Here is a 56,663-nt window from a genome sequence, read left to right as displayed (position 1 = left end):
TCCACCCGTCGGCCGAAGGGATGCACGTCGGCCTCGACCACGCCGCGATGCTCGGCGACGACGGTGCGCACCGTCGCCTCGAGCGCGGGGGCCGACGGGGCATGCACCGACAGGGGCGGGTCGAGCACCGCACCGACGAGCGACGGCCCCTCCGCGTAGTAGACGTAGAGCGCACGCTGCACGTCCGGGCCGAACAGCTCCTCGGCTGCTGCGTCCGGCAGGCTCCCCAGGTGGGTGACGAGCATCGCGTGCCCCTCGGCGCGATCGGGCGCGCCGGGACGGTCACCGCCGTCCAGGACGGTGAGCTCTTCGCCCGTGGTGCGCCGGGTGAGCGCGGTGGGCCGGGCGTCGGGGAGGGGATCGTCGTCGACCATGGCTGCCTCCTGGCGGGTGCGGTGCCTCCGGTATCGGGGCCTCCAGTATCGGTGCCGATGCGGGATCAGTCGAGGCAGAACTCGTTGCCCTCGGGATCCGCCAGGACGATGAATCCGATGCTCAGCGGTTCCTCCGGCTCATGGCGGGCGATCCTGCGGGCGCCGAGGGCCACAAGCCGTGCGCATTCCGACTCGAGCGCATCCATCCGTTCCTCGCCGCGGAGGCCAGGTGCCGTGCGCACATCCAGGTGGACCCGGTTCTTGGCGATCTTCCCCTCCGGGACGCGCTGGAAGAAGATCCGGGGACCGGAGCCGTCCGGGTCCTCGAGCGCCGAGGCGGAGTTGCGCTGCTCCTCGGGCACTCCGCTGCGCTCCAGGAACTCGTCCCACGCTTCCAGCGGATCCTTTCCGTCGGGCAGCTCGACACCGGGCGGGGCCGGATGCACGTACCCGAGCACCTCCCGCCAGAAGGCGGAGAGGGTGCGCGGGTCCTTCGCATCGATGGTGATCTGGATGGTGCTGCTCATGGGGTCCTCCGTCGGCGGGTCGTTGTGGCGGACGGGCCGCCGCGTGGTGACAACGATCCTTCCCCGGGAGAAGGACAGGTGCTGTCCGCGAAGAGCAGGTGTCGAAGTACCGCCACCGGCGGCCTACGCTCATGCCATGCCCTCCTTGCTGTGCCTCGACCTCGGCACGTCCGCCGCGAAAGCCGTCCTCATCGCTCTGGACGGTACGGCCGGTCCGCAGGCCAGCAGCGGCTATCCGACGCGCACCACGGCGGGCGGGGGAGCGGAGCAGGACCCGCGGGACTGGTTGCGCGCCGCCCGCGCGGCCCTCGCCGGAGCCCTGCGGGGCAGCGAGGAGCGGCCGCTCGCGCTCAGCATCACCGGGCAGATGCAGGACCTCGTGCTCCTGACCGACGGGGACCCGGCGCCCGCGATCCTCTACAGCGACACCCGCGCCGCCGACGAGGCCGGCGAGCTGCGGAAGGCCCTCCACGCCGAGGGCGTCGACTGGGACGATCTGGCCGGCAACGAGCAGGACGCGACCAGCTGCGCCGCGATGTTCCTGCGCCTGGCCCGCACCGATCCGGGTCTGGTGCATCGAGCGCGGGGCATCGTGTTCGGCCCCGCCGGGCATCTCGTGCACGAGCTCGGGCTGGGGGCCTGGTGCGATGTCACCACGGCGTCGGCCACGGGACTGCTCGAGCACCGCACCGGCCGGTGGTCGCAGGACGTCGCCAAGGCTGCCGGGATCGAGGGACAGCTGCTGCCCCGGCTGACGGCGGAGACCGGGCAGATCGTCGGCCGGACCGGCGCCGACGCCGGCGCACTGCTGGGGCTTCCAGCTGATCTGCCCGTGGTGCTCGCGCCCGGGGACGCCGGGGCGACCACGCTCGGGATCGTCGGCCTCGAGCCGGGCGACGACTACGCCTACCTGGGCACGAGCGGCTGGCTCGCCACGGTGGTCTCGGAGGATGCCTCCGCCAGCAGTGCGCAGGACACGGATCTGCGTGCCTCCGGGCAGGGAGGCGAGGAGTTCTCTGCCGGCACTTCGCACCGCCTCGCCCTCGGGGCCGGGGCCTCGAGGCGCAGCCTGCGGATCTCCGCTCTGCTCGCTGCCGGAGCGGCGGCGGACTGGGCGCGCGATGCGTTCCTCGGCGGTGCCGCACCTGAGGAGGCAGACCTCCTGCTCGAGAAGCGCGAGGCCGAGCACGGGCGCGGCCCCACCGGTCTGCTCGCCCTGCCCTCGATCCAGGGCGAGCGTTACCCGGTGCGCGATGCGAACCTGCGGGCTGCGGTGGTCGGCATGGATGGGCAGACGCGGAGCATCGACCTGTACGCCGCGGTGCTCGAAGGAGTTGCTCAGGCCATCGCCCATGCCATCAAGGAGGGTGAGAGTGAGAGTGAGAGCGCGGCTCCGGCACGGTCCGACGCTGCGAGCGCGCGCCGTCCGCTCGCCGTCGTCGGGGGCGGAGCCCGCTCGGAGCCCTGGATGAGGATCCTGGCGGACGTCACCGGAAGGCCCGTGCACACGGTCCCGGTCGCCGACGCCGCCCTCGTCGGCTGCGCGCTCGCCGCGGCAGATGCCCTGGGCCTCGAACATCACCTCTGCCCGCTGGCGGACCAGGCCGGCGAGCACATCGTCGACCCTGCCCCGCCGGCCGGTCCCATCGTCGACCCCGACCTGTCGGCCGGTCCCATCGTCGATCCGGACCCGTCGGCCGCGCGCATCGTCGGCCAGGACCCGTCGGCCGGACGCATCGTCGCCCCTGACCCGTCGGCCGTTCGCGGGCATTCCGCTCTGCGGCCGTCCCACCGCGCCCTCTATGCAGCTCTCGCCGGTCTGCGAGCGGCGCGCTGAGGCACCCGCAACGCAGCTCGGACCCCCACCACCGTCCGTGCCGGTCGGCGGCGCGTCCTCAGCGCTAAGGGGTGGCCGGGCCGAATGCTGGAGCGAGCTGATCTGGCCGGCCCGAGGGCTGAAGCGGGCTGATCTGGCCGGGCCGAATGGCGAGGCCGGCTGATCAGGTCAAGCCGACTGGTCAGGCAGGTTTGGTGGCCCAGTGGATCGCGAGGGTGCCGAAGAGGTGCAGCTCATGACCTACGCCCACGAAGCCGGCCTCCTCGAGGAGCCCCTGGACCTGGCTCGGCGTGCGGAAGCCGCGCGTCGTGGAGGAGAGGTACTCGTAGGCCTCGGGGTTCTTCGTGATCAGGTGCGACAGCCGCGGGACCACGTGCTTGATGTAGAGAGTGGAGAACGGCCTGATGATGTTCTTCGGCGGCGGCGAGGTCTCCAGCGCGACCATCCTGCCGCCGGGCTTCAGCACTCGGAACTGCTCGGCCAGGGTGGTGGGGATGTCGGCGACGTTGCGCAGCAGGTAGCCGTGGGAGACCGCATCGAAGCTCTCGTCCGCGAAGGGGAGGTCCATCGCGTCGGCCTCGACCCAGGCGATCTTGTCGCCGCCGGGCCGGTCCTTACCCACCGCCATCATCTCCGGGGAGAAGTCGGCGCCGGTGACCTGCGCCCCCTCATGGGATCGCAGGATCTCGAACGCGATGTCGCCCGTCCCGGTCGCGAGGTCCAGCACGGCCGGGGTGCCGGACAGCTCCGCCCGACGCACCGTGCGGCGCACCAGGCGAGGCTCCTGGCCCCAGGTCATGACGAGGTTCATGAGGTCATAACGACCGGCGATCCCGTCGAACATGGAGGAGACGCGGCTGGCGTGGTCCTCGGAAGAGGCGCCGTGGGGCGCAGGCTGGCTCGTGCTCACCCGGCCCACGGTAGTCGGTGCGTCCTGACACCGAGCCGTGCGGGCGCGGGGTCCGGGTGAGGCGGAGGGACGTTACAGCGGCGGCGTGGAGGAGGCAGCCCGCACCGGGCGTGCTGCGCCGACGCGGCGGGCGGACGGGCGTCGCCGCGAGGGCCCTGACGCCGTCCGGAGCCGCCGGACGTCACCTATCCTCCACATTCTTCGTGATTCTCCCTGTGGAGCAGAGGTGGGGTTGTCCACAATGCCCTGATGGGAGCCTGATCCCGGCTGACGTGCGTAGACGGCGGGAAGCTGGTGCGCCATGGATGACCCGGAGAGTTATCCACATCGTGCGAACGGGGTTTCGATTCCGCACCCATCGGCGGACGATGGAGGCATGCTGATGTCGACGCCTCCATCCCCTGCCGACGGGCCTGACGGTCCGTCGCAGGAGGTTGCAGCGCTGCATGCCTCGGGGCCTGCCGCCGTGGCCGAGCTGCTCGGGGACGCGGGCTTCCTCCTCGGCTCGATCGCGGTGGAGCCCGAGGTGATGTTCGACGCGGAGAGCCGCGCACGCGAGGAGTACGTCGACCTTCTGCACAAGGCGCAGGAGATGCGCGGGATCCTCGACGCGCTCGAGGCTCGCACGCTCGTCGCGCTCAGCGAGGCCACTCGTCTCGAGCGGGTCCGCGAAGCGCAGGCTCAGGTCGGCCCCGAGCACTCTGCGATGCCGTCGCTGGAGCAGCTGCACCAGCGCGCCGACGCGCGATCCCGCCGGGATGTCTCCCACATGACCAGGCGGTCCCCGTCGGCCGCAGGGCGCACCGTGGCGTCAGCGCGCCGTCTCGTGACCTCGATGCCCCACCTCCTGACCGCGATGGCCACAGGGAAGGCGGCCGCGGCGTCGATCTACGCCGCGGCCGATGCGGCAGCCGTGCTCGATGCCGCTCAGCGTTCGCAGGTCGACGACGCCCTGCATGCGCGCCTGCCCGACCTCGACGGGTCGGGCACCAGACGCTGGCGTCAGGCCGTCGCCCTCGCGGTCCACGGCCTCGACCCCGAGGGTGAGACCGTCCGGCACCGCCGCTCCCGGACGCAGCGCCATGTCACCTTCACGCCGGCGAGCCACGGCATGGCGACGATCAGCGCCTACATGCCGGCGATCGATGCCCGCCTGATGCACAAGCGGATCTCCCTGGAGGCCGAGCGTCGTCAGGCCGGCGGGGAGAAGGGTCCCCACGGAGCGCTGATGGCCGACATCCTGCGGGACGCAGTGCTCACACGCGATGCGTCAGGCGGCTCAGCGCCCCTGGTTACCATGGATCTCGGCGTCATCATCACCGACCGTGCCCTGTTCCATCCCGGCAGCGGTGACGTCGCCCATCTGGAGGGCTACGGGCCGGTTCCGGCAGAAGCCGTCCGCGAGCAGCTGCGCGCCATCACCGCGACGCCCGGCCCGTCCCAGCGTGATACCTTCGGAGCCGACGGACCGGATGTGCGCGCGGTTGTGCGGAGGCTGTACACGCACCCCACCACCGGCGAGCTGGTGAGCATGGATTCTCGGGCGCGCGCCTTCCCACCCGCCATGGGCAGGTTCCTGACCTGGCGGGACACGTCCTGTCGGGGCCCGTTCTGCAACGCGTCGGTGCGGCACCACGACCACATCACGCCCTTCTCGCGAGGCGGGCCGACGAGCCTGGACAACGGGCAGGATCTCTGCGCGCACTGCAATCAGAAGGAGGACGACGCACTCGCTGTGGAGCGGGTCGGCGACCCCGAACGCCCGGGACACCGCGTCGCATGGACGAGCTGGTCGGGGACCACTCGCGTCACGGCTCCGCCGCCACTGATCGGGCAGACGCCAGCTGCCGAGCCTGACGGGTCGGAGGATGCCGACCATCCACCCGATGGCTCCGAGCCGCTCCCGCCGTGAGGGAGACGGATTTGCCATGGATGCGGGGCGTGAGGCGCCTCGGGCCGTCCTTCACCTCGGTCGACACGTGGAACGCCGCGGCTCTCGCCATCTAGGCGGGGCCCGCGGCGTTCCGTCACCAGGTGAGAGTCAGGAGACCGGGCGGCGCAGCCACGCCGTGGTCGCCCCGGGCAGCTGGTGATGGCCGTCGGCAGTCGTTTCGACCGGGGCGCTGGAGACCAGCATCTCTCCCTCGGGAAGAGCAACCGCGTCTGCACCGAAGTTCGTGATGCTCAGCCAGCCCCCCGGACGCTCGAAGGCGAGCACATCGATACCGCAGAGATCCTCGTCCCAGGTCAGGTTCTCTGCGCTCTGCAGTTCGGTGCGCAGGCGCAGGGCCTTGCGGTAGAGCTCGAGCGTGGAACCCTCGGCACCATCCTCCGCCTCGACCGAGAAGTCGGCGAACCACGCTGGCTGGGGCAGGTGCGCCGTGCCGGTGCCGAAGCCGAACGACGACCCCGAGCGGGTCCATGGCAGCGGGACACGGCAGCCATCCCTGCCCAGCCCGTCGTGACCCCTGTCGTCGGCCGTGGTGCGCCAGAATGCCGGGTCCTGACGCTGATCGTCGGGAATCTCGGCGACCTCGTGAAGGCCGAGCTCCTCTCCCTGATACAGATAGGCGCTGCCCGGCAGAGCGAGCTCGAACAGCGTCGCTGCCCGAGCCCGACGCAGTCCGAGTGCACGGTCGATGCCGTCCTCCGGGCCACCTGCGAGCACCCAGTCCGCTCCCTGCTTGCCCGGCCGGCCGGCACGCGGTGGGAGGCCGTAACGAGTGGCGTGGCGGATGCCATCATGGTTGGAGAACACCCAGGTCGTCGAGGATCCTGTCACCGCTGATTGTGCGAGGTTGTCCGAGACGATGTCCCGGAACTGCGCTGCCGAGAAATCGGCGTCCATGAGATCGAAGTTGAACGCCTGGCCCAGACCTGTCGGACTCGCGTACTTCGCGCGGCGCTCCGGTGTCTCCACCCAGGCCTCGGCCACGGCGGTACGGGCGGGCGTGTACTCGTTGAACACGCTGCGCCATTCCGCGTAGATCTCATGCACCTCGTCGCGGTCCCACAGCGGGTGGGTGCCGTCCTTGGGCATCGCTGAGAGCTCCGCCTTGCTGGGCAGGACCTCGCCGAGGTCCTTGGCCAGTCCGTGGGCGACGTCGATCCGGAAGCCGTCGACTCCACGATCGGACCAGAAGCGCAGAGTATGCAGGAAGTCCTCGCGCACCTCCGGATGCTTCCAGTTGAAGTCCGGCTGCTCCGAGGCGAAGCTGTGCAGGTACCACTGGCCGTCGGGGACACGGGTCCACGCCGGGCCGCCGAAGATCGACGTCCAGTCCGCTGGGGGCAGCTCGCCGTTCTCTCCCGTGCCGTCGCGGAAGATGTACCGCTCGCGGGCGTTGGAACCCTTGGACGCGGCCAGCGCTTCGACGAACCACTCATGACGGTCCGAGGAGTGGTTCGGGACGACGTCCACGATCAGCCGGATGCCGACGCCGTGCAGCGCCGCGACCATCTCGTCGAACTCCTCCAAGGTGCCGATCTTCGGGTCCACGTCGCGGTAGTCGTCCACGTCGTACCCGCCGTCGGCCAGGGCAGAGGGGTAGAACGGGCTCAGCCAGACGGCATCGATGCCCAGGTTCTGAAGGTACGGAACTCGGGAGATGATGCCGCGCAGGTCGCCGATGCCATCTCCGTTGCCGTCAGCGAAGGAGCGCGGGTAGATCTGGTAGACGGACGCCTGGCGCCACCAGTCCGTGTCGTCGTGGAGCAGAGTGGGAACGGTATCCAGTGCGGTCACGGGAAGGAACCTCCGAGGTGTCAGTAGATGGATCGTGTGTGCTTGGGGCTGGTATGGGGCTGGCGGCGCTGGCCCTTGCGAGCATGGATTCGCGGTCGCCGCAGAGCCGTTCCGCGTCCTACTTGACCGCGCCCTGGGTGAGGCCGGACATCACCCAGCGCTGTGCGAACAGGTAGACGATCACCGCAGGCGCCATCGCCATCAGATATGAGGCGAAGGCGATGTTGTAGTTGTTGCTGAACTGCGTCTGGAACATGTTCTGCAGCACCGGGATGGTCTGCAGGTCCGGGTCCGAGATGATCAGCGAGGGCATCATGAAGTCGTTCCAGGACTGGATGAAGGCGAAGATGCCGACTGTCGCGCACATGGGCGCCAGCAGCGGCAGGATCAGCCGCCAGAACACGCCCCAGGTTCCCGCGCCGTCCATACGCATGGACTCCTCGAGCTCCAGGGGGATGGTGCGCAGGAAGGCGGTGAACAGCATGGTGTTGAAGGCGAGGGCGAACGCGATGTGGAGGATGGCCACGCCCAGCGGATTGTCGAGCCCGAGCATGCCGGTCAGCTGGATCTGCGGCAGGGCCACCACCGGGAACGGGATGAACATCGCGGCCAGCAGGTAGAAGAACGACCAGCGGAACGCGCGACGGTCCCAGTTGCGGACGATCGCGAACGCTGCGAGGGCCGAGATGACGATCTCGCCGACCACGGCGATCGCCGTGATGAAGATCGAGACGGCGAACCCGCGGGGGAAGTTCGTGAGATTCCACGCCTCCACGAAGCTCGACAGCGTGAAGGGGCTGGGGATGCTGAACGCATTCCCGTCGACCGCCTGGGCGGTGGTCTTCAGCGACATGTTCACGGTGACGAACAGCGGCACCAGGACGGCGAGCGAGCCCACCGCCAGAAGAGCGGTGGCGGGCCGGTTGACACGTTCTCGGCCGACCTTCCCGCGGCTGCGCCGAACGGGGCGAGAGGACCGCGAGCTCCTGCGGGGCTCGTCGGCGGTGGTGGTCTCGGTGGCGGGCGAGGTGGTCATGATCCGAACACCGTCCTTCCTCGGGTCACGCGGAGCTGTACCAGTGCGAGGGCGATCGAGATCAGGAAGAAGACCATCGCGTTGGCCATCTGGTAGGCATAGTCGCCGCCCTCGAATCCGCGGAAGATCGACATCGCCACGGAGCGGGTGGCCACACCCGGGCCGCCGTCGGTCAGGCCCACGATGATGTCGTAGGCGTTGAGGTAGTTCTTGAAGCCGAGGATCGTATTGATGACGATGAACCCGGAGACCAGGGGCAGGGTGATGTGCCGCAGGCTCTGCCACCCGGTGGCGCCGTCGATGGATCCGGCCTCGTACACCTCGCCGGGGATCGTGACCAGGCCCGCGATGTAGATGAGCATCGTCCCGGGGATCGACTGCCAGGCGGTCACGATCACGATCGAGAGCCACGCCCAGTCCGGGTTGGCCAGGATCGAGGTCGACAGGGCGCCCGAGCCGACGGCCTGTCCGATGCCCGGCACCGTGTTGGCGAACAGGTACTGGAACACGAAGGCGATGACGATGCCGGAGATGACCATCGGGATCACGTAGATCGTGCGCAGCACCGCGGTGAAGCGAATCCGTGAGGTCAGTCCGAGCGCCAGTGCGAACGCCAGGATGTTCACGATCACGACGGTGACCAAGGAGAAGCCGAGGGTGAAGGCATAGGAGCCGAGGATCCCCTGGTCCTGGAACATTGCGATGTAGTTCCGCAGACCGATGAACTCCCAGTCGCCGAAGCCGATGGAGTTGGTGAAGCTGTACCCGAAGCCCAGCAGTGCAGGCACCGTGACCGCCGCGGTGAACAGGGCAAGGGACGGGAACAGGAAGAAGTAGTACAGCGGGTCGATCCTGCGCTTGTGGGATCGCAGCGGTGCGGCCGGCGAGGAAAGCTCGCCGCGGGACGATGGTCGTGTCGGTGTCGTCGTCGACATCCTCACTCCTTGCTCGTGGGCTCGTGGGACTGATGGTGCTCCGTGGTCATGGCCGCTCTCACTCCCGGAAGGCGAGACGGGCCCAGTCGGCGTCCATACGCGCCAGAGTCCGCTCAGGATCGGCGCCGCCCACGATCGATTGGATGTAGTTCTGGGCCGGGATCGACTTCGGGATGAACTGGGAGGCACCCATGTAGAAACGTCCGTCGTCGTAGAACGTCTGCATCTCCGCGATGCGGTCGTCCGTCACAGCAGGCGCGTTCTTCGTCGTGCCGAAGGCCAGGAACTTCTCGTTGTAGGGATTCTGGACAGAGGGCTGCATGAGGTACTGCAGGAACTCTCGTGCTCCCGTCGGCTCGGAGGCGGCCTCGGGCACCCAGAGGGAGAGGTCGATGTTCACGCGCACTTTGAGGTCCGCCGGATCGTCGGTCATCGGCAGCGGGAAGGTGCCCAGGTCGAGCTCCTCACCGGATTTCTCGATCTCGCCGAACGCCCACGGCCCCTGGAAGTACATGGCGGCCTTCTCCTGGGCCATCGCGGTGTTTCCATCGCCGTACCCGCGGTTGGAGGCATCAGGGTTCGTGTATTGCACCAGCTCGATCATGCGCTCGACGGGTTCGAGGAGAGTGCGCTGGAAGGAGACCTCGGAGTCGGGGCCGACGTCCTCGCCGAGCTCGTGCAGGTCCTCGTAGAAGGCACGCACGTCGACCATGCCGCCCACGGTGTAGTCGAACAGGCCCTGGGCGATCGTCCACGGATCCAGGAAGGTGCTGTAGATGGGAATGACGTCTGCGGCTTTGAGCGTCTCGCACACGCCGACGAACTCCTCCCAGGTGGTGGGGACCTCGAGGCCGTGCTCGTCGAAGATGCGTCGGTTGTAGATCACTGAGGCAGCCGTGACCGAATACGGGATCACGCTGGTTCGATCCTCATAGGTCGCGTACCAGGAGGTGAGGTCCTGGACGTCCTCCCGGATCGTGCTCGCTGCGGGGAGATCCGCGAGGTCGGCCAGGGCGCCGCGCTCCATGAACCGACCCATCTCGAGGTTGTAGTTCAGACATCCGAGATCCGGCGGATTGTTGCGCACGAAGCTCGCCGAGAGGTTGGTGGCGATGTCGTGCTGGACCCGGTAGGAAGACTGCGACTGCGAGAAGTCCTCGGCGAGCTGGCTGAAGTAGGAGATGGCTTCGGGCTTGGACTGGTGCATGGTGAGGGTCGAGGCGCCGCTCGCGCCGGAGCAGGCGGGCAGCGTCGTGGCGGCGAGGGCCCCGCCGGCGCCGGCCAGCAGGGCTCGTCGGGAGAGGTGGCCGTTCCGGCCGAACGAGGATGACAACGTCGTCTCCTTCTCGAAAGGGTGTGCACCGCAGCGGAACTGATGCGACGATAGATACGTCAAGAGTTATATTTACAACCTATCGGAAGTATGGAGGCGGGGAGCGAACGATGTCAACAGTGCGCGATCGGGGAGCCAGCTCGCCGCAGGTGCTGAGGCAGGCCAACCGGCAGGCGCTTCTGCAGCATGCCCTGTTCAGCGAGGAGTTCACTGCGGCAGATGCGATGGGCTCGACAGGTTTGACCAGAGCGACCGTGCTCGGCCTGTGCTCGGATCTCGAGAGCGCCGGATGGCTGCAGGAGGTCGCTGAGGAGCGGGGAGACGGGGCAGCGCGGCGCGGGCGCCCGGCCCGCCGCTTCGCACTGCGCGACGATGCGGCGGTGATCATCGGGATCGATGCCGGCGAGCACTCGCTCACCGCTCGCGTGGCAGACCTGCGCGGACGGGAGATCGCCGCCGCGCGCACCGCAGTCGGCGGAGCTGCCGTGGGGGCAGCAGCCCGCGTCGAGGCAGTGCGCCAGCTGATCGACTGTGTCGTCGAGGAGGCGGGCGCGCGTACCTCGCGGCGTCTGCTGACCGTCGTCGGAGTGCCGGCACCCGTGGATGGTCAGGGACGCTCCCCGCACGGCGAGAACGACTTCTGGCCCTCCATGAACCCTGGCTTCGTCGATGCGCTCGACGGAGAGGTGCTCGTCGAGAACGATGCCAACCTCGCCGTGATCGCCGAGCACTCACTCGGCGGCAGCGAGCACATGGGGGCGCTGCTGATGGGCGAGCGCTTCGGTGCCGGACTCATCGTCGACGGTCGCCTGCTGCGTGGAGCCGACGGCGGCGCGGGGGAGATGCGCTTCCTCGACGTCGTGCTCGAGGACTCCCGCGGGGCTGACGGTGTTGCCGCCCTCGCTCGCCGCTGGAGCGTGGACGCGCTCGCCGCCGGGCAGGAGTCACCCGCTCTCTCGGCGATCCCGCGCGGCGAGCTGACTGCGGTCGATGTGTTCGCCGCTGCCCGCGCGGGGGACGCTCTGGCCGTCGCCGTCCTGAACCGCATCGGCGCACGTGTCGCCCGGATCGCGGCGATCCTGGCCAGCCTGCTGGGCGTGCAGCGGATCGTTCTGGCCGGGGCGATCTCCGAGGCGATCGGGCCTGTGCTCGACCACGCCCGAGCCATTCTGCCCGAGATCACCTCCGAGCCCCTGCCCGAGCTCATCGCGAGCAGTCTGGGGCGCGATGTGGTGGTGCGCGGCGCCATCGAGCATGCCTTGTCGAGGTTGCGCGCAGACCCCCTGGAACTTCTCGGACCGGACCTCTGACCCCGGAGAACGAGCGGCACGGACAGGAAGCAACGGTGCCCGCGCCATGAACTCCTCGACACCCCTGCAGGACGGGTGCGAGGGACCGACGAGCCCGAGCCGGATCAGCCGGCTCGAGTGCAGACCCACCGATGAGAGGACTCAGCACGATGACAGCAGCAGCACAGGAGAGCACGCGCCGACTGCGTGCCGGAGTGATCGGCCTGGGATGGGCCGGCCAGCAGCACGTGGCCGCCTACGCCGCCGATCCCACGGTGGACCTGGTCGCGATCTCGGCGATGGAGGAGCACCTCCTGGCCGAGTTCGGCGACCGCTATCAGGTCGAGGGCCGCTACCCGGACTGGAAGCAGATGCTCTCCGAGGCCGAGATCGACGTGGTCTCGATCGCCACCCCGACCTTCCTGCACGCCCCGATGGCGATCGCCGCGCTCGAGGCCGGGCTGCATGTGATCACCGAGAAGCCCATGGCCGAGAACGCGGAGGCGGCCGGACGCATGGTCGAGGCCGCGAACACCGCGGGCCGTGTGCTGGACGTGTCCTTCAACCACCGCCAGCGCGGGGACGTGCGCGCCCTCAAGGAGGTCGTCGACTCCGGTGTGCTCGGGAAGCTCTACTACGCCAAGACCGGGTGGATCCGACGCCAGGGCATCCCGGGCCTGGGCACCTGGTTCACCAAGTCCGCGAGCGCGGGCGGCGGCGCCATGATGGACATCGGCATCCACATGCTCGACATGGCTCTGCACCTCATGGACGAACCGGCCGTCACCGCGGCGTCGGCCTCCACCCACGCCGAGTTCGGTCCGCTGGGCCGCGGCGGCTCCGGCTTCGGGATCTCCGCAGTCGAGGAGGGCGTGCCCTTCGAGGTCGAGGACCTCGCCACCGCCTTCCTGCGCCTCGAAGGCGGCGGCACGCTGCTGCTCGAGTCGAGCTGGGCGCAGTGGATCGCGCACGATCTCTGCTACGTCACCCTCTACGGGGCCGACGGAGGCGCCACCATCGAGTGGGGCGGGCCCGAGGAGCCGCGCATCACCGTGTGGACCGAGGTCGCCGGCATTCCCGCCGAGCTGCATCCGGCGGCCGGGGAGGACGGCCGCCACGCCGCAGCGGTCGCGAACTTCCTGCAGAAGGTCCGCTCTGACGACTGGGCCGCGCACAACGGGGCTCTGGCCCTGCGACGCGCCGAGGTCATCGACGCCTGCTACGCCTCCGCGAAGGCCGGTGCCGAGGTGACCATCGGGGGCTGACGCAGGGCTGGTGATGGCGTCGGCGACCCCCGGCGCCGCAGGACGCTCGGGGTTGCCGGGAAGCATCGCCGGGGCATCCGACACAGAAGACGGCACGGACCGGTCGCGAGTGATCGCGACCGGCCCGTGCCGTCTGGTCCGGTACTGGTGACCGGGCGAGGGGAGGGTCAGCCCTCCTCGACCTCCGGCAGCACGTCCGGGTTCTCCTCGAGCCACTTGTCGATGGCCTCGGGCTCCTTGCCGTCGTCGTACTCGTTGACGACGAGGTCCTCGAGGGAGTTGTACTGCTCGTCGTCCAACTCGATGCCGCTGATGAACTCCGCGGCGTCCGCGAAGTCGTCGGCGAAGCCCTTGCGAGCCAGGAAGTGCAGACCCTCGGTCTCGCCCATCCCGCCCTCGGGGTCCTCGAGGTCCCGCACCGGGAAGGCCGAGTTCGCCCAGAACGGACGCCACAGGGTGACCACGATGTCCTTCTCGGAATCGGTCGCCTTCTTCAGCTCGCTGAGCATGGCGGTCGTGGACGACGTGACGAGCTCGTACTCGTCCTCGAGATCGTAGGTGGGCATCATCGAGTCCTTGGTGACGCCGGTGAGACCGGCGCCGGGCTCGATGCCGATGATCTGCCCGCCGAACATGTCGGCGTTGCCCTTGAGCTCGTCGATCGACGTGATGTCGGTGTACTCCGGCACGGCGATGGTCAGCTTCGCGTTGCCGTAGTACGTGACGAGGTCGTCGATGTCGTCGCCGTACTCCTTCATGTACTCCGCGTGCGTGACCTCGGGCCATGCCGAGGGGTACACGTCGATGTCGCCCTTGGCGAGCGCTGCGTACAGGGCGCCGGGCTCGCTGATGTCCTGGTGCTCGACGTTGTAGCCCATGGCCTGCAGGCGGTTGTCCAGCAGGTAGGCGGTGCTCAGACCGTCGGTCCAGGAGCTGACGTAGCCGAGGGTGATGGTCTCTCCGCCGCCGCCGGCGCCGCCGGTGGAGGCGTTGTCGGAGCAGGCTGCGAGGCCGAGCCCGACGAGGCCGGCGCCGCCGAGCAGTGCGGAGCGGCGGGTGAGCGCGGAGGTGCGGAGGCGGTTGTCCTTCAGGGGATCCATGATGAATTCTCTCCTTCGGTAGTGGTGCGGTGGCTGGAGGGGCGCGGCCGGACGATCGCCGTCCGGCGGCGTGACGCCCGGAGGGGCGCTCGCTGGGGTCACAAGGCGCCGGTCGCCCGTCGGGCGCGCGCCTTCTGGACCAGGGCGAGGGCGGATTTGGTGTACGTGGCGCTGTCGCCGAGGGCGGCCGTGATGCGGTCGAGGTAGACGGCCAGGATGACGACGCCGAGACCGGCTTCGACACCGAGCGCCAGGTCGAGACTCGAGATCGCTGCGACGACCTCCTTGCCCAGTCCGGGTGCGCCGATCATGCCCGCGATGACGCCCATGGACAGTGCCAGCATGATGACCTGGTTGACGCCGGCCATGATCGTCGGGACGGCCAGCGGCAGCTGGATCCCGCGGAGGATCTGCCAGGAGCTCGCGCCGAAGGCCTCGCCCGCCTCGACGGTCTCGCCGTCGACCTGGCGGATGCCGAGCTCCGTCATGCGCACGCCGGGAGGCAGCGCGAAGATGATCGTGGCGACCATGCCGGGCACGACGCCGATCGAGAAGAAGGTGACCGCCGGGATCAGGTAGACGAACGCCGGCATCGTCTGCATGAAGTCCATGATCGGGCGCACCACGCTGCTCACCGCTCGGTTGCTCGCGGCGAGGATGCCGACGGGCACCGCGATCACCACGGCGACCACGGTGGCGACGAGCACGAGCGCCATCGTCTCCATCATGTGCACCCACTGCTCCATGGACAGCACGATCAGGAAGGTGATGGCGGTGCCGATGGCGAGCTGCCAGGAGCGAACGACCCATGCGATCAGCGCGAGGATCACGATCATCACCAGCGGCTCGAGGGCGGTGAGCCCGTAGGTCAGGTTCCCGACCAGGAAGTTGAAGATCGCGCTGATGACATCGAACAGGCCGGCGACGTTGTCGGTCAGCCAGTCGATGCCCGACTCGGCCCACTCGCCGATGGGAATGCGGGGGATGAAGTTCATCGGGCCTCGCTCCCTTCCTGATCGATGGTGACGGTGCTCGAACCCGTCGCAGAGACGGTGTCCCCCGGCGCACCGGGAGAGGACGGGGACGACGGCGATCCTTCATGGGCGACGCCGGCTGCGGTCAGCAGCGTCACCCGGGGCACGACGCCGAGGAACTTCCCGTCGTCGTCGACCACGACGAGGGGGTTGCGGTGCTGGGCCGACGGGGCGAAGAGATCTGCGATCGGGGTGTCATGGCGGACCACGTGCATCTCATGCGGTGGCGACCAGGGAAGGTCGCTGCGTCCGGCCTGCACGGCCTCGGCGACGTCGTCCTCCAGGAGCATCCCGGCGGGGGTGTGGTCCCGGTGGAGCACGACGAGCCAGGAGTTCTGGGTCTCGCGCAGCAGCTTGTGCGCGGTGCGCGGCCCCTGCCCGGAGCCGAGCACCTCAGGGGGCTGCTCCATGATGGCGGAGGCGGTCAGCACGCGGCTGCGATCGACGTCCTGGATGAACTTCGCGACGTAGTCGTTGGCCGGCTCGTTGAGGATCTCCTCGGAGGTGCCGATCTGCACGATGCGGCCGTCGCGCATCATGGCGATCCGGTCGCCGATGCGCATGGCCTCGTTGAGGTCGTGAGTGATGAACAGGATCGTCTTCTCCAGACGCTGCTGGAGCTCGATCAGCTGATCCTGCATGTCACGGCGGATCAGCGGATCCAGGGCGCTGAATGCCTCGTCCATGAGCAGGATGTCGGTTCCCGCCGCGAGCGCACGGGCGAGGCCGACACGCTGCTGCATGCCGCCGGACAGAGCCGAGGGCTTGTAGCCCTCCCATCCCTTCAGGCCCACCATCTCGAGGGCGGTGCTGGCCTTCTGCTCGCGATCGGAGCGGTTCAGCCCCGAGATCTCGAGACCGTACGCCGCGTTCTCGCCCACCGTGCGGTGGGGGAGGAGGGCGAAGTGCTGGAAGACCATGGAGATGCGCTTGCGGCGCACCTCGCGCACCTTCGCCGGCGACATCGAGAAGAGGTTCTGCCCGCCGATGTCGAGCGTTCCAGCGGTCGCGGGGAGCAGACCGTTGACCATCCGGATCAGGGTGGATTTGCCGGAGCCGGACAGGCCCATCACGACGAACATCTCTCCGGGATCCACGCTGAAGCTCGCGTCGATCACCGCGGCCGTGAGGCCGTCCTCGCGGAGGTCGTCGCGGGTGCTGCCCCGGCGGAGCGCCTCCACCCCGCGGGCAGGGCGTCTCCCGAAGACCTTGTACAGACCTTCGGCGCTGATGACTGGCGGCACGTGGGCTCCTTCATGGGTGGACAGAGATCGTGGGCGGGCAGGCCACAGCGTCGTCTCCCCCGTCGCGCAGGGCACCTACCCGATGAGCCATCTTCACAAGCCCTTCGCGTCTCGGCAAACCGCTGACGTCCAGGTCCAGCCGATTCGCCTCAGGGAGCACGCCGAAGGCCGCTGCCGCGCTCGACCAGGGATCCTCGTAGTGGCCTGGAGCAATGCCGGCCCGACACGGGGCGTGGGGCATACGTCCGGACTGTCCGACAATCCGGAGATAACTATTCGGTCACGCGACCGCGATCTGTCTGAATCGTCACCCGTGAGCGCCGCGAGCAGGTGCTGGCAGCCGCTTGCCCAGGAAATCGGCGGTCTGCCGCCAGGCGGCGTCGGACGCCCCGGCGTGGTGCAGGAACGCGTGAGGATTGTCGAAGGCGTGGCCCGCCCCCTCGTGCAGCTCGAAGCGCACCTGCGGCCTGCTGCCCGCGCCGGTGACGGCATCGCGGATCTGCTCGACGGTGGGCAGTGGGATGAAGGCGTCGGCCGTGCCGAAGTGGTGCAGGCTCGGCATCGTCACCTGGTCGGAGAGGTCCAGCAGCGCAGGCAGGGCGGAGCCGTAGTAGCTGACGAGGACCGCCGGTGGGCGGTCCTCGTGGGTGGCGGCCGCCGCAGTGGAGAACGCGAGGCCGCCGCCGTAGCAGAAACCCACCAGGCCCACGCGCTCGGAGTCCACCGCGCCGTGCGCACGCAGGGCGTTCAGGGCGGCGAGGGCGTCGGCCTCGCCGCGCTCCCACGGCAGCTGCTGGGTGAGTGCCATGCCCTCCGCGAGCCAGGCCTCGGCGTCGGCCCCGTCCTCGAGGCCGACGACCGGCGGATCCAGCCGGGCGAACAGCTGCGGGGCGAGCACCGCGTAGCCGAGCGCGGCGAGGTCCGCGCAGCGCTGCTGCATGTAGTCGGACAGGCCGAAGATCTCCTGGAGCACCACGAGGCCAGGGGCGGGCCGGTCGAGGTTCTCGGGCAGCCAGAGCAGTCCGGGCAGGTCGCCGTCGTCGGTCGGGATCGAAAGCATCGTCGCGTTCACGCCGCGACTGTACCCCGGGGTTGCGGCCGCGCTTCCGCCTCGGTGCTCGTCAGAGAACGCCCCCTGGGCGCAGCCAGGACGGTGCTCAGAGGAACAGCGCGACCGCGTAGACCGCGAAGAGTGCCAGGTGGACGACGCCCTGCAGCGCGGTGGAACGGCCGATGGCCGTGAACAGGGCGGAGGCCCCGAGGGTCACCGCGAGCAGAACGAGGTTCACGGGGGATTCGGCGAGCACCACCTGCTGCCCCGTGAGCTGCCCGATCACCAGGACCGTGGGGATGGTGAGCCCGAAGGTCGAGACCAGGGCCCCGTGGCAGAGGTTCACCACCCGCTGGATCTCCCCGCCCAGCGCGGCTCTCACCGCGGTGATCGACTCGGGCGTGAACACGATCATCGCGATGAGCACGCCGCCCAGTGCTGCGGGGGCACCGAGCCGGGCGAGGCCGTCGTCGAGCAGGTCGGCCATGTCATGGGAGAGCAGCACGATCGGCAGCACGGTGATGATCAGCAGCGCAGCGCGAGCCAGCAGCTCCGCACGGTGGACGCGGAAGGTGGCGCTGATCGGTGCGGTGTCGGAGACCGTGCTGTCGTCGGTGGTCGTGCTCTCGTCGGTGTCGGTGGGTCCCGCCGGACGCAGTCCGACTTCCTGGAAGTCCGCGGCGCGGGCACCCGTCTGCCGCCACAGGAACACCCCGTAGACCAGGACGGTGACCGCGGCGATCACGACGGCCTGGACCGGGGCGAAGGAGCCGTCGGTCCCGATCAGGTGGGGCAGGGCGAAGGCCAGGCCGCCGAGCACGGTCAGCAGCACCAGGTACATCGCGGTGCCGGAACGGTTGGGCCGCAGCAGCCCGTGGCGGAGCCCGCCTGCGACCAGACAGATCCCGAGCGCGAGGTTCAGGATGATCATCGAGACCGCCATCACCGAGTCCCGCGCGATGGTCAGATGATCGCCCGGTCCGAGCATGACTGCGGCGATCAGCACCACCTCGATCACGACGATCGACAACGTGAGCACCAGCGTGCCGTAGGGGTCGCCGAGGCGATGGGCGAGCGCCTCGGCCTGCTGCACCACGCCGCCGGCCGCGATCACGATGACCGCGACGATCGCTGCGAGCACGAGCACCAAGGCGATCCCCGGAAGCGGGCCTGCGAGCCACGGGGCGGCCACCGCGAGAGCGCCGACCCCGAGCCAGCCCAGGGCGAGGCGTCCGAGAGCGGAACGGGTGAGCACGGCGCGTCGCAAGGAGCGGCCGGTCAGAGCGCGAGAGTCCTCCGGCTGCTGCGCGGAGTCCGCAGAGCCCGTGGAGGGCGTCGAGGAGGGGAGAGGCGGCATGGACGGCATGATCCAGATCCTGTTCCGAGGCCGTCCTCATCGGGTTCTCGTGGGTCGGGTCGTCCCGGCCAAGGCGCCTGCGTGACCTGTGCGGCGCACCGCCCACGGTAGCGGAACGTGCAGGCGACGGGGAGGGGTGGGGCGTTGCTGGTGAGCGATCTGACCAGCAGAGGGACCAGAGCGCCCCGGAGGCGCGGCGGCGTCCGGGGCGGATCACGCAACGCAGCACGAGGTGCACCGAGCGGCGACCAGCGCGGCGGGCAGCGCGCCGGGCGGCGAGCGTCGGGGTAGCTCGGTCGGAGTCGTCGGGCTCAGCCGGCGTCGCTGCGCGCGATGCCCACGAGCAGACCCTGGTCGTTGTCGACGTAGGTGCCCGGGGCGACGTGGAGCGGGTAGGTCTCGCCGTCGGCCGTTTCGCCGGTGCACGGCGACGGCTCGAAGGCCTCGAAGCTCAGCCCGTCCTCACAGGTCACGGACTCCCAGTCCGCCTCGGCGACCGGCACGTACGCGTTCTCCGAGGTGAGCGTCTGCAGGGTGCTCTCCTCGAGCTCCTGGGCGCTGAGGTCCTCCGAGCCGAACATGGAGCCGAAGCCCAGCCCGGTGAGCTCGGTGCCCTCGTCCAGCAGCACGTCCGCGGGGCCGGTCAGGCCGTCTCCCGTCGTGAACAGCACCGCCACGGCGCCGCCGTCGCCGACCTCCCCGCTTACGGGGACCCGCGCTGCCTGGGCGGTCCACTCCTGCTCCGGCTCGGTCATGTCCATGCTCGCCGGGCCCGTGCACGTGGCGCTCCGGCCCGGCGCGAGCTCCAGCTCCTCCTCACAGGTCGCCGTGCCGTCGAACGGCTCGGCGAGCGTCGTGGCGAGCTCGTCCGGTGAGAGCACGGGCCAGCCGTCGCCGGTCTGGTCGTCGCCCGGCAGATCCGTCACGAGCATGATCTGCGTGCGGCCGTCCGCGGCATCGTCCCCCTCGCTGCCGCTCCCGTCGCCGGTTCCCTCTTCACCCTCCTGCCCGCTTCCGTCCGCGTCGGCCGGATCCCCGGCCCCCGCACCCACCCCATCGTCCTGAGCGGAGCCGCCGTCTGAACTGCCCGTACTGCCCGAGCTGCCCGCGTCGTCGGCCTCCGTCGTGTCCTCGGAATCCTCGTCGGACCCGTCGCCGTTTCCCCCGTCGGAGGCCTCCATCGGCTGCTCCTGGGCGTCACCGCCACCGCCACCGTCGTCCGCGCTGCCGTCGTCGTCGGCGCTGCCCCCGCAGGCCGACACGCTCAGCAGAGCGGCTCCGGCCAGGACGGCCAGCGCGGTGCGAGTGCCGGTGCGAGCGCGAGCGCGACGCGCTGTGCTGTTCGCGGCCATGGTGTTCCCCCTCGTGTCAGCGGATGGCTGGCCCCGTCCGAGCCTTCTGGTGATGCGTCTGGTGACGCGCTTGGCGCAGCGTCTCGCAATGCATCTGGCAGTGCGTCGGCTCGAAGGGATCCGCGTCACACCGTGCCAAAAGGTCAAGGGTCGGTCAAGGCTCACCCAAGAGTCTTTGGTGACCTGTCTGTGGAGATCCTGTGTGCGGGCCCCTGCTAGAGTCGCCGACCAGTGACACGGGGTGCCGTCGGGACGCGACGGCTGAGATCAGACTCGTCGAACCTGCTCGGGCCCACACCTGCGAAGGGATCGTCATCCATGGAGAACTCCACGCCGTCCGCTGAGGCGGCGCGCCCCGCTGAGGAGGTGCGCCTCGAACGTGCCCTGGCCGCGCTGCGCGACCGGGGGCCGCTGGTCCAGTGCCTCACCAACACCGTCGTCCAGCAGATCACGGCCGACGTGCTGCTCGCGATCCGCGCGGCACCGGCGATGGTGGACCACCCGCAGGAGGCGCCCGTGTTCGCCGCAGTGGCCGACGGGATCCTCGTGAACACCGGCACCGTCTCTCCCGCCCAGGTCGAGGCGATGCCCGCCGCCGCCCGTGCCGCGCGCGACGCCGGGCGGCCCTGGGTGCTCGACCCGGTCGCCATCGGGTCGCTGCCGGTGCGGACCCCGCTCGCCCACGAGCTGCTCGAGCTCGGCCCCACCGCCATCCGCGGCAACGCCTCGGAGATCGCTGCGCTCGCCGGCACCGGCCGCGGAGGCCGCGGCGTGGACTCCACCGACTCGGTCGACGCCGTGCTCGAGGCGGCCCGCGACCTCGCCGAACGCAGCGGCGCCGTGGTCGCTGTCTCCGGGGAGCGCGACGCGATCGTCTCCCGCCACCGGACCACACTGCTGACCAGCGGTGATCCGCTGATGACCCGCGTGATCGGCACCGGATGCTCGCTCGGCGCCAGCTGCGCGGCAGTGCTCGGCGCGACCCGGGACACCGACCTCACCGCGCATGACGCCGTGCTCGCGGCCCACGCCCTGCTCGGCGCGGCCGGAACCCGCGCGGCGCGGACGGCCGAGGGCGTCGGCTCCTTCGCGGTCGCTTGGCTCGACGCGCTGGACGCCCTGACCCCGGCCGACGTGCTGGGCATCGTGCAGCTCGACGAGCGCGGGATCTCCCCGGTGGCCGGCGCATGACCCGCCCGTCCCTGCGCGCAGCGCACGAGTGCGACCTGCGGCTCTACCACGTCACCGACTCCGCGCTCTCCGGCGGCATCGGAGCCGTGCCCGCCGTGGTCCTCGCCGCCGTGCGCGGCGGGGCCGGCATGATCCAGCTGCGGGACAAGGACGCCACGGACGCCGACCTCGTCGAGCTCGTGGAGGAGTGCCGACGGGTGCTCGGAGCGCAGCTCGGAGCCCGCGCCGCGCAGATCCCGCTGGTGGTCGACGACCGCCTCGCGGTGGCCGAGCAGACGCGGTGCCACCTCCACGTGGGCCAGGACGACGCCACGCCGGCGTATGCCCGTGAGGTGCTCGGCCCGGACCTCATGATCGGGCTGTCCACCGGAACCCCTGCTCAGGTGCGCGAGGCGCTCGCAGCAGGTGAGGCCGACCTCCTCGGCATCGGACCGATCCACTCGACCGCCACCAAGACCGATGCCGCAGCGCCGCTGGGCATCGACGGGCTGACCGCCTGCCTCGCGCCCTGGCACGAGGCGGCCCGGACGGTGGGATCCCCGCTGCCACGCACCGTCGCGATCGGTGGGATCGACGAGACCGCTGCCGCGCCCATCGCGGCGACCGGCGTCGAGGGGATCTGCGTCGTCTCGCAGATCGCCGCCGCGGCGGACCCACAGGCGGCATCCGCCCGGCTGCTGGCCGCCTTCACCCGCGGAGCCGGGCAGGCCAGCAACTCCGGACGCGGACCAGCAGGCCGGCCGAGGATCGGACACAGAATCGGACACGGAATCGGGCAGGAGGATCAGGCATGACGGCATGGCGACCGCCCACCGCGCTGACCATCGCGGGCTCGGACTCCGGAGGCGGGGCCGGGATCCAGGCCGATCTGAAGACCTTCTCCGCGCTCGGCGTCTTCGGCACGACGGCCCTCACCGCGCTCACCGCGCAGAACACCCTGGGCGTGCAGGCCGTGATCCCCGTCGGCGGGGAGGCCGTGGGGCAGCAGATCACGAGCGTCCTGGACGACATCCCGGTCGACGCCACGAAGATCGGCATGCTCGCCTCCGCCGACGTGGTCGCCGCGGTGATCTCCGCGATCGAGGCCAGGCCCGAGCAGTTCGGCCGCATCGTGCTGGACCCTGTCATGATCGCCACCAGCGGGGACGCCCTGCTGGAGGACGAATCCACCACGCTCCTGCGCGAGAGGCTGCTGCCGCTGGCCCACGTGCTCACCCCGAACCTGCCCGAGGCCGCCCGCCTGCTGGACGAGGGTGAGGCGGAGAGCATCGAGCAGATGCAGGACCAGGCCATGAGGCTCCGGGACCTGGGCGCGGACGTCGTGATGCTCAAGGGCGGGCATCGCGCCGGGGAGGAGATGGTCGACGTCATCGCCCACGGCGACGGGGTGGACCTGCTGCGCGGCGAGCGGGTGCGCACCCGCTCGACCCACGGCACCGGCTGCACCCTGTCCTCGGCGATCGCCGGTCAGTATGCGCGGATCGCCCGGGTGCGCGCGCTGTGCGAGGCCGGGCGGGACGGGGAGCTCACCCTGCTGACGCGGACGACGGACGCCGCTGCCGCGTACCTGGAGCGGCCGGGCGTGGGGGAGGACCTGCTCGCCCTCCGGTCCGGTCGGGACTACCTGCAGCGGGCGCTGATCTCCGGCGCCGAGCAGGAGCTGTCGAGCACCCCGCACGAGGGCCACGGCCCCGTCGATCATCTGGTGACGCTGGACCGCATCGCGCGCGAGGGCTGATCGCCGCGTCGGGCTCAGTGGTCGTCGTCGCGCCGTGGTGCGGGGTCGCCGTGGGCCGCGCGGTAGCGGTCGTCCGCGGCATCCTCGTCGGCCGAGCTCGAGCCCCGCTTGCGGCGGAAGCCCAGCGCGACCCCCATGATCCCGCCGGCGAGGAAACCGATGCCTCCGGCGATCAGCAGGTTGGAGGTCATCGTCAGCGCGACCCCCATCCCCAGGATGAAGCCGATGAGCATCCCGAAGGGGAGCCAGGTGGCGTCGAAGGATCGGCGCGTGCGGTCGGTCATGCGTCCTCCGTCCAGGCGGCCCCGCGCCATGGTGCGCACGGGGAAAGTTCCCTCGAGCCTAGTCGTGGTGGCGCTGGCCTGCCGTCGCGGGCCGGCCGGGCGGAGGCGGATGCCACGTCGGCCGACCATCCGGGGTCCCGTACGATCCGTGCGTGACACCTTCTCCCCGACTCTCCGAGGCACTGCGTCGACCCCGCCTGCTGACCACCGAGGTGCTGGCCGGAGCGGTCACCACGCTCGCCCTGATTCCCGAGGTCATCTCCTTCTCCGTGATCGCCGGCGTGGACCCGAAGGTCAGCCTGATCGCCTCCGTGGTGCTCGCGATCTCGATGTCGATCCTCGGCGGCCGGCCTGCCATGATCACCGCGGCCGCCGGAGCCGTCGCCCTCGTGGTCGCCCCGCTCGTGCACACCCACGGCGTGGAGTACCTGCTGCCCACCGTGATCCTCGCGGGACTCGTCCAGATCCTCTTCGGGGTCACCGGCCTCGCGCGGATCATGCGCTTCATCCCGCGCTCGGTGATGATCGGATTCGTCAACTCGCTGGGCATCCTCATCTTCACCGCCCAGCTGCAGCACGTGCTCGACGTGCCGCTCAGCGTCTACCCGCTGTTCGCGCTCACCCTCGTCATCGTGCTGGTGCTGCCACGGCTCACCAAGGCCGTGCCCGCACCGCTGGTGGCGATCGTGGTGGTCACCGCGATCGCGATGATCGCCCACCTCGCAGTCCCGAACGTCGGCGACCAGGGGGAGATCGCCGGCGGCCTGCCCGGCCTCACCCAGCTCCAGGTGCCGCTCGATCTCGAGACCCTGAAGATCATCGGACCGACGGCGCTCAGCGTCGCGTTCGTGGGCCTCATGGAGACGCTCCTGACCGCCAAGCTCGTCGACGACATCACCGACACGAAGTCCTCCAAGAGCCGCGAGTCCTGGGCGCTGGGCACCGCGAACATCCTCGCGGGCTTCTGGGGAGGCATCGCCGGCTGCGCGATGATCGGCCAGACCGTGGTGAACGTGAAGCTCGGCCGGGCCCGCACCCGCATCTCCACCTTCTTCGCCGGCGTGCTGCTGCTGGTGCTGGTCACCGTGCTCTCGGACCTCATGGCCCAGATCCCGATGGCCGCGCTCGCCGCGGTGATGATGGTGGTGGCGCTGTCCACCGTCGACGTCCACAGCGTGCGGCCCGCGACCCTGAAGCGGATGCCGCTGTCGGAGACCTGCGTGATGGTCGTGACCGTGGCGGTCGTGGTGATCACCCACAACCTCGCGATCGGCGTCGCCGCCGGCACGGTGCTCGCGATCGTGCTCTTCGCCCGACGGGTCGCGCACGTGACCACGGTGCGCCGGGTGCTCGGCGCGGAGGGGGCCGCCTACACCGTGCGCGGGCCGTTGTTCTTCGGCAGCAGCAACGACCTCGTCGAGCAGTTCTCCTACGCCGAGGATCCCGCGCAGGTCACCGTCGACTTCTCCGCCGCGCAGATCTGGGACGCCTCGACGGTCGCCGTGCTCGACTCCGTGCAGGCGAAGTACGCGGAGCACGACATCGAGGTGCGCTTCACGGGGCTCGACGAGCACTCCACCAGCTTCCACGGCCGTCTCACCGGCACGTTGAACTGAGGCGGTCGCCCGACCCCGGCCGGCGCTCGTCTCACCAGGGCAGGACGTCCGGGACGGGATCCGCGCCGAGCACGTGCTGATCGCAGAACGCGAGCACCGTCTGGTTCCAGGCCAGGGCGTTGGACGGCGTGAGCACCCAATGGTTCTCGCTGGTCACCTGCAGGAAGCGGTGCGGCATCGTCTCGGGCGGGCCGTCCCAGGCGGAGACCAGATCCCACCACAGGCGCAGCGCCTCGCTGATGGGCACCCGGTAGTCGCGGTTGCCGTGGGTGACCAGCATCGGGGTGTTGATCGACGCGGCCGCGCGGTGCGGGGAGTACTGGCGGTACCACTCGGGCACCTCGTCCTCATGCTGATGCACCCGCATCTTCGAGGCCGCGGCATCGGTGGTGCGGTGCTGCTGCTCGAGGGCCCACAGCCCGGCGTGGGTGACGATCGCGTCGAAGCGATCCGTGTGCCCGGCGATCCAGTTCGCCATGAACCCGCCGAAGGAGGCCCCGAGCATCGCGGTGCGCGTGGCGTCGAGCTCCGGGCGGGGCAGCACGGAATCGAACAGCGTCTCGCACTCGCGGAACACCACGTCGGGCAGGCGCGGCCAGCCGCGGTTCAGCCCGGCGTCCCCGTAGCCGCTGCTCATCGCGGGGTCCGGCAGGAGCACCGCGTAGCCGCGCTCCACCGCGAGCCACGGGCACCAGCGCCAGCTCCAGGCGTTGTACGACCCGTGCGGGCCGCCGTGGATCCACAGCATGACCGGGGCGGGCGTCGCGGCCGAGGCGGAATCCGGCACGCACAGCCAGCCGCCCACGTTGATCCCGTCCACGTCGGTCTCCACCCACTCCAGGGTGCCCGGCAGCGCGCCGACCGCGCCCGGGGCAGGCAGCTCACGAGGAGCGCCCTCCGCCGAGATCCGCACCGGACGCGACGGCGTCGCGATGTCACTGCGCAGGGCGACGACAGACCCGTCGGCCGCCGGAGCGAGCGAGGAGAAGACGCCGTGCTCGGCCACGGTGCGCGAGGCGCCGGTCGCCGGGTCGACGGCGAGGATCGCGCCGGAGGAGTGCAGATCGCCGGCCACCAGGAGCGTGCCGTCATCGGCCCACGCGACGTCGCCGATGCTCAGATCGCCGAGCTGGGCCGTCACCGGCTCGCCGCCGCCGATCGGATGGATCTCCAGGCGGCTGTAGCTGGTGTCGGTCGGGCTCGAGGCGGTCGAGCGGATCACGGCCAGGCGGTTGCCGTCCCGGGAGAACAGAGGGTCCCCGTACTGGGCGTCGTCGTCCGCGGTGAGCAGGGCGACGCGTCGCAGGGTGGCGGTGTCGATCAGCACGATCGAGCTGCGGGTCTCCCCGCCGCGCACCCGCTGGGTCCAGGAGGACGCGACGGTGGCGCCGTCGGGGGAGAGGTCCGCCGAGGCGGCGTAGAGGGTCACCGTGCCGACGTCCGGAGTGAGATCGGTGAGGTCGCCGTCGACGGAGACCAGCACGAGGCGTCGGCTCTCGTCGCCGATCTCGTGGTCCCACTGCCGGATCGGCATCCCGGTGTGCCAGATCGTGGTCTGCTTCGCGTTCTTGCGCGCGGTCCGGCGCTCGCCGTCGGTTGCGAGGGTTCCCCCGGGGAGCACGCTGGACGCGCCGAGCATGGTGCCGTCGTCGGCGACCGCCAGCAATGACAGCCCGCCGGGGGCAGAGGCGACCACCCGGGCCTCGCCGGTGCGGGGCAGGCGCCAGATCGCTGCGGTGTCGTCCTCGGCCCCGCCCTCGGGATCCGGGCGGGCGGAGCTGAACAGCAGCGAGCCGTCCGGCGCGAACCGGGGCGCGCTCTCTCCCTTGGCCGAGACCGTGAGCCGACGAGCCTGCTCCTCACCGGTCGCATCCAGCTCCCACAGGGACGAGACCATCCTCGCGCCCTTCTCGTCGGCCTCCTGGATCGCCGCGACCACGCGGCCGTCAGGCCCTGTGGCCAGGGACGAGAGGCGGGGGACGCGCAGGAAGCCGTCGATGTCGGAGAAGTCGGCGAACGACGGGGAGCAGGGGGCCTCGGCGGAGGCGCCGACCGAGGTGGACGGATCAGGGGCCGAGGAGTCAGGAGCGGAGGGGCCAGGAGTCGAGGTGGTGGGAGTCACCCGATCACGCTACCCGGGTAGACGCTCGATCGGGACGAGCGGTTCAGACCGGGACGGGCGGCTCACAGGTCGCCGAGGCGATCCTCGAGCATCTGGCGACGGGACGTCCGCACCGGCTTGCCCGTCTTCTCGGCGGGGGAGGCCTGGCTGGACGCGAGGAGCGCGGCGATCCCCGTGGTGAGCGGGATCGCGAGCACCAGGCCGATCGAGGCGATCAGGGTGCGGAAGACCTCGGCCGCGACCTCCCCGGCAGTGAGCGTTCCCAGGAACGAGCGCTCCAGCATCGAGGCGAACAGGAGGGTGGGCAGCGCCGACCCGATATAGGCGTAGGCGAGGGTGTAGACGGTCGAGGCGATGTGGTCGCGCCCGATCCGCATCGCTGAGGAGAACACCTTCCAGCGGGACGCCGACGGCATCGCGGCGCGCAGCTCCCACACCGAGGACGCCTGTGTGATGGTCACGTCGTTCAGAGCACCCAGACCCGAGATGATCACGCCGGCCAGGAAGACGGCCGAGAGCGACACCTCCGGAAAGCTTCCCGCGAGCAGCTGGGCCGCCTCGCCCTCCGTGCCCGTCATCCCGGCCGGGCGGCCGGCGACGAGAGCTGCGACGACCGTGATCGCGATGCCCCCGAACGTGCCGAGCACCGCCGTGGTGGTGCGGATGGAGATGCCGTGGGCGAAGTAGACGCAGGGGAAGATCATCGCGGAGCTGCCGACCAGCGCGACCAGCACGGCGTTCTCGCCGGCGAGGATCGCCGGCAGCATGAACAGCACGACGATCGCCACGCCGGCGGCCAGCCCGAGGACCGCGCGCAGACCGCTGCCCCGCGCCACCAGGGCGACCACCAGCAGGTACAGCACGAACAGCGCGCCCAGCGGGACGCCGCGCTCGTGGTCGAAGTAGAAATAGGGCGCGCCCTCGCCCGCCTCGTCGATCGAGAGGATGCGGATCCGATCGCCCGGGTGGATGCCATCAGCGGCGACCTCGGGCGTGACCTCGACCTGCACGCTCTCGTCCCGTATGTCGCCGGAGCGCCCGGTCGCCTCGACGACCATCGACTCCTGCGGCTGTGCATCCGGCGGAAGCTTCGTGACCTCTGCGGAGAGGATCTCGACGCCAGGAGCCAGCAGCGCGGCCCTCTCGGGCCGGGCATCCGCCGCCGGCCACAGCCCGACCAGCCCGAACACGGTCAACAGCAGCAGAGCCGTCGTGAGGGAGACGAGGATCGTGCGCGACCGACGGGTAGCGGGGGCACGTCCGCGATGAGAGTGGGAGTGTCCCGAAGCCATGGGCGAAGCCTATGCGGAGTCCTGCGGTTGTCGTGACCGCTGTTCACGGGCCGTACGGCGACGGCTATCCGTGCTGGTCTGCTCAGTGCCCCCGAGACGATTCGAACGTCCGACACCCGCTTTAGGAGAGCGGTGCTCTATCCCCTGAGCTACGGGGGCGATCCTCCGCGTCGGTCGTCGTCATGCCACGACGCGCGAAGCGTCGTCATCCTAGCGCCCATGGCAGGATCGAGGCATGTCGAGTCAGCTCCACGAGACCTCCGCCACCGCTGCCGCCGTCGTGCTCGCCGGCGGCACCTCCTCCCGGCTCGGCGGTCGGGACAAGACGCGGGTCCCGATCGCCGGGGCGACGACCCTGGAGCGGGTGCTGCGCACGGCGCCCGTCGGCCACCGGGTCGTGGTGGGACCTGACGGGGACGACGGCCGGGAACTCGCACAGCGACACGACGCCCGCTTCGTGCTCGAGGATCCGCCCCGCTCCGGCCCGCTCGCCGCACTGGCGCGGGGTGTCGCGGAGGTGCCGGGAAGCGTCTCAGCAGTGCTGGTGCTCGGCGGCGACATGCCGCTGCTGCGTCCGGAGACGCTCACCGCTCTGCTGGAGACGAGCACGGCGGAGCAGAAGGTCGCCGCTCTCGCCGGTGAGGACGGCCGGATACAGTTCCTCTGCGCCGCCTGGCCGCTGAACCGCCTGCGCGACGCCGTGACCGCCGTCGAGCGCAACGAGGGCGGATGGGCCGATCTCAGCCTGCGCCGCCTGTACGCCCAGCTCGGCGAGGACGAGCTGACCACCCGCGCCCCGAACGGCGCAGAAGGAGCAGACATCGACACCCCGGACGCTCTCGAGGAGGCGCAGCGTGCCGCCGGCCCCCGCATCGCCCTCGCTCAGATCGAGGTCGACGAGGCCTTCGAGGTCACCGAGTGCGCGGTGCGCTCCGCGGTCGCCTCGGCCGCCGAGGCCGGAGCGCAGCTGGTGCTCCTGCCCGAGGCCACGCTCGCCCCCTTCGGCACCGATCTGCGCGCGGCGGCCGATGCCTCCCACGAGGCCTTCGACCGCCTGGTGAGCGAGCTCGCCCAGGAGCACGGACTCATCGTGGTCGCCGGTTCCTTCACACCGGCCGACGGGGGTCGCGTGCACAACACGGTGATCCTCCGGGGACCCGCTGACGACGGCTCGCGGCTCGAGCTCGAATACCGCAAGATCCATCTCTTCGACGCCTACGGGGCGAAGGAGTCCGAGACCGTCGCACCGGGCACCGAGCTCGTGACGCTCGATCTCGGCGGCGCCCGGCTCGGGATCGCCACCTGCTACGACGTGCGCTTCCCGGAGCAGTTCACCGCTCTCGCCCGGCGCGGGGCCCACGCCGTGCTGCTGCCCCTGGCCTGGGCCGATGGGTCCGGCAAGAGCGAGCAGCTGCGCCTGCTGCTGCAGGCCCGCGCCCTGGACTCCACGTGCGTGGTGCTCGCGGCGGATCAGGCTCCGCCGGCCGACTACGAGGGCAGGGCGGCGCGAGGGATCGGACAGAGTGCCGTGATCGGGCCCCTGGGGCAGATCCGTCAGGAGCTCGGCCGAGCTCCGGGACTGCTGCTGGTGGACCTGGATCTCGCCGAAGTGCGCGCCGCCCGGAAGGCTCTGCCGGTCCTCGAGCACGCGGTGCCGTTGCCGCAGGCCTGATCCGGCAGACGGTGACACCGAGCCGTACCTCGCCCAGATCCGCGCCCTCGTAGACCGGGCCGAACGTCCCGGCCATGCGCACACGCGCTGGCGTAACCTGCTCGCGTGATGCCAATGACCTTCCGTCGTGCCTCCCTCCGACCTCTCACCCTGCTCGCGCTGTGCGCCGCGATGATGGTCGCGGTCGTCACGATGCTGCCCGCACCCGCACTCGCCCACGACACCCTGATCTCCTCGGATCCGGCCGATGGCGACACCCTCGAGACCTCTCCGGAGGCCATCACGCTGACCTACTCCGACAACGTGCTCGAAGTGAGCCCGGTGGTGCGGATCGTCGACGAGTCCGGCGAGACCATCGCGGACATCGAGCCGACGGTCGAGGGGCCGGATGTCACCGCCACCCTCGAGGAGCCCCTGCCCGCCGGTGACTACACCGTGCAGTGGCGCGTGGTCTCGAGCGACGGTCACCCGATCGAGGGCAACCTCGGGATCTCCGTCGAGCAGGACAGCACCGATCAGGCCGCCGCGCCGAGCGACAACGGGGGAGAGGACGCCGCCGCGAGCGACGCGGGCGGCGAGCAGTCCTCCGCGCCGTCCGCCGAGGAGGCTCCGGAGCAGGAGAGCTCCTCGATGCCGATCCTGCTCGGCGTGGTGGGCGGCGTCGTGGTCATCGCCGCGCTCGTCGCGTTCTTCGTGCTCCGCAAGCGCAGCTGACCTTCCGTCGGGCTGCCCGGTGCTGATCCCGCACTGGGCGCGGCACGCTGAACCCGCGAGACCGGCGGCGAGCCGGGTCCGCGAGAGCTGCCCGGGTCCGCGGGAGAGGCCAGGCTCCACGGGAGACGCCCGGATCTCTACGGGAGACGCGCGGATCCACGAGGAGCCACGAGTGACCCACGGACAGGAAAGGCCCCGACGCAACGTCGGGGCCTTTCTTCGTCGTCAGCGACGGGCGATCACTTCTTCTTGTCGCCCTTGCCGCCCTTGTCCTTGTCCCCGCCGAGTCCGAGCTGGTCGCGAGCGGCATCGCCGCCGCTGTCGACATGCTTGTCGAACTGGTCCGGGGTGCGATCCTTGACCTTGTCGGTCGCGGCGTCGATGCCCTGGTTCGCCTGGTCCGAATGCTTGCCAGCAACGTCCTTGGCCTTGTTCAGCGCGTCGTCGAAGCCCATGATGCGGTGTCCTTTCGTTCGCGGAACCGCCCCGAGCGGGGCGTTGCGATCAACATACGTCGGCCGATCGTCGTGTCTCAAACGTGACCTGCAGATCGTCCCGATCCTGACGACTTCTGACCATTTCCCGGGAGGGTCCGGTCAATCCGCGCAATACTGGCTGCGTGAATCTGCGTAATTCCTCTCGTGACCAGAAGCCGACAGGTGCCGGAGCCTCCCGGCCCGGCTCGCGCGCGGACCCCGCCGCGGCCCGTCGGACAGACCTCGGCGCGACACCCGGATCCGCCTCCTCGGCGCCGTCCGCCGGCTCTGCGTCCGGTGCCCGGTCGGCGTCGTCGGCGTCGTCTCCGACGCCCTTCGAGCAGGAGGCACCCGCTGGGCCGCGATCAGAGCGCAGCGCTCCGCGCGCCAAGCCGCCGACCGATCGCTCTTCGCGCTGGGACCACGTCCTCACGCTGCTGTCGAGCTCCAAGCGGCTGACGGTCGCAGAGGTGGCCGAGGAGCTCGGCATCAGTGAATCGACCGTGCGGCGGGACTTCCGGGAGATGGAGCGGGCGCAGCTGGCGCGGCGCACCCACGGCGGCATCGTCGCGGTGGACGTCGCCTACTCCCTGGCCACCGTTCCCCGCACGACCGACGAGCATTCCGCGCGGCGGGAACGGGTCGCCGATCGGGCCGCCGGGCTCGTCGAGCCGGGACAGATCATCGGCTTCAACGGTGGGCGCACCACCACCTCCACCTCGCGCCGTGCCGTCGCCCGGCCTGACATCGACTCCCGCGATGGGTCCCCGGGCCTGACCGTCGTGTGCGCGGCCCTGAACATCGCCACCGAAGCCGTGCTGCGGCCCTCCGTGCGCACGGTGGTGCTGGGAGGCGTGGCCGAGCCCTACTCCTTCGAGCTCACCGGTCCGCTCGCCACCGCCACGATGCGCGATCTCTGGTTGGACACGATGTTCGTGGGCACCGTGGGTCTGGACATCAGTGCCGGTCTGACCTGCAACTCCGATGCCGAGGCCGGGGTCACGCGGATCATGATCGGTCACTCGCGGCGAGTGGTGGGCCTGGCCACGGCGGACAAGGTCGGCCATCGTGCGCTCGCCGGCATCTGCCCGGTCTCGGTGCTCACCGACCTGATCATCGCCGGTCCTGTCCCCGAGGATCTGCGCGCGCACCTCGAGGAGACGTCGGTGCGATTGCACGAGGTCTGAACCTCGACCTTCGCGTCCTCCTCGACCCCTGAGCCTCGACCACTGCACCCCGACCTCTGAGCCCCAAGTCCGGGCGAGGGCCCTGAACCGGCCTGCTCGCCCTCTGGTCGCCCTCCCCGGGAGCGCCCCGCTGGGGCCCGCAGTGTGAGCAGGTTGTGCAGGGAGGGGTGGCATGCGACGGCACGCCTGCACGTGCTGACCGCGCCGCCCCGGTAGCGTGTTGCACCATGTGGAACCTCCTGCGCGGCAAGAAGCGCTCTGACCGACCGACTGCGGACGCGAGTCCTCGCGATGATGCCCTGTCGGCTCTGGCCAGCGAACACCGGGCCTCCGCGAAGAGGGCCTCCGAGGCCGACGCAGAGGCGCGCGGGGGCAGCGCCGCTGGGGCCGACGGCGATCACGCAGACGACGGGACGTCGGCGACGGCGTCGAGGTCCGTGGCGAGCACTGTCCGTACCGGAGGCTCTGCACGCTCAGGGGTGGGCGCATCCGGCACGGGCCGTTACGACGTGGTCGTGGACCGTCACCTCGACGAGGTGGGAGCCGGGATCGCCCCGGAGCAGGATGAGGACGACCTCCCCACCGTGCCCCGTGAGCACCGCCCCCTCAGCCGCGAGGACCTGGTCGCCGACGCCCTGGACCGGTGGGCGCAGCAGATCACCGGCGGCGTCACGGCCCCCTCGTTCCTCACCCAGCTCCGCGCCGGCGCGACCGTCCTGGACCTGACCCACTCGCACCCTTCCGGCCTCGCCCAGCTGCTCGCCGGCCGCGGCCCGACGCGACTGTCCTCCCTGGTGCGGGAGGTGGGGGCCCTGGCCGACGCGCGTGCTCACGCCCGCACCATCCGCGAGATCGCCGAGCGCCATGCGGAGGAGGTCGGCCTGACCACCTGCCATCTCGGCATCGGCGAGGCCACCTGGTACCCGGAGGACGGCTCCGCCCCGATCCACGCCCCCGTGCTGGTGCGTCCGATCACGCTGAGCCTGCGCGGCAATGCCCGCGAGGACGTCGACCTCGAGGTCGACACCACCGCCGATCTGAACCCCGTGCTGCTGCGCTCGCTGCGCGAAGCCGGTGTCGCGGTCGATGCCCGCGCGCTGCTCGCGACCACGGACAGCACCCACGGCTTCGACCCCACCCCCGTGCTCGACGCCTTCCGCTCCCTCGGACAGCCGCTGCCCGGTTTCCGTGTCACCCACGCCCTCGTGGTCGGCAACCTCATGGACGCCGCCGGCTCCGTGGCCGAGGATCTCGCGGCCGAGCGAACCGACTGGGTCGCCTCGCCCGTGGTCGCCGCCCTCGCGGGTGACGCCGAGGCGCAGGCCGTGGTGCGCAGCGACGAGACGGACGACCAGGTGCCGGAGGTCCCCGAGGACGAGCTGGTCGCCGCCGTCGATCCCGACCATCGCGGCGTGCTGGCCCGGGTCCTGGCCGGGCAGGACCTCGCGGTGGCCGCGCCGCCCGGCTCCGGGAGCCTCGACCTCGTGGTCGACCTCGCCGAGGAGCTCAACGCCCGCGGCCGCAGCGTCCTGATCGTCTCCCAGCGGCGGCGCAATCTCACCCAGCTGGTCGCGTCGGCGCAGAGTCGCCAGCTCGACGAGCTCGTCTTCGACCTGTCCCCGGACCCCTCGCTGCAGCGCAACGCCTCCGCGGCCCTGCTGCGCAGTCTGCGCCGCGCCGGCACCCACGGTCTGGGGCCGGACGACGGGTCCCCGGCCGAGCTCGGCGAGATGCGAGACATCCTGGTCGGTCATGTCGAGGCGATGCATCGTGTGCAGCAGCCCTGGGACGCCTCCGCCCACGACGCCATCTCCGCGCTCGCCGCCCTGACCCGGCTGCGCCCGTCGCCGCGCACCCGCGTGCGCCTCCGGGCCGATGTCGCCGCCCAGATGATCGGCACGGAACGTGAGCGCTTCGCCGAGGTCCTGCGTGAGGCCGCCGAGGTGGGCGTGCTCACCAGCGGCCCGGAGGAGACCACCTGGTACGGCGCCCCGATCAGCTCCGACACCCAGGCCGCTCGGGCCGAGGAGCTCATCGACCAGCTCCGCGAGGAGATCCTGCCCCAGCTGCGCACTGCCGCCGAGGAGACGGGCGGGAAGCTCGGCCTCGCCGCCCCGACGACGCTGCACCAGCTCATCGAGCGCCTGACCCTGTTGGACCGGGTGCGGTCGCTGCTGGCGACCTTCCAGTCCGCCGTGTTCAGCGCTCCGTTGGCCGATCTCGTGGCTGCGACCGCTGACAAGTCCTGGCGCGCAGAGCACGGCGTCGTGATGGGCTTCGGCCTGCGGCGCCGGCTCCGCAAGGAGGCCGCCGCCCTGCAGCGACCTGCGTCGCTGTCCCCGGATCTGCACCGCGAGCTCCACGAGGCGCGGCAGGTCGCGAGCGACTGGCGCCGCGTGGCCGTGACGCCGCAGGCGGACACGCCCGCCCGCGATGCGGGGGCCGGCGAGATCCCGTCCGCGTCCGGGACTGCTGCGAATGCCGAGACCGCCGCGAGCGCTGAGACTGCTGAGCCCGCAGACAGCACCTCGACCGGTTCGGTGGCGGCGACCGCCGCACCCACAGGCGATGCCGAATCGACGGCGGGTTCCACGACGACGTCCGCGTCCGCGTCGCCGGCCTCGGCCGAGTCGCCCACCGCGACGGCGAAGCGACCCTCGGGCTTGTCGACCCCGATGCTCCCCGCGGATCTCGACCGCGCCCACCGCACCGTCGAGCGCACCCAGAAGATCCTCGACGAGCTCTCCGTGCTGCTGGACGGCACCGAGGCCGGTGTCGACCTCGCCCGCACCGACTTCGACGAGCTCGAGCGGCGCGCCGAGGCCCTGGCCGCGGACCGCGACGACCTCGAGACGCTGCCGCGGCGCACCGAACTGCTGCGCCGCCTCTCGCTGGACGGACTGGGCGAGCTGGTCGAGGACCTCCGCGCCCGTCGCGTCCCGCTCGAGCAGGTCGGCGCCGAGCTCGAGCTGTGCTGGTGGCGCAGCGTCCTGGAGCTCATCGCCGGCGCCGAGCCCACGATCTCCCAGTACGACGGCACCTCCCTGTCGGAGGTGGCCGAGCGCTTCCGGCGCCTGGACTCCGAGGACCTCGCCGGTGCGTCGGCCCGAGTGCATGCCGCGGCCGACGAGACCCGTGTGCGCACGATGAAGTCCTACCCGGACACGTCCCGCGCCGCGATCGCCGAGCTGGCGCGCTCCTCGACGGTGTCGATCCGGGACCTCGCCGCGAAGTATGAGGACATCCTCTTCGCTGCCCGCCCCACCTGGATCGCCTCGCCCTACCTGGTGCCGCAGGTGATCCCGCGCGGGCGCCACTTCGACGTGCTGATCGTGGCGGACGGCGGGCGCCTGCCCACCGCGGCCGCGCTGCCGTCGATCGTGCGCGCCGAGCAGACCGTCGTGGTGGGCGACCCTCTCGAATACGGCGGGGACGCCGCCCCGAGCCTGCTGGACGACATGCTGCGGATCGCGCCGCACGTCGAGCTGCTGCGCGACGTGCATCCGGCCACCGAGGGCCTGCGCACCTTCGCCCAGCGTCGCGCGCTGGTGGGCGAGGTGCTCGCGGTGCCCAGCCCGGTCGTGCCCGAGCAGGACCGACTGGTGGTGGTCGAGAACGGTCGCGGCCCGGTCACCGAGGGCATGGAGTACGTCGAGAGCACCGAGGCCGAGCTGCGCCGCGTGACCGACCTCGTCATCGAGCATGCCCGGACCAGACCCGAGCGCTCCCTCGCGGTGCTGACCTTCACCGACGAGCACGCCCGTCGGCTCATGGACCGGATCATGAACACCGTCTCGGTGATCCCGGCGCTGCGCGATTACTTCGATCCGGCCGCCCGCGAGGTGTTCACCGTGCTCCCCGCGGCCCAGGCCACCTCGATCCTGCGCGACGACATCATCGTCTCGGTGGGCTTCGGGAAGACCCCGCACGGCCGTCTCCTGCACCGCTTCGGTCCGCTCTCCGAGGCCGGCGGACGCAAGGCGCTGGCCACGGTGATCACTCGAGCTCGGGGGCGCACCACGGTCGTCTCCTCGATCGACGTGCAGGACCTCGACCAAGCCCGGCTGCGTAGCGAAGGCGCCCACGACCTGCGGGCGATGCTGTGGGTGCTGCGGGGCGGGCCCGACGTCCCCGTCATCCCGCACGTCGCCGCGCTCACCGGGCGCGACGAGCCGATCGCTCCGCCGGATCCGGAGCAGCCGCGGCAGTCGCCGGTCCCCCCGCCCCACGCGGAGGAGGCGACGGCGTCCCCCGCCGAAGCAGAGGAGCAGACCGACCTCTCCGAGGACGACATGGACGCCGCGATCGAAGCGGCCCTGGCCCGGAAATCCGCCGGATCCCCGCAGAGCGCCGGCGAGGCGGTCGAGGGGCAGACCGACCCGGACGGTGCGTCCGTCGCGGCTGCGGACCCGGACGCGCCGGCGAACAGCGCGAACGCAGCGGCACCAGATGCCGACTCGCGTGCATTCGAGGAGCACGCCTCGGCGCAGGCGCAGGGCGGCGAGGCGACCACGGCCGACGGATCCTCCGAGCACGGGGGAGAGGCTGCCGGGGGCACGGAGACGGCCTCCGGTGCGAGGACGGTCGACGGCGACCCTGCGGGCGTCGATGCCGAGGGCGTCACCGGTGGGGCCGGCGACGTCGCGCCCGGCGACACCGGCGAGCCCCACACACCGCGCGAGCTGGAGACCGACGCGCTGGTGCGGGATCTCGCCGATCGTCTGTGGCGGCTCGGCCTGCTGGTCGAGAGCGACTTCGGGCTCACCTCGGATCGCATCGAACTGGCTCTGGGCCATCCCGACCTGCCCGGGCGCCTGCTGCTCGCCGTGGACACCGACGGTGCCCGGTACGTCGGCACCGCGAGCCAGCGCGAGCGCGACCGTCTACGGGCCGAGCGGCTCGAAGCGGCCGGCTGGGCCGCTGAGCGGGTCTGGTCCTGGGCGCTGTTCATCGATCCCGACGGCGAGGCCGAGCGCATCCGCCGCGCCGTGGAGCGGGCGTTGCGCCTGGTCCAGACCGAGGAGCTCTCCGAGTCCCCACAGGGCGTGGGCACCGTACGCCACCGTCTGCCGCGACCGCAGATCCCTGCCGGCCACCAGCTCTCCTTCTACTCGAGCGAGGACTTCGACGCGGTGGTGGAGTACATCTGCTCCGACGGCCGTGCCCGCCTCGAGGAGCATCTGGCCACCGAGGTGCGCAGCTTCCTCGGCTTCGAGCAGCGCTCCGTGCTGCTGGACGTCTCCGTCTCCAGCGCGATCCGCCGCTACCAGGAGCGCCAATGAGCACCGGCGCCCCCAGGAGCGGTGGCCCCGGGGCCGGTGGGTCCGGGCACGGCGGCCGCGTGGTGATCTCCTCGGTGACCGGGAAGCCCATCGTCTGGGACGACGGTGAGCCCGCGGAGCGCGATGCGCGCACGTCGTCCCGCCGGCCGATCCTGCCGAACCGCGTGGACGCGGACGCTCCCGAACCGGGCGTGGACGAGTCCAACGACGCCCGCATCGCCGGGGACGTCCCGCCTCACTGGGGCACCGGCCGCTGACGACCACGGCTCGCCCCGGAGCGCAGCGACTGCCGCACCGCGGTCATGGCAGCACGCCACCCCGTGGCAGTGCTCAGGCCGTGGAACCGTTCGGACGGTGTCACAGCGTTCGGCCGGTGTCAGCGTTCGGGCCATGTCAGTGCTCGAGGACCGTGAGGCCCTCCTCAGCCGTCGGCTCCTCGAGCAGCCCCGCCAGGTGGTCGTTGCCCGGCAAACCCGTATAGCAGGTGAAGGCGCGCACTCATGGCGAAGACCATAACGCGCCTGCGGAGCGCGCCCCGTAGGCTCGGAGCATGACGGAAGCCGATCCCCTCCCCTCGTCGCCGGACGTGACCGTCGAGGGAGAACGCCCTCCGCTCCCGCGCCACCGCAACCCGCTCGGGAACCTGCTGCGAGGCGCCCTGATCGGGGTCGTCGAGACGGTGCCCGGAGTCAGCGGCGGCACGGTCGCCCTGGTCACCGGGATCTACGACGAGCTGATCGATGCCGGTCACCACCTGACCGCGGCAGCACGCCGGCTGGTCGTCGGCCCGGACCGCGCCGAGGGGATGCGCGAGCACCTCCGCGCGATCAACTGGGTCCTCGTGATCCCGCTGCTGATCGGGATGGCTGCCGCGGTGCTCACCGTCGCCGGGCCCGTCGCCGGCCTGGTCGAGATGCATCCGCAGACCATGCGCGGACTGTTCCTGGGGCTCGTGCTCGGTTCCGTCCTGGTGCCGGTGAAGCTCTCCGGCGGCGCGTGGCGAGGCCGCGAGCTGCTGCTGTTCGCCCTCGGCGCCGCAGGTGGCCTGGTCGTCACCTCCCTGCCGACCGCCTCGCTCGAGCCGAGCCCGTGGATCATCGCCCCCGCCGCCGCGGTCGCCATCTGCGCCCTCGTGCTGCCCGGTGTGTCCGGCTCGTTCATTCTGCTCAGCCTCGGGCTCTACCAGCCCACCCTGCAGGCCGTGGACGAGCGCGACCTCGGATACATCGCCTGGTTCGGCCTGTGGGCGTGCGTGGGCCTCATCGTGATCGTGCGGGCCATGCGGCACCTGCTCGTGCATCACCATCGCGGCACCATGATCGTCCTGGCTGGCGTGATGATCGGTGCGCTGCGCAGCCTGTGGCCCTGGCAGGACGCGGCGGGATCCCTGCAGGCGCCGGGAGCCGACTGGCCGCTGCTGCTGGGGCTCGCGGTGCTCGGGATCCTCGCCGTGCAGCTGCTCGTGCTCGTCGAGTCGAGGAAGGTGGCCCGGGCAGCGGACGCCGACAGCGCGCCCGTCGGCCCCGACGCGGGCCCAGACGCCGATCCCCGCACCGGCCGCGGCGCCCGAGGCTGAGCAGCTGCGCCGTACCCTGGTCGGCATGACCGACTCCACATCGCAGAGCACCGCATCAGCCTCGACCCCCACCTCCGACCGGGACGGCGCGGCCAGCCGGACGGATCTCTCCGCCGTGCGTGTCGCGCTGATCGGCGCGGGCAACATGGGCGGGCCCGTCGCCCGGACCTTCCTCGCCGCCGGGGTGCGCCCCGAGAACCTCCGGATCACCAACTCCACCGCGGCCAGCAGCGAGCGTGCGGCCCAGGAGCTGGGCGCGCGCGCCGCCGCCTCCCGCTCCGAGGCGCTCGAGGACGCCGACGTCGTCGTGCTCGGCGTGAAGCCGTACCAGCTCCTCGACCTGGCCTCCGCGATCCGTGACGAGGTCCCGGCCGGCGCGGTCGTGATCTCCCTGGCCGCCGGGATCACCCTCGCGCAGATCGAGGGAGCCCTGCCCAAGGGCCGGAGCGTCGAGCGCGCCATGCCCAACACACCGATCTCGGTGGGGGAGGGCGCCGTGGGCATGATGCGCGGCGGCTCGGTCACCGACGAGCAGCACCGCCTCGTGCACGACCTGTTCGCTCGTGCGGGCGTCGCGGTCGACATCACCGAGGAGCAGGTGCATGCCTTCATCGGCGCGGCCGGCTCGCTCTCGGCGTTCGTGTTCGCGCTCATCGAGGCGATGACCGATGAGGCGGTGCGCCTGGGCCTGAAGCGCGACCTCGCCGACTCCCTCGTGCAGCAGACCGTGCGGGGTGCGGCCACCATGCTGCTGGAGAGCGGGATGCACGCCGCGGTCGCGAAGAACGGGGTCTCCAGCCCCGGCGGCACCACCGTGCAGGGCCTCGCCGCTCTCGAGCGCGAGGGCGTGCGCTCAGGCGTCGCCGCGGCGATGGCCGCGGCGGCACAGACCTCGCGCGAGATGACCCAGGGCTGAGTCCGGCACCAGACTGAGTCCGGCATCAGGGCTGAGCCCGGCATCAGGGCCGAGCCCGGTACCAGGGGTGGAGGGCACCGGCTGGGGCCGTGCTCAGGACCGGTTGGAGAACTTCTCGATCAGGTGGGTGTGGCCGGAGACGATCACCAGGTCGTGCGAGGAGACCATGGTCTCGGGCACCGCGTAGGTGAAGTCCTTGCCCGGTGATTTCACGCCCACCACGGTGACCCCGAACTTCGCCCGGATGTCGGACTCCGCCAGCGTCATCCCCTGCACCTCGCGCGGGGGCCGCATCTTGACGATCGCGAAGCCGTCGTCGAACTCGATGAAGTCCATGAGGCGGCCGTTGAGGAGATGGGCGACGCGCTTGCCGGCGTCGGCCTCCGGGTAGACGACGTGATGGCAGCCGATGCGCTGCAGGATCCGCCCGTGCGCCGCGGAGATCGCCTTCGCCCAGATCACGGGCTTGTCGAGGTCCACGAGGTTCGCGGCGATGAGCACGCTGGACTCGATGGAGGTGCCCACGCCCACCACGGCGAGGGAGAAGTCCGCGGCACCGATCTGGTCGAGCACCTCGGGCTCGGTGGCGTCGGCCCGCACCACATGGGTGAGCTGGCCGGAGTACTTCTGGACCAGCTCCTCCTGGGAGTCGATGGCGAGCACCTGGGTGCCCAGCTTCTCGAGGGTCAGGGCGATCGAGGCGCCGAAGCGGCCCAGACCGATCACGAGCACTCCCTCGTCGCGAGCTCTGCGTGCCATGTCGTCTCTCCTTCTCGGGGCCTGCCGGCGGGTGACGAGGCACCCTGCGGCGGGCACAGTCTACGATCCGTCGTTCCTGCGCAGTCGGGTTCCTGCGCATTCGAGTTCCCGGCCCACCGGCCGTCGCCGCCGCCGTGGGTGGAGGACGTGGCGGCGGCCGGCGCCGTCCGGGCCCTCAGCCGACGATCGGACGATCCATCGGGAGCTGGACCATGCGGGAGCGCCGCCGCAGGGCGAGCGCGGCGCCGAGCGTCATCGGCCCCAGACGGCCGACGTACATCGACGCGATGACCACCCATTTCGCGTCAGCGGGCAGATGCGGGGTGATCCCCGTGGACAGCCCCACCGTGCCGAACGCGGAGAGCACCTCGAACAGGGACTGATCCAGCGAGAAGCTCGTCATCCGCAGCAGCAGGAACACCGCGAGGAACACCACGGTGGCGCTCATGACGAGCACGCCGATCGCCTGACGGATCGTCTCGTGGGGGATGCGACGCCCGAACACCTCCACATCCGGGTTGCCGCGGATCTCCGCCCAGATCGACAGCATCAGCAGCGCGAACGTGGTCACCTTGATGCCGCCGCTGGTGGATCCGGAGCCGCCGCCGATGAACATGAGCAGATCGGTGAGCAGTCGCGACTCGGGCGTCAGCGCGTTCACATCGAGGGTCGCGAAACCGCCGGATCTCGGCATCACGGCGGCGAAGCCGGAGGCCAGAAGCTTGGTGTGCCACGGCTGCTCGCCGAGGGTCGCCGGATTGGCCCACTCCAGCAGCAGGTACCCGAGCCAGGCGAGCGCGAGCAGCAGCGCCGTGGTGGTGAGGGTGAGCTTGGCGTGCAGGCTCCATCGGCGCGGGGTGCGCAGCTTCTTGACCAGTACGAGGACCACGGGGAATCCGAGGGAGCCCGCGAACACCGCGAGCGCGATCGGGATGGAGAAGAAGGGATCGCCGAGGTACTGCGCGACGCCCTGCGCCTCGGGGACGAAGCCGGCGTTGTTGAAGGCGCTGATCGCGTAGAAGAGGCCGAGGAACATCGAGCGCCCCACCCCGTGCTCGGTGATGATCATGTACGGCGTGAGGGCCACGAAGGTGACCGCCTCGAAGGCGGTCGAGGTGATGAGGATGATCCGCAGCACGCCGCCCACCTCGGCGAGCCGCTCCGCGCGGGTCTCGGTCGCGGTCAGCACCCGCTGGGCGAGGCCCAGCCGGTGCATCACCGACAGGCTCAGCAGCGAGGCCAGGGTCATCAGCCCCAGGCCGCCCAGCTTCATCGCGATCATGATGACGGTGAGGCCGAAGGTGGACCAATGGATCCCGGTATCGACGGTCGACAGGCCCGTCACGCAGATCGCGGAGACCGCGGTGAACGCTGCGTCGACGAGGGAGGTGCGCTCGCCGGAGGCGGTCGCCGAGGGCAGCATCAGCAGCATCGTGAACAGGACGATCATCAAGGTGAAGCCCGCCAGGGCGAGCCGTGCCGGGGTGACCTTCAGGAGGGACACGGCGATGCTGCGCAGCCGGTAGGTCGTCGGCCGCACCGGCGCTCGACGGAGCGCGGCCCTCGATTCGCGGTCCATCATCCCGTTCCCCCTAGTGTTCCGGCGACCGGTGGTCGTGTCCGCGGAAGTCTACGACCGCGGGAGAGCGGTCCGCGGCATCGTGAGCGGCGGCGCACGGCCCTGGGTACGCTTCCCCTCATGCCTGCCGATGCGTCCACCCCGGATCCCGCCCCCGCGCTGCCCGATGCCGCCGCCACCGTCGGCGCCGGCGCCGACGTCGCCGGGACCTGCGGGATCGTCTGGTCCGATGACCTGTGCGAGTACGACTTCGGTCCGTACCACCCGATGTCGCCGGTGCGACTCACCCTGACCCGGGAGCTCGCCCGCGCCTCCGGCGTGCTGGACCGCCCCGGGGTGCGAACGATCGAGCCGTTCGTCGCGAGCGACGAGCAGCTGGGCGGCGTGCACGATGCGGACTACATCGCCGCAGTGCGCCGCGCCTCCGCGCCGAGCGAGGGGCATGTCTTCGAGGACCTGATCCGCTTCGGCATCGGGGGCGATGACGTGCCCTCGTTCCCGGGCATGCACACCGCGTCGGCCCGGATCGCCGGCGGCTCCATCGCGGCGATCGACGCGATCCGCTCCGGCGAGGTGCGCCACGCCGTGAACATCGCCGGAGGCCTCCACCACGCACGGCCGGCCAGCGCCTCGGGCTTCTGCGTCTACAACGACGCAGCGGTCGCGATCCGGCATGCCCTGGACTCCGGGGAGGAGCGGGTGATGTACATCGACACCGATGTGCACCACGGGGACGGCGTGGAGCTCGCGCTGTGGGACGAGCCGCGCGCGATCACCCTGTCGGTGCACGAGACGGGGGAGCGGCTGTTCCCCGGCACCGGCTTCGTGCAGGACACCGGGGGAGCGAACGCCCAGGGTTCGGCCATCAACGTGCCGCTGCCGCCCCGGACCACGGCCGACGGCTGGGTGCGGGCACTGCGCGCCACAGTTCCCGCCCTGGTCCGCGCCGTGAGGCCGACGCTGCTGGTCACCCAGCACGGGGCCGACACCCACCGGGTGGACCCCCTCGCGGACTTCTCCGTCTCCCTGGAGGCTCACCGCGAGGTGATGATCATGCTGCGCGAGCTCGCCGACGAGGTGTGCGGCGGCCGCTGGCTCGCGCTCGGCGGGGGAGGCTACGCGGTGATCGACGTGGTGCCCCGTTCGTGGGCGCAGCTGCTCGCGGTCGCCACCGGCGAGGCGATCGACCCGACCGCGCCGCTGCCGGAGGCCTACCTCGAGGCGGAGGCCCGGGCGCGCGGTGAGCACGGCGTCTCCCCGGAACCCTCCATCCGCACCTACGGCGATGGGCGCCCGCTCGACGTGCGGGACTGGGAGCAGGGCTTCGATCCGGAGTCCGCGCTGGACCGGGCGATCCAGGCCGCACGTCGCGGAGCCTTCCCGGAATGGGGCCTGGACCCGTTCCTGGACTGACGCCCCCGGGCCGACGTTCGGGGGCCGCCGCCGGGCACAGGGCCGGCTTGCTGCGGGGCAGAGGGGCCGGCTTGCTGCAGGGCAGACGGGCCGGATCGCTGCGGGGCCACAGGACCTGCGTGCTGCGGGGCTCGGCACGAGCAGGCTGGCACACTGGGCTGCAGGGCAGGGCAGGGCAGGACACGAGGTCACGGCGTCAGCGCCCCGTGACCGGCCGGTCCTGAGACAATGTGCTCCGCACGACCTTGACCGGGGGCCGCGCGCCCAGGACATCCGGGGGGACTGATGACCACACAGCCGACCACGGTGCTCGAGGAATTCGCCGAGCATCTGCGCGAGCTGGACCTGCCCTTGCCCGTCGACGGCGTCGATCGGGCGCGTGAGGAGGCCGCCGCCGCGCTCTCCCAGCTCGGGGACCACGTCATCCCGCGCCTGGAATCGCTCGACGCACCCCTGCTCGTGGTGATCGGCGGCTCGACCGGCGCCGGCAAATCCACCCTGGTCAACGCCCTGGTCGGGGACATGGTCAGCCGCTCCGGAGCGATCCGGCCCACCACCCGTCGGCCGGTGCTGCTGCACCACGGAGCCGACGAGCCCTGGTTCACGGGCAGCCGCATCCTGCCCGGCCTCGCCCGCGTCCATGCCGGCGGCGACCACGACCCCGAGGCGCCGCGCGTCGGCGACACCACGGGAGACGTCGATCCCGCCACCAGCCTCGAGCTGCGTGCCGACGACCGCATCCCGCAGGGGCTCGCCCTGCTCGACGCCCCGGACATCGACTCGGTCGCTCGCGGCAATCGTGAGCTCGCCCGGCAGCTCCTGCGCGCCGCCGACCTGTGGCTGTTCGTGACCACCGCGAACCGATACGCGGACGCCGTCCCGTGGGACGTGCTGCGCACGGCGGCAGAGCGTGAGGTCACCGTCGACGTCGTGATGAACCGCATCCCCGAGCGGCCCGGTGTCGCCGAGGAGCTCGCCGAGGACCTGCGCGGCATGCTCGAACGCAGCGGCATCGAGGTCTCCCGGCTGTTCCTGGTCCCCGAGACCCGGCTCGACGAACGCGGGATGCTGCCGGCGTCGGCCATCGGCGAGCTCCAGCAGCACTTCACGCATCTGGCGGCCGACGGCGAGGCCCGGGCGCGGATCGCCCGTCGCACCGTCGGCGGAGCCGTCGCGGGCCTGGCCGTCTCCGCCCGGGACCTCTCCGAACACGCCGCAGCGCAGGAACTGGAGCGAGCCCGCCTGCGGGACGAGGCGCAGGAGGCCTTCTCCGGCTCCCGCGAGCGCATCGACGAGGCGCTCGGGGACGGCTCCCTGCTGCGCGGCGAGGTGCTCTCCCGCTGGCAGGACGTGGTCGGCACCGGCGAGTTCCTCCGCGGGGTCGAGAGCCTGTTCACGCGCGTCCGGGACCGGATCGGCCAAGCGGTCAGCGGCCGGCCCGCCCCGTCGGTCGCGGCCGAGCAGGCGCTGGGCACCGGACTGGTGCACGTCGTCCTCGACGAGACCGCCCGCGGCGCCGAACGCGCGGAGGCCGCCTGGCGCACCACGCCCGCCGGCCGCCAGCTCGCCGAGGGCGCCGACCTCTCCCGCCTCCCCGAGAGCTACCGCGAGGAGGTATCCGCGGCGATCCGTGCCTGGCAGGGCGACGTGCTCGAGCTGGTGCGCTCCGAGGGAGCGGACCGGCGCACCAAGGCGCGGGTGCTGTCCCTCGGCGTGAACGCGGTGGGTGTCGCGCTGATGATCGTCGTCTTCGCCTCGACCGCCTTCATCCCCACCGGTCTCGAGGTGGGCGCCGGCGCCGCCACCGCCGTGGTGGGCCAGAAGCTGCTGGAGACGATCTTCGGCGACGAAGCGGTGCGCCGCATGGCCCGCGTGGCCCGGGAGCGTCTCACCGAGCGCCTCGACGCCCTGGTGGCGGAGCGCTCCGAACCCTTCCTCGAGCGGCTCGACGCCCTGGCCGGGAACGCCTCCGCGGAGACGCTCGCCGAGGACGCCGCCGCGCTCGAAGAGATCGCCCGTGAGATCAGGGAGGACTCATGACCCCGCTGCTGAGCCGCCGAGCCGCCTCCGGCCCGGCCTCGCTGGCCGAGCGCATCGAGGCCCTGGACCGCGCCGCCGAGGAGCTCGACGGGATCGCCCCCGGTGCTGAGCTCGACGCCGCCCAGGAGCTGCTCGCGCGCCTGGACCGCCGCCGCGCGCTGTCCGCCGAGCACACGGTGATCGGCCTGTTCGGCGCCACCGGCTCCGGGAAGTCCTCACTCGTGAACGCCCTCGTCGGCGCCGACATCTCCCGCGCCGCCGTGCGTCGCCCCACCACCGCGGAGCCCGTGGCCGCCGTGCTCGGGGACACCGGGAGCGAGGCCCTGCTGGACTGGCTCGAGGTGGAGGAGCGCCACGCCCTGGACGGTACCGGCACCGCGCTCGAGATCGCGGCGACACCGGTGGCGGGACGCCGCGCCAAGCGCACCGAGCCCGCGGTGGCGCCGGGCGTCGTGCTGCTGGATCTGCCGGATCTTGACTCCGTCGAGGCCGGCAACCGCGCCATCGCCGAGCGGATGACCGGCATGGTCGACGTGCTCGTGTGGGTGACCGATCCTCAGAAGTACGCCGATGCGGTGCTCCACCAGGAGTTCGTGCAGGCCTTCGCCGGTCACGACGCCGTCACCGTGCTGGTCCTGAACCAGATGGATCTGCTGCGGGAGGACGAACGCCCGCAGGTGCGGGGATCGCTCGAGGCCATCGCCCGCGCCGACGGACTCGAGCAGGCGCCGGTCCTCGCCACCTCCGCGAGCACGGGGGAGGGGATCGACGAGCTGCGCTGGCAGCTGGTCACCCTCGCCCGCGGCCGGGAGGCGGCCTCCCAGCGGCAGCGGGCCGACGTGCGCGCGGCGGCGGAGCGTCTGCGCGAGGCGGCGGATCCCGACGGACTCCCGGGCGAGGTCCTCGAGGAACAGATCGACGACCTGGTGGAGGACCTCGCGCTCGCGGCCCGCGTGGAGCCCGTGGCCGACGCCGTCGCCGCCTCCTACCGCCACCGCGCCGCGGGCCGCGTGGGCTGGCCGCCGCTGCGCTGGCTGCGCGCGGTGCGACCCGATCCGCTGCGCCGCCTCGGCATCGGTCAGGAGCGCGACGGCGAGCAGCTCGAACGCACCTCGCTGCCCGAGCCCGACGCCGCCACCCGTGCCACCGCCTCCACCTCGGTGCGCCGCTTCGCCGACACGTCCTCCGAGGGCGGCGGGGACGCCTGGCGGGCCGCCGTGCGCGGTGCCGCCCGCTCGCGCGAGGACGAGCTGCCCGACGCCCTGGACCAGGCGGTCGCCGGCGCGGATCTGCGCGGGCGCACGACCTCCTGGTGGTGGCCGGTGCTCGATGTGCTGCAGTGGCTCGCGATGCTCGTGTGGGTGGTGGGCCTGGGCTGGCTCGCGCTGAACGTCGTGCTGGCGCTGCTGCAGATCCCACCGCCGCCGATGCCGATGATCGAGGAGCTGTGGATCCCGATCCCGCTGCCCACGGCGCTGCTGGTGCTGGGGATCGCCGCCGGCATCCTGATCGGCCTGGCCGGGGTCGCGCTCGCCGGGGTCACCGCGAGGCGGCATCGGCGCCGGGCACGACGGGTGCTGCTGGGCCGGGTGCGGGAGGTCGCCGCATCCCACGTGGTGGCTCCGGTCGACGCCGAACTCGCCCGCGCGGACGCAGTGACGAGAGATCTCGCACTCGCCCGTGGGGAGACACCCAGACCTTCTGTGTAGAATGATGCGTCGACCGTGGCGTCGGGCCCGCGCCGCATCACTGGACCGCTTCTGGCGGTCCTCGCGGGCCGCGCACTCCTGATCAGTTGGACCATCCCGCAGGCGTCGGCCTGCAGAACAAGAGGCATCCTATGGGTTCTGTCGTCAAGAAGCGACGCAAGCGCATGTCCAAGAAGAAGCACCGCAAGCAGCTTCGCAAGACTCGCCACCAGCGCCGCAACAAGAAGTGAGCACTGTGTGATGTGCAACGGCCCCCGCCGAGAGGCGGGGGCCGTTGCTTGTTCGAGGGCGGTCGCGTGTCCGGGGGGCGTGTGGGCACGTCGTATGTCCGGGGGCGATCGCTCACGGGCGACCAGTGCGGTTCAGGCGCGGTCGATGCTGCTCCGGCGGCCCGGTGGTGTTCAGGCGGCCCGGTGCGGTTCAGGCGATCGGTGCAGTTCAGGCGCGGCCGGTGAGACGGCGCCACCACGGCCGCTTCCGCAGGGCCGCGCGCAGCTGCTCGGCCTCCACGCGGTACCTGGCATGGACGGCGCCGTCGACGATGATGACGGGCACGTCGTAGTCCCAGTCCGCACGCAGCTGCTCGTCGGCGTCGATGTCGACCACCTCGACGGCGGTGCCCGCGCGGTCTGCCTCGGCCCGGACCACGGGCAGGGCGTCCTCGCACAGGTGGCATCCGTCGCGGGTCAGGTACAGCACCCTGGCGTCGGGGTCGGCGGGGCTCGGGATGCGCGGGGTGGTCATGGCGTGAACCTTATCGAGAGCGGCTGGGCGCCGGGACGCAGGACGCCCCGGTGCCGGGGCGGCAGAGCGGGGCGGTGAGACGGCGAGGGGGCAGTAGAGGGCGAGGCGAAGACGGGTGAGCGCCGGACGACGACGGGCCGCCCGCACCTCGGTGCGAGCGGCCCGTGCCTCTGTCGTGACGCGGTCGACGCGCCGACGGGGGAGGCGGGTCGAGTCAGGCCGCGGTGGGCGCGGTGAACTCGGCCTCGACGGAGATCTTGACCTCGTCGGAGACCAGCACGCCGCCGGCCTCGAGGGCGGCGTTCCAGGTCAGGCCGAACTCCTTGCGGGAGATCGTGGTCTGACCGGTGAAGCCGGCGCGGTAGGTGCCGAAGGGATCGGTCGCGGCGCCCTCGTACTCGAAGCTGAGCTCCACCTCCTGGGTGGTGCCGCGGATGGTGAGGTCGCCGACCAGCTTGTCGTCCGTGACCTTCGTGGAAACGAAGGTGATCTCCGGGAAGTTCTCCGCGTCGAAGAAGTCGCCGCTGCGCAGGTGGTTGTCGCGGTCCTCGTTGGCGGTGGTGACCGAGGCGGTCTTCAGCGAGACGTCGAACGAGAGGTTCTCCCCGTTGTCGCCGACCGTGAGGGCGCCCGTGACGTCGGTGAACTGTCCGCGCACCTTCGAGATGCCCGCGTGGCGCACGGTGAAGCTCGCAGCGGTGTGGGTCGGGTCCAGGGCCCAGGTGCCGGGGGTCAGATCAGTCATGGAAGATCTCCTTGAGGTCGTAGGGAGCGATCATGCTGATGCATGATCGCCTCGCTTCCTTGAAATCTAAACTAAACTGGAGGATGATGCAAGGACATGGCCACAGGGACAGGAGACAGTGATGCGTGACACGCAGTCAAGCACTGAGGGTGAGGTCGGGGCCGGCGCGACCGGATGCGCAGCAGAAGCAGTGGCAGAAGCAGCAGAGGTAGAGGCAGAAGCGGTGGCAGAGGCAGTAGGGGTAGAGGCAGAAGCAGTGGCAGCAGAGGCCGGGAGGGCGTCGACGCCGGAGGACCTCTGGCTCACGCCCTCGGAGCAGAACGCCTGGCGCGGTTTCCTCTACGCGACCACGCTGCTCACCGACCGCTTCTCGGAGGTCCTGCAGGCGGACCCGGAGATCGACCTCACGCTGGGGGAGTACGAGATCCTCGTGCGGCTGTCCGAGGCCCAGGGATCGTTCCTGCGCATGTCCGAGCTCGCGGATCGCGTGGTGCATTCGCGCTCGCGGCTGACCCACACCATCTCCCGGATGGAGAAGCGCGGGCTGGTGGAGCGGGTGCGCTGCTCCAACGACGGGCGCGGGCGTCAGGCGCAGCTGACGGTCGCCGGGCGCGAGCTCCTCGAGCGGGCCGCACCGATCCATGTGCGCTCCGTGCGCGAACTGCTGCTGGACGTCGTCGGCCACGACGACTTCCTCGAGCTCGGCCGGATCCTGGGTCGCGCGGTGCCGGAGGACGCCCCGATCGCCATCGGGAGTCCGGCTGCTCACGTCGAGGCCGCTCCTCAGGGCTGACATGGAGGTTGGATTGGTACCGTGAGGCGGCTCAGCCGCTCGGCTCCACTCCTGCTGATCTCCCGAGGGGGGAACGCGCACCCGTGACCACCACCATCGTCCACCTCGTCCGCCATGGCGAGGTGCACAATCCGGACCGCATCCTCTACGGCCGCATGCCCGGGTATCGGCTCAGCGATCGCGGCGAGCAGATGGCGCAGCACGTCGCCGATCACCTTGCCGACTCCGACATCGCCCTCGTGCGCTCCTCGCCCCTGCTGCGCGCCCAGCAGACCGCCGCGCCGATCGCTGCTGCGCACGATCTCGAGGTCACCACGGACCCGCGGATCATCGAGTCCGGCAACCACTTCGAGGGCCAGCGGATGGGTCACGGCGAGGCGAAGCTGAGCGATCCGCGCAACTGGCGCTGGTTCCTCAACCCCTTCCGTCCCTCGTGGGGCGAGCCCTATCGCGACCAGGTCTCCCGCGTGATCTCCGCCGTGCAGGAGGCCCGCCAGGCCGCGAACGGGCGCGAGGCGGTGCTGGTCCTGCACCAGCTGCCGATCTGGGTGACCCGCCGCAGCGCCGAGGGCAAGCCGCTGTTCCACGACCCCCGTCGTCGCGAATGCGGCCTGTGCTCGGTGACGAGCCTGCACTTCGTCGGTCCGCACCTCGCCGACGTCGGCTATGCCGAGCCGGCGGCCGAGCTGTACGCCGGGGCGGTCGACGCCACCGGAGGCAACCTCACATGACCCGCACGCACAGCGGGCGCTCGCGGGCGCTCCCGCCTCACCTGCCCGCGCTGCCCGGCACGTCGGCACCGCTCACGCGCCGAGGTCTCCTCGGTGCGGCCGGCACCGCCTCGGTCACCCTGCTGCTGGCCGCCTGCGGCTCGGACACCAGCGACCGCTACGAATCCGGGTACGTCTCCGGTGACGGCGTGGCCACCGAGATCGAGGCCGCCGACCGCGGCGAGCCGCTCGACTTCTCCGGCACCACCTTCGAGGACGAGGAGTTCTCCTCGTCCGATGCGCGCGGCGAGGTGCTCGTGGTCAACGTCTGGTACGCCTCGTGCCCGCCCTGCCGCAAGGAGGCCCCGGACCTCCAGGCGATCCATGAGGAGTACGCCGAGCAGGGCGTTGGCTTCGTGGGCGTCAACGTGCGCGACACCGCCGGACCCGCGAAGGCCTTCGAGGAGCGCTACGGGATCACCTACCCCTCGCTGCCGGACCCTGACGCGCAGATCATGTACGCGCTGCGCGGCCAGGTCTCCCCGAACGCGGTGCCCTCGACGCTCGTGCTGGACGGCGAAGGACGGGTCGCCGCTCGCATCTCCGGCGGCATCGACCCCTCGACGCTGCGCGCGATGATCGACAAGGTGCTGGGCGAATGATCAGCGCCGATGCCGGCTCCGCCTTCCAGGCCACCGCGATGTCCGGGTCGCTCCTGCTGGCCGTGGCCGTCGCCGCCGCGGCCGGCCTGGTCGCGTTCCTGTCGCCCTGCGTCCTGCCCGTGGTCCCCGGATACCTGGGCTACGTCTCCGGCCTCGCGGGGCAGGGGGCCGGGGCCGCCGGGCCGGGCAAGGGAGCCAGGAAGCCTGCGGGGCGAGGTCCGGGTGCCGGAAGGATGGCGCTGGGCAGTCTGCTGTTCGTCGCCGGATTCACCGTGGTGTTCATGGTGCTCGGCGGGTTCGCCGGGGCGCTCGGCTACCTCCTGCAGGAGTACATCGTCTGGATCAACCGCGTCGCCGGCGCGGTCGTGATCCTGATGGGCCTGGTCTTCATGGGCGTGTTCCCCGGTCTCGGCATGAACCGCTCCGTGACCAGCAAGAAGCCCGATGCGGGCCTGCTCGGCGCTCCCGTGATGGGGCTCGTCTTCGGGCTCAGCTGGACCCCCTGCATCGGCCCCACCTACGCCGCGATCGTCGCGCTGTCCCTCGAGGGCGGCGGCGACGGGGCGGCCCTGCGCGGCGGCGTTCTCGCCCTCGCGTACTCGCTGGGCCTGGGGATCCCCTTCGTGCTGTTCGCGCTGCTCTTCGAGCGCGCGCTCGGCCTGAGCCGCAAGCTCGCCAAGCACCGCCGCTCGATCGGCCTGCTCTCCGGCGCGCTGCTCATCGCGATCGGCGTGCTGCTCATGACCGGCCTGTGGTCGGAGTGGATGAGCGAACTGCAAGGACTGATCGCCACCTTCGAGCCGGTGGTGTGATGACTCGCCACGACGAGGACCCCATGAGCACATCCGACGGGACGGACGAGACCCTGAACAGCGCACGCACCGGACGCCCTGCAGCGGCCCCGAGCGAGACCGCCGCGAACTCCTGGAGCTCCAAGAAGGACAAGGACGCCCCCCGCGGCGGCGGGAGCGGTCCCTCGATGCCGTCCCTCGGACTGCGCGGCACCCTGCTGTTCCTGTGGCGCCAGCTGACCAGCATGCAGACCGCGCTGATCCTGCTGATGCTGCTCGCGATCGCCGCGGTGCCCGGCTCGCTGTATCCGCAGCGCAGCGTCAACCCCGCGCTCACCCAGCAGTTCCTCGACGAGAACGGCAGGTGGGGGGAGATCCTCGACAAGCTCGGCTTCTTCGGGGTGTTCTCCTCGCCGTGGTTCTCGGCGATCTACCTGCTGCTGTTCATCTCGCTGATCGGCTGCATCATCCCCCGCGTCGGAGTGCACCTGCGCCAGCTGCGCGCCAAGCCGCCCCGCACGCCCTCGCGGCTGACCCGCTTCACCGGCTACACCCGGATCGAGCTGCCGGGCGCCGAGGCGGACGCCGTGCTCGAGACCGCGCACCGGTCGCTGCGCCGCTCGCGGTATCGCACCGTCGTGCGCGAAGAGCAGCGCTCCCGATCCGTCAGCGCCGAGCGCGGCCTGCTGCGCGAGAGCGGCAACCTGGTGTTCCACATCGCGCTGGTCGGAGTGCTGATCTGCGTCGCCGGCGGTCAGCTGACCAGCTACCGCGGGCAGATCACGGTGGTCGAGGGACAGGGCTTCAGCAACTCCCTGACCCAGTACGACTCCTTCGACTCCGGCGCCTGGTTCGATCCCACGTCCCTGCCGCCCTTCAGGTTCACGCTCGACGACTTCCGTGCCGAGTACGTGCTCGAAGGGGCCGACGAGAGCCGCGTGGGCCAGCCGCTGTCCTTCGAGGCCGACGTGGACGTCACCACCCCGGGCGAGAAGAACGAGAAGCGGACCCTGCAGGTCAACAAGCCGCTGCACGTCGACGGCACGTCGATGTACCTGCTCGGCAACGGCTACGCCCCCGAGGTCACCGTGACCGACCCCGAGGGGACCGTCGTGGCCGAGGGCCCCGTGGTCACCGTGCCGTCCGGGGACACCGGTTACACCTCGCAGCTGGTGATCAAGGCGCCGGACGCCCGCCCCGAGCAGACCGCCGTGGTCGGGTTCTTCCTGCCCACCGGCGTGATCGACGAGCAGGGCCCGCACTCGATCTACCCCGACCTGGCCGACCCGCAGCTCGCGATGTCCGTCTTCCACGGCGATCTGGGCCTGGACTCGGGCATCCCGCAGAACGCCTACGAGGTCGACGTCAGCTCGCTGGACCCGGTGACCAACTCCGATGGCGAGCAGGTGCTGATCCGGCTCGCACCGGGCGAGGTGTACGAGCTGGAGGACGGCACCACCATCAGCTTCGACGGGGTGCTGCGGTACGCCGCCTTCGACCTCGCCCACGATCCGTTCGAGCGCTGGGTGCTCGTCAGCGCGCTGGCCGCCGCCACCGGCCTGATCGTCTCGCTGTTCGTGCCGCGCCGGCGCCTCTGGGTGCGGGTCAGCGGCGGATCCGCCGACGATCGCACCGACGGCACCGTGGTGCTCGAGGTCGCCGGACTCGCCCGCAGCGACGATCCGGCGCTCGAAGAGGACGTCAAGACCCTCGCCAAGAAGCTCAGCACGGCGCAGGATGGGACAGGACGTCCTGGCCCTGCTCCGACGACCGGCCCCACCGATGACACCCCCGAAGGAAGTGCACTGTGATTGACCAGCAGCTGGCGGAGATCGCGAATCTCGCCATCGTGGTGACGATCGTGCTGTACGTGCTCGCGCTGATCGGCTTCGCCGCCGATCTCGCCTCCACCTCGCAGCGTCGCAGCGACGAGCGCCTCGCAGCCCGCGAGAAGCACGAGGCGCAGAGCCGTGACCAGGAGACGTCGGCCGAGGCCGCCCTGCCCGCGACAGTCGGGGCATCCGGTGGCGCCGGCGCCCACGTCGCCGGGGATGCGCAGGCCTCCGCCGGTGCGGCCGTCGGGTCGGAGGGAGCCGGGGGCGGCGACGTCGCCGGCACGGACGGGGCGGCCGCCGCGTCCACCCCGTCGGCCACGACGGCGGGTGCTGCGGCATCCGGATCGATGACCGCGCAGAACTTCGCGTTCATCCTGGCCTCCGCGGCGACCGTGCTGCACATCGTGGGTGTCGCGCTGCGCGCCGTGGCCACCCAGCGCGTGCCCTGGGCGAACATGTACGAGTTCGCCACCACCAGCACCGCTGTGGTGATGGCCGCCTTCCTGATCTTCTCGATCAAGCGCACCGACCTGCGGGCGCTGGGCACCTTCGTGGTGGGCCCGGTGCTGCTGACGATGCTGCTCGCCCAGACCCTGTGGATCGTCCCGGCCGCGGAGCTGACGCCGAGCCTGCAGAACTCCCACTGGATCTACATCCACATCGCGGTCGCGATCCTCTCGACCGCGCTGTCGATCCTCGGCGCCGTCGTGGCCTCGCTCCAACTTCTCCAGGCCCGCCATGAACGCGCGCTGATGCTGAAGGCGGAGGCCGGCGAGCAGTTCCCTGAGCACTGGGGCCGCTTCGGGCACGTGCTGGATCGTCTGCCGAGCTCGACCGCGCTCGAGGCGCTCAGCTTCCGCATCCACTCCGTCGCGTTCGTGTGCTGGACCTTCACGCTGATCTTCGGCGCGATCTGGGCCCGCGAGGCCTGGGGCCGTTACTGGGGCTGGGACCCCAAGGAGGTGTGGACCTTCATCATCTGGGTCATCTACGCCGCCTACCTGCACGCTCGCGCCACCGGTGGTTTCCGCGGCAGCCGCGCCGCCGGTCTCGCCCTGGCGGGCTTCGTGGCCGTGGTCTTCAACTACACGATCGTGAACACCGTGATCAACGGCCTGCACTCCTACTCAGGTCTCTGAACAGAGTCCGAGCACGAGCGCGGCCCCGGTGGACGAGAGTCCATCCGGGGCCGCGCTTGTCATGTGGTGGAGGCTGAGGGGGAGCAGTGAGGGAGCAGCCGCTCGGGCAGCGCGTGCTGGTGGGGTGATCGCTCGGGGAGCACGCTCTCGTGGAGCGATTGCTCGGGGCATGGCGTGCGTGGGGCCGGCGTGCGTCGCGCAGAGCGTCGGGAGAGTCAGCCGATGGGGTCGTCGGGCTCCTCACCCTGCTCGCGCTGCTGCCGCTCACGCCGTTCACGACGGATGTCGTCGTCCAGCCGGCGCAGGAACTCGGGGTCCTCGTCGGGGGCCGATGGGCCGTCACGACGCGGCCGCGCATCCGGTTCCGGTGCGCGCTCCCGTCCCACCACCAGCCAGGTGATCGGACCCACCCAGGGCAGCAGCACGATCAGTACGATCCACGCCCACTTGGGAATTCCGCGCACCTTGTCGTCCACCGTCTGCACGCAATCAGCGAGCGCGAAGACGGTGAGCGCGATCGAGAGAACTGCCAGTAACCCCTTAACCATGGCCGAAGTCTAGAGACCCCACCTGAACACTGGTGATTCGGCAAGCTCCCATGCGGTCGAACTACTCTGGGGGCATGCGAGAAATGGCCCTCTTCGCCGTCATCCGTCTGGCCCTGTGGCTGGGCATCTGGTGGCTGCTCACCCAGATCCAGGTCGGAGTGATGCTCGCCGGCGTGCTCGCGGCTGTGATCGCGATGCTCCTGTCGATCCTGTTCCTGGACCGTCTGCGCTCGAAGGTCGCGCTGCGGTGGAAGGCGGCCGACGACCGCCGCCGAGAGCGCAGGGGCGAGAAGCACGACGAGGACGCCGAGGCCGAGGACGCCTACCTCGATGCCCACACCGATGACGACTCCTTCGACGGCGGCTCCTCCGCGACAGGGGTGCAGGGCGCTGCCGCAGACGACTGGACCCGCGCGGTGGACGGTGGTGCCGAGGCCGCGGACGAGAGCACGGCGGGTGAACGCGCAGCGGATGCGGGCACCGCGGACGAGGGCCCGGAGCCCACGGCCTCCCGAGGCTGAGCGAGCAGAGGACGCCGGACTCGAAGCGCCGGCTGCGCTGGCTGAGTCAGCTGTGCCGGTTCAGGCAGCGGTGCGAGCTGCGGGAGGTGCTCACAGGCACAGGCCGAGCAGCAGCAGGAGCGAGAGCACCAGCTCCAGCCGGCCGGTCGCGCCCAGCGCCGGGATGAGGTCCCTGCCCATGGCGCCGCCCAGCACGGTGCGGACGGGACCGATGGCGAGC

49 protein-coding genes and 1 tRNA gene (2 of these 50 running past the window's edge) are annotated in these 56,663 nt (G+C 71.1%); 26 read left to right on the top strand and 24 right to left on the bottom strand.

Annotation, left to right across the window (positions count from 1 at the left end):
• Positions 1-374, bottom strand: partial view of a hypothetical protein gene (locus tag CIK71_RS01240; RefSeq protein ID WP_096163368.1) — the 5' portion only. The gene continues 49 nt to the left of window position 1, outside the view; only the first 374 of its 423 coding nucleotides appear in the window; its start codon is at positions 372-374; its stop codon lies off the left edge, out of view.
• A 65-nt stretch (positions 375-439) separates the two neighbouring features.
• A complete protein-coding gene (locus CIK71_RS01235; protein WP_096163367.1) occupies positions 440-901 on the bottom strand; it encodes a VOC family protein in 462 nt (153 codons plus the stop codon).
• Positions 902-1,037: 136 nt separating this feature from the next.
• Here CIK71_RS01235 and CIK71_RS01230 point away from each other — a divergent pair, with 136 nt between their 5' ends.
• Positions 1,038-2,738, top strand: a complete 1,701-nt coding sequence (locus CIK71_RS01230) for an FGGY family carbohydrate kinase (RefSeq protein ID WP_096163366.1) — start codon at positions 1,038-1,040, stop codon at positions 2,736-2,738.
• Positions 2,739-2,919: 181 nt separating this feature from the next.
• Here CIK71_RS01230 and CIK71_RS01225 read toward each other — a convergent pair whose 3' ends face one another.
• The gene (locus CIK71_RS01225; protein ID WP_241964128.1) at positions 2,920-3,648 is read right to left on the bottom strand and encodes a ubiquinone/menaquinone biosynthesis methyltransferase; all 729 of its coding nucleotides are present in this window, start codon (positions 3,646-3,648) and stop codon (positions 2,920-2,922) included.
• A gap of 382 nt (positions 3,649-4,030) precedes the next feature.
• Here CIK71_RS01225 and CIK71_RS01220 point away from each other — a divergent pair, with 382 nt between their 5' ends.
• Positions 4,031-5,560, top strand: coding sequence for an HNH endonuclease (locus CIK71_RS01220; protein ID WP_141393675.1), 1,530 nt, complete (start codon positions 4,031-4,033; stop codon positions 5,558-5,560).
• Between the two features lie 129 nt (positions 5,561-5,689).
• Here the strand turns inward: CIK71_RS01220 and CIK71_RS01215 are convergent, their stop codons facing one another.
• From CIK71_RS01215 to CIK71_RS01200, 4 genes are all read right to left on the bottom strand, one after another.
• Entirely contained in the window at positions 5,690-7,393 is a 1,704-nt protein-coding gene (locus tag CIK71_RS01215) for a glycoside hydrolase family 13 protein (RefSeq protein WP_096163363.1), read from the bottom strand.
• Positions 7,394-7,511: 118 nt separating this feature from the next.
• Entirely contained in the window at positions 7,512-8,429 is a 918-nt protein-coding gene (locus CIK71_RS01210) for a carbohydrate ABC transporter permease (RefSeq protein ID WP_096163362.1), read from the bottom strand.
• A complete protein-coding gene (locus CIK71_RS01205) occupies positions 8,426-9,364 on the bottom strand; it encodes a carbohydrate ABC transporter permease (RefSeq protein ID WP_096163361.1) in 939 nt (312 codons plus the stop codon). Before CIK71_RS01205 ends, CIK71_RS01210 begins: the two co-directional genes overlap by 4 nt.
• A 58-nt stretch (positions 9,365-9,422) precedes the next feature.
• Complete coding sequence (locus tag CIK71_RS01200) at positions 9,423-10,697, bottom strand: ABC transporter substrate-binding protein (RefSeq protein ID WP_096163360.1); 1,275 nt, start codon at positions 10,695-10,697, stop codon at positions 9,423-9,425.
• Positions 10,698-10,807: 110 nt separating this feature from the next.
• Between CIK71_RS01200 and CIK71_RS01195 the strand changes: the two genes are divergently transcribed.
• Positions 10,808-12,007 carry an ROK family protein gene (locus CIK71_RS01195; RefSeq protein WP_176485490.1) on the top strand — a complete coding sequence of 400 codons (1,200 nt, stop codon included), beginning with the start codon at positions 10,808-10,810 and terminating at the stop codon, positions 12,005-12,007.
• A 149-nt stretch (positions 12,008-12,156) separates the two neighbouring features.
• Positions 12,157-13,251 (top strand): Gfo/Idh/MocA family protein, encoded by a 1,095-nt coding sequence (locus CIK71_RS01190; RefSeq protein ID WP_096163359.1) that lies wholly within the window; start codon positions 12,157-12,159, stop codon positions 13,249-13,251.
• 167 nt (positions 13,252-13,418) lie between these two features.
• Here CIK71_RS01190 and CIK71_RS01185 read toward each other — a convergent pair whose 3' ends face one another.
• The 6 genes from CIK71_RS01185 to CIK71_RS01160 all read right to left on the bottom strand — a co-directional run bounded on the left by CIK71_RS01185 (position 13,419) and on the right by CIK71_RS01160 (position 20,389).
• Positions 13,419-14,351: a glycine betaine ABC transporter substrate-binding protein gene (locus CIK71_RS01185; protein ID WP_096163358.1), complete on the bottom strand. Its 933-nt coding sequence runs from the start codon at positions 14,349-14,351 to the stop codon at positions 13,419-13,421.
• Positions 14,352-14,449: 98 nt separating this feature from the next.
• On the bottom strand, positions 14,450-15,346 hold the full coding sequence (locus tag CIK71_RS01180) for an ABC transporter permease (protein WP_096163357.1): 897 nt from the start codon (positions 15,344-15,346) through the stop codon (positions 14,450-14,452).
• Positions 15,343-16,629 carry a quaternary amine ABC transporter ATP-binding protein gene (locus tag CIK71_RS01175; protein WP_096163356.1) on the bottom strand — a complete coding sequence of 429 codons (1,287 nt, stop codon included), beginning with the start codon at positions 16,627-16,629 and terminating at the stop codon, positions 15,343-15,345. The genes CIK71_RS01180 and CIK71_RS01175 overlap by 4 nt, the downstream gene beginning before the upstream one ends.
• A 307-nt stretch (positions 16,630-16,936) precedes the next feature.
• Positions 16,937-17,701, bottom strand: coding sequence for a dienelactone hydrolase family protein (locus CIK71_RS01170; RefSeq protein WP_096163355.1), 765 nt, complete (start codon positions 17,699-17,701; stop codon positions 16,937-16,939).
• An 85-nt stretch (positions 17,702-17,786) separates the two neighbouring features.
• A complete protein-coding gene (locus CIK71_RS01165) occupies positions 17,787-19,037 on the bottom strand; it encodes a calcium:cation antiporter (protein WP_176485489.1) in 1,251 nt (416 codons plus the stop codon).
• Positions 19,038-19,348: 311 nt separating this feature from the next.
• Positions 19,349-20,389, bottom strand: a complete 1,041-nt coding sequence (locus tag CIK71_RS01160) for a hypothetical protein (protein ID WP_096163353.1) — start codon at positions 20,387-20,389, stop codon at positions 19,349-19,351.
• 318 nt (positions 20,390-20,707) lie between these two features.
• On the opposite strand from CIK71_RS01160, the gene thiM reads away from it, so the two are divergent.
• From thiM to thiD, 3 genes are read left to right on the top strand one after another with little or no spacing between them, the layout of a single operon-like run.
• Positions 20,708-21,580: a hydroxyethylthiazole kinase gene (gene thiM / locus CIK71_RS01155; RefSeq protein WP_096163352.1), complete on the top strand. Its 873-nt coding sequence runs from the start codon at positions 20,708-20,710 to the stop codon at positions 21,578-21,580.
• Positions 21,577-22,374: a thiamine phosphate synthase gene (thiE, locus tag CIK71_RS01150; protein ID WP_096163351.1), complete on the top strand. Its 798-nt coding sequence runs from the start codon at positions 21,577-21,579 to the stop codon at positions 22,372-22,374. The genes thiM and thiE overlap by 4 nt, the downstream gene beginning before the upstream one ends.
• Positions 22,371-23,318, top strand: a complete 948-nt coding sequence (thiD, locus tag CIK71_RS01145) for a bifunctional hydroxymethylpyrimidine kinase/phosphomethylpyrimidine kinase (protein ID WP_096163350.1) — start codon at positions 22,371-22,373, stop codon at positions 23,316-23,318. The genes thiE and thiD overlap by 4 nt, the downstream gene beginning before the upstream one ends.
• A 14-nt stretch (positions 23,319-23,332) precedes the next feature.
• On the opposite strand, the gene CIK71_RS01140 is transcribed toward thiD, so the two are convergent.
• On the bottom strand, positions 23,333-23,602 hold the full coding sequence (locus tag CIK71_RS01140) for a hypothetical protein (protein WP_096163349.1): 270 nt from the start codon (positions 23,600-23,602) through the stop codon (positions 23,333-23,335).
• A gap of 152 nt (positions 23,603-23,754) precedes the next feature.
• On the opposite strand from CIK71_RS01140, the gene CIK71_RS01135 reads away from it, so the two are divergent.
• Positions 23,755-25,218, top strand: a complete 1,464-nt coding sequence (locus CIK71_RS01135) for a SulP family inorganic anion transporter (RefSeq protein ID WP_096163348.1) — start codon at positions 23,755-23,757, stop codon at positions 25,216-25,218.
• Between the two features lie 31 nt (positions 25,219-25,249).
• Here CIK71_RS01135 and CIK71_RS01130 read toward each other — a convergent pair whose 3' ends face one another.
• The 3 genes from CIK71_RS01130 to CIK71_RS01120 all read right to left on the bottom strand — a co-directional run bounded on the left by CIK71_RS01130 (position 25,250) and on the right by CIK71_RS01120 (position 28,791).
• Positions 25,250-27,340, bottom strand: a complete 2,091-nt coding sequence (locus CIK71_RS01130) for a S9 family peptidase (RefSeq protein ID WP_217990132.1) — start codon at positions 27,338-27,340, stop codon at positions 25,250-25,252.
• 62 nt (positions 27,341-27,402) lie between these two features.
• Positions 27,403-28,632, bottom strand: a complete 1,230-nt coding sequence (locus tag CIK71_RS01125; protein WP_096163347.1) for a YibE/F family protein — start codon at positions 28,630-28,632, stop codon at positions 27,403-27,405.
• Positions 28,633-28,718: 86 nt separating this feature from the next.
• A tRNA-Arg gene (locus tag CIK71_RS01120) sits at positions 28,719-28,791 on the bottom strand.
• A gap of 76 nt (positions 28,792-28,867) precedes the next feature.
• Between CIK71_RS01120 and CIK71_RS01115 the strand changes: the two genes are divergently transcribed.
• Both CIK71_RS01115 and CIK71_RS01110 read left to right on the top strand, forming a co-directional pair.
• Positions 28,868-30,304 carry a nitrilase-related carbon-nitrogen hydrolase gene (locus CIK71_RS01115; RefSeq protein WP_096163346.1) on the top strand — a complete coding sequence of 479 codons (1,437 nt, stop codon included), beginning with the start codon at positions 28,868-28,870 and terminating at the stop codon, positions 30,302-30,304.
• Between the two features lie 108 nt (positions 30,305-30,412).
• Entirely contained in the window at positions 30,413-31,018 is a 606-nt protein-coding gene (locus CIK71_RS01110; protein ID WP_245857252.1) for a copper resistance CopC family protein, read from the top strand.
• Positions 31,019-31,257: 239 nt separating this feature from the next.
• On the opposite strand, the gene CIK71_RS01105 is transcribed toward CIK71_RS01110, so the two are convergent.
• Positions 31,258-31,473 (bottom strand): antitoxin, encoded by a 216-nt coding sequence (locus tag CIK71_RS01105; protein WP_096163344.1) that lies wholly within the window; start codon positions 31,471-31,473, stop codon positions 31,258-31,260.
• Between the two features lie 164 nt (positions 31,474-31,637).
• Between CIK71_RS01105 and CIK71_RS01100 the strand changes: the two genes are divergently transcribed.
• The 5 genes from CIK71_RS01100 to proC all read left to right on the top strand — a co-directional run bounded on the left by CIK71_RS01100 (position 31,638) and on the right by proC (position 40,455).
• On the top strand, positions 31,638-32,681 hold the full coding sequence (locus CIK71_RS01100; protein ID WP_245857248.1) for a DeoR/GlpR family DNA-binding transcription regulator: 1,044 nt from the start codon (positions 31,638-31,640) through the stop codon (positions 32,679-32,681).
• Between the two features lie 479 nt (positions 32,682-33,160).
• A complete protein-coding gene (locus CIK71_RS17915; protein ID WP_420807324.1) occupies positions 33,161-37,963 on the top strand; it encodes a hypothetical protein in 4,803 nt (1,600 codons plus the stop codon).
• Complete coding sequence (locus tag CIK71_RS01085) at positions 37,960-38,220, top strand: hypothetical protein (RefSeq protein WP_096163343.1); 261 nt, start codon at positions 37,960-37,962, stop codon at positions 38,218-38,220. Before CIK71_RS17915 ends, CIK71_RS01085 begins: the two co-directional genes overlap by 4 nt.
• 293 nt (positions 38,221-38,513) lie before the next feature.
• On the top strand, positions 38,514-39,539 hold the full coding sequence (locus CIK71_RS01080; protein WP_096163342.1) for a DUF368 domain-containing protein: 1,026 nt from the start codon (positions 38,514-38,516) through the stop codon (positions 39,537-39,539).
• Positions 39,540-39,564: 25 nt separating this feature from the next.
• Positions 39,565-40,455, top strand: a complete 891-nt coding sequence (gene proC / locus CIK71_RS01075) for a pyrroline-5-carboxylate reductase (protein ID WP_096163341.1) — start codon at positions 39,565-39,567, stop codon at positions 40,453-40,455.
• A gap of 93 nt (positions 40,456-40,548) precedes the next feature.
• On the opposite strand, the gene CIK71_RS01070 is transcribed toward proC, so the two are convergent.
• Both CIK71_RS01070 and CIK71_RS01065 read right to left on the bottom strand, forming a co-directional pair.
• Positions 40,549-41,214 (bottom strand): potassium channel family protein, encoded by a 666-nt coding sequence (locus CIK71_RS01070; protein ID WP_096163340.1) that lies wholly within the window; start codon positions 41,212-41,214, stop codon positions 40,549-40,551.
• Positions 41,215-41,389: 175 nt separating this feature from the next.
• Entirely contained in the window at positions 41,390-42,796 is a 1,407-nt protein-coding gene (locus CIK71_RS01065; protein ID WP_096163339.1) for a TrkH family potassium uptake protein, read from the bottom strand.
• A gap of 117 nt (positions 42,797-42,913) precedes the next feature.
• On the opposite strand from CIK71_RS01065, the gene CIK71_RS01060 reads away from it, so the two are divergent.
• The 4 genes from CIK71_RS01060 (at position 42,914) to CIK71_RS01045 (ending at position 48,185) form a co-directional block, all read left to right on the top strand.
• The gene (locus CIK71_RS01060) at positions 42,914-44,206 is read left to right on the top strand and encodes an acetoin utilization protein AcuC (protein ID WP_096163338.1); all 1,293 of its coding nucleotides are present in this window, start codon (positions 42,914-42,916) and stop codon (positions 44,204-44,206) included.
• 285 nt (positions 44,207-44,491) lie between these two features.
• Positions 44,492-46,246 carry a dynamin family protein gene (locus CIK71_RS01055; RefSeq protein WP_096163337.1) on the top strand — a complete coding sequence of 585 codons (1,755 nt, stop codon included), beginning with the start codon at positions 44,492-44,494 and terminating at the stop codon, positions 46,244-46,246.
• Complete coding sequence (locus CIK71_RS01050) at positions 46,243-47,955, top strand: dynamin family protein (RefSeq protein WP_096163336.1); 1,713 nt, start codon at positions 46,243-46,245, stop codon at positions 47,953-47,955. Before CIK71_RS01055 ends, CIK71_RS01050 begins: the two co-directional genes overlap by 4 nt.
• A 131-nt stretch (positions 47,956-48,086) precedes the next feature.
• The gene (locus CIK71_RS01045; protein ID WP_074712200.1) at positions 48,087-48,185 is read left to right on the top strand and encodes a 30S ribosomal protein bS22; all 99 of its coding nucleotides are present in this window, start codon (positions 48,087-48,089) and stop codon (positions 48,183-48,185) included.
• A 208-nt stretch (positions 48,186-48,393) separates the two neighbouring features.
• Here CIK71_RS01045 and CIK71_RS01040 read toward each other — a convergent pair whose 3' ends face one another.
• Both CIK71_RS01040 and CIK71_RS01035 read right to left on the bottom strand, forming a co-directional pair.
• On the bottom strand, positions 48,394-48,699 hold the full coding sequence (locus tag CIK71_RS01040; RefSeq protein ID WP_096163335.1) for a glutaredoxin family protein: 306 nt from the start codon (positions 48,697-48,699) through the stop codon (positions 48,394-48,396).
• A gap of 214 nt (positions 48,700-48,913) precedes the next feature.
• Positions 48,914-49,444: a YceI family protein gene (locus CIK71_RS01035; protein WP_096163334.1), complete on the bottom strand. Its 531-nt coding sequence runs from the start codon at positions 49,442-49,444 to the stop codon at positions 48,914-48,916.
• Positions 49,445-49,700: 256 nt separating this feature from the next.
• On the opposite strand from CIK71_RS01035, the gene CIK71_RS01030 reads away from it, so the two are divergent.
• The 6 genes from CIK71_RS01030 to ccsB all read left to right on the top strand — a co-directional run bounded on the left by CIK71_RS01030 (position 49,701) and on the right by ccsB (position 55,374).
• Positions 49,701-50,237 (top strand): MarR family winged helix-turn-helix transcriptional regulator, encoded by a 537-nt coding sequence (locus CIK71_RS01030; RefSeq protein ID WP_241964151.1) that lies wholly within the window; start codon positions 49,701-49,703, stop codon positions 50,235-50,237.
• A gap of 83 nt (positions 50,238-50,320) precedes the next feature.
• Positions 50,321-50,968: a histidine phosphatase family protein gene (locus CIK71_RS01025; protein WP_096163332.1), complete on the top strand. Its 648-nt coding sequence runs from the start codon at positions 50,321-50,323 to the stop codon at positions 50,966-50,968.
• Positions 50,965-51,609, top strand: a complete 645-nt coding sequence (locus tag CIK71_RS01020) for a TlpA family protein disulfide reductase (RefSeq protein WP_096163331.1) — start codon at positions 50,965-50,967, stop codon at positions 51,607-51,609. Before CIK71_RS01025 ends, CIK71_RS01020 begins: the two co-directional genes overlap by 4 nt.
• Positions 51,606-52,421 (top strand): cytochrome c biogenesis CcdA family protein, encoded by an 816-nt coding sequence (locus CIK71_RS01015; protein ID WP_096163330.1) that lies wholly within the window; start codon positions 51,606-51,608, stop codon positions 52,419-52,421. Before CIK71_RS01020 ends, CIK71_RS01015 begins: the two co-directional genes overlap by 4 nt.
• 23 nt (positions 52,422-52,444) lie before the next feature.
• Positions 52,445-54,211, top strand: a complete 1,767-nt coding sequence (gene resB / locus CIK71_RS01010) for a cytochrome c biogenesis protein ResB (RefSeq protein ID WP_096163385.1) — start codon at positions 52,445-52,447, stop codon at positions 54,209-54,211.
• A complete protein-coding gene (gene ccsB, locus CIK71_RS01005; RefSeq protein ID WP_096163329.1) occupies positions 54,208-55,374 on the top strand; it encodes a c-type cytochrome biogenesis protein CcsB in 1,167 nt (388 codons plus the stop codon). Before resB ends, ccsB begins: the two co-directional genes overlap by 4 nt.
• Positions 55,375-55,589: 215 nt before the next feature.
• Here ccsB and CIK71_RS01000 read toward each other — a convergent pair whose 3' ends face one another.
• On the bottom strand, positions 55,590-55,922 hold the full coding sequence (locus CIK71_RS01000; protein WP_096163328.1) for a PLD nuclease N-terminal domain-containing protein: 333 nt from the start codon (positions 55,920-55,922) through the stop codon (positions 55,590-55,592).
• Positions 55,923-55,996: 74 nt separating this feature from the next.
• Here CIK71_RS01000 and CIK71_RS00995 point away from each other — a divergent pair, with 74 nt between their 5' ends.
• Entirely contained in the window at positions 55,997-56,443 is a 447-nt protein-coding gene (locus CIK71_RS00995) for a DUF4229 domain-containing protein (RefSeq protein WP_096163327.1), read from the top strand.
• A gap of 90 nt (positions 56,444-56,533) precedes the next feature.
• Here the strand turns inward: CIK71_RS00995 and CIK71_RS00990 are convergent, their stop codons facing one another.
• On the bottom strand, positions 56,534-56,663 hold the 3' end of the coding sequence (locus tag CIK71_RS00990; RefSeq protein WP_096163326.1) for a 1,4-dihydroxy-2-naphthoate polyprenyltransferase. It continues 767 nt past the right edge of the window; 130 of the gene's 897 nt are visible here — the last part of the coding sequence; its start codon lies off the right edge, out of view — the gene reads right to left on this strand; the stop codon is at positions 56,534-56,536.

The organism is Brachybacterium alimentarium (assembly GCF_002332425.1).
In the GTDB taxonomy this organism is placed as follows: Bacteria; Actinomycetota; Actinomycetes; order Actinomycetales; family Dermabacteraceae; genus Brachybacterium; species Brachybacterium alimentarium.
This window is presented reverse-complemented; position numbering and strand designations above follow the sequence as displayed.

Coding starts and splice junctions, on each gene's coding strand:
- CIK71_RS01105 (WP_096163344.1), bottom strand. CDS start 31,473: ATGGGCTTCGACGACGCGCTGAACAAGGCCAAGGACGTTGCTGGCAAG.
- thiM (WP_096163352.1), top strand. CDS start 20,708: ATGGAGAACTCCACGCCGTCCGCTGAGGCGGCGCGCCCCGCTGAGGAG.
- proC (WP_096163341.1), top strand. CDS start 39,565: ATGACCGACTCCACATCGCAGAGCACCGCATCAGCCTCGACCCCCACC.
- CIK71_RS01185 (WP_096163358.1), bottom strand. CDS start 14,351: ATGGATCCCCTGAAGGACAACCGCCTCCGCACCTCCGCGCTCACCCGC.
- CIK71_RS01060 (WP_096163338.1), top strand. CDS start 42,914: ATGCCTGCCGATGCGTCCACCCCGGATCCCGCCCCCGCGCTGCCCGAT.
- CIK71_RS01020 (WP_096163331.1), top strand. CDS start 50,965: ATGACCCGCACGCACAGCGGGCGCTCGCGGGCGCTCCCGCCTCACCTG.
- CIK71_RS01205 (WP_096163361.1), bottom strand. CDS start 9,364: ATGTCGACGACGACACCGACACGACCATCGTCCCGCGGCGAGCTTTCC.
- CIK71_RS01195 (WP_176485490.1), top strand. CDS start 10,808: ATGTCAACAGTGCGCGATCGGGGAGCCAGCTCGCCGCAGGTGCTGAGG.
- CIK71_RS01045 (WP_074712200.1), top strand. CDS start 48,087: ATGGGTTCTGTCGTCAAGAAGCGACGCAAGCGCATGTCCAAGAAGAAG.
- thiD (WP_096163350.1), top strand. CDS start 22,371: ATGACGGCATGGCGACCGCCCACCGCGCTGACCATCGCGGGCTCGGAC.
- resB (WP_096163385.1), top strand. CDS start 52,445: ATGAGCACATCCGACGGGACGGACGAGACCCTGAACAGCGCACGCACC.
- thiE (WP_096163351.1), top strand. CDS start 21,577: ATGACCCGCCCGTCCCTGCGCGCAGCGCACGAGTGCGACCTGCGGCTC.
- CIK71_RS01015 (WP_096163330.1), top strand. CDS start 51,606: ATGATCAGCGCCGATGCCGGCTCCGCCTTCCAGGCCACCGCGATGTCC.
- CIK71_RS01190 (WP_096163359.1), top strand. CDS start 12,157: ATGACAGCAGCAGCACAGGAGAGCACGCGCCGACTGCGTGCCGGAGTG.
- CIK71_RS01230 (WP_096163366.1), top strand. CDS start 1,038: ATGCCCTCCTTGCTGTGCCTCGACCTCGGCACGTCCGCCGCGAAAGCC.
- CIK71_RS00995 (WP_096163327.1), top strand. CDS start 55,997: ATGCGAGAAATGGCCCTCTTCGCCGTCATCCGTCTGGCCCTGTGGCTG.
- CIK71_RS01180 (WP_096163357.1), bottom strand. CDS start 15,346: ATGAACTTCATCCCCCGCATTCCCATCGGCGAGTGGGCCGAGTCGGGC.
- CIK71_RS01065 (WP_096163339.1), bottom strand. CDS start 42,796: ATGATGGACCGCGAATCGAGGGCCGCGCTCCGTCGAGCGCCGGTGCGG.
- CIK71_RS01210 (WP_096163362.1), bottom strand. CDS start 8,429: ATGACCACCTCGCCCGCCACCGAGACCACCACCGCCGACGAGCCCCGC.
- CIK71_RS01140 (WP_096163349.1), bottom strand. CDS start 23,602: ATGACCGACCGCACGCGCCGATCCTTCGACGCCACCTGGCTCCCCTTC.
- CIK71_RS01000 (WP_096163328.1), bottom strand. CDS start 55,922: ATGGTTAAGGGGTTACTGGCAGTTCTCTCGATCGCGCTCACCGTCTTC.
- CIK71_RS01220 (WP_141393675.1), top strand. CDS start 4,031: ATGTCGACGCCTCCATCCCCTGCCGACGGGCCTGACGGTCCGTCGCAG.
- CIK71_RS01235 (WP_096163367.1), bottom strand. CDS start 901: ATGAGCAGCACCATCCAGATCACCATCGATGCGAAGGACCCGCGCACC.
- CIK71_RS01050 (WP_096163336.1), top strand. CDS start 46,243: ATGACCCCGCTGCTGAGCCGCCGAGCCGCCTCCGGCCCGGCCTCGCTG.
- CIK71_RS01035 (WP_096163334.1), bottom strand. CDS start 49,444: ATGACTGATCTGACCCCCGGCACCTGGGCCCTGGACCCGACCCACACC.
- CIK71_RS01115 (WP_096163346.1), top strand. CDS start 28,868: ATGTCGAGTCAGCTCCACGAGACCTCCGCCACCGCTGCCGCCGTCGTG.
- CIK71_RS01110 (WP_245857252.1), top strand. CDS start 30,413: ATGCCAATGACCTTCCGTCGTGCCTCCCTCCGACCTCTCACCCTGCTC.
- CIK71_RS01040 (WP_096163335.1), bottom strand. CDS start 48,699: ATGACCACCCCGCGCATCCCGAGCCCCGCCGACCCCGACGCCAGGGTG.
- CIK71_RS01070 (WP_096163340.1), bottom strand. CDS start 41,214: ATGGCACGCAGAGCTCGCGACGAGGGAGTGCTCGTGATCGGTCTGGGC.
- CIK71_RS01085 (WP_096163343.1), top strand. CDS start 37,960: ATGAGCACCGGCGCCCCCAGGAGCGGTGGCCCCGGGGCCGGTGGGTCC.
- CIK71_RS01080 (WP_096163342.1), top strand. CDS start 38,514: ATGACGGAAGCCGATCCCCTCCCCTCGTCGCCGGACGTGACCGTCGAG.
- CIK71_RS01160 (WP_096163353.1), bottom strand. CDS start 20,389: ATGGCCGCGAACAGCACAGCGCGTCGCGCTCGCGCTCGCACCGGCACT.
- CIK71_RS01055 (WP_096163337.1), top strand. CDS start 44,492: ATGACCACACAGCCGACCACGGTGCTCGAGGAATTCGCCGAGCATCTG.
- CIK71_RS01125 (WP_096163347.1), bottom strand. CDS start 28,632: ATGGCTTCGGGACACTCCCACTCTCATCGCGGACGTGCCCCCGCTACC.
- CIK71_RS01165 (WP_176485489.1), bottom strand. CDS start 19,037: ATGCCGCCTCTCCCCTCCTCGACGCCCTCCACGGGCTCTGCGGACTCC.